Below are 54,247 nucleotides of genomic sequence, written 5' to 3'. Positions count from 1 at the left end.
AGAGAAGACATAGAGGGTTATCGCAACAATTGGGATGTTTTCAGACTCTGCTAATAATCTGGTTTAACCAGAGAACTTGCAAGCCAAACTTTCAGGCCTCTGCGCGCTGCACACCCCGGTGTGCCAACCTAACTTTCCACCGTGTAGACCTCTTTAGGTATGAGTTGGCCGGATAGTGCTCGCGGTTGAACGTCCGCACTCAGCCTACTGCGGGTATTCGTTTTACGCGTGATGCCGAATCACTGAAATCCTGGCTCTCGCTGGCCAGCCCGACCCAGCAGTGGTGTGAAGTCGTGCAGCCACCGTGTGATGGGGTGACGGACTTCGCCCTCACCTGGCGCACGCCGTAGACGGCCAGCAGCCGGGAGTGCATCAGCTCCCGGCTCCGCTGCTCGCGCAGAAACCGCCACACGATGACCGTCACCGAGCCGATCTCGCCTTCCAGGCTCAAAAGGCCGCAGCGTTGGCGGAGCTGGTCGCGCGCCCGTGCCATGAACCCGGCATCTGTCCGAATCGACCTCCCTACGGCTATCTCGTACAGCGCCAAGCTGGTTGTCATCTGTAATACTGTATGGATATACAGTTACAGAACAGAGGAGGACCCATGGACGCCGAAGCGCTGGAAACCGTGCACGAGGACCGGCTGTGGATCGACAACGGCTGGACGTCCAAGGTCATCAAGAACCCGGACGACGACGGTTGGGCGGTGGCGATGACGCACCATGGCGAGTCGGAGCCGGTGCTGGTGGGCCCGTGGACCATGGGCCGCGACAAGAAGAACCCCAAGCCGCTGGACGTGAACGCCTTCAACACGCTGGTGAAGACCGCCAGCGAGGTGCGGCGCCGCGCCGAGCAGCACCAGCACGCGATGCTGCACAAGAGCGTCACGGTGAACGCCGGCGGCGAGACCATCACGGTCGAACTCGACATCGTGCTAGACGAGTACGAGCCCTACGCCGTGCTGTCGGCCAAGGACGTGTTCGGTGAGCAGCTGGCCAGCGTGAAGGTGCGCCCCGACTTCAGGCTCAACGCCGCCAGCGCCGGCGCATGGATCGAGGGCGGCTACCGGTCGCCGCGGTGAGCCGCCAAGTTGACACGCCAGCCGCCGCCGATGCTGTTTGAGGTCCGCCGCCAGCGAATCCGAGGCGTCCCCGTGCCCAAGGAGGAGCGCAGCCGCATCGTGCCGGTGCGCGGTGACTTGCGGGTCCAGGAAGCGGCCGCTGAAGCGATGGGCCGCCGGTTGTGCCGCGTGGCCACGCTGCACGCACTGGACCGAGCCATCGAGGACCAGCTGCTGCCTCCGCTCCACGACGTGGCGCTCCTGTGGATCGCGCCGCTGGGCATGGTGCTGGGCGGTATCGAGTTCGACGGCCAGGGAGCCTTCTGGCAGACCTGGCACGTGACGCCCTGGGACCGATCCGCCCCAGTCGTTGGCCGGTCGCGCCACCTTGCCTCGCACGAGGTCGCCGGCTATTGCCGAGACGCGGGAGGCCCGCCAGCGCTGAGCAGCAGCGCGCTGGAGGTGGCGCCGTTGGCTGAGCCGATCTGCCGGCAGGAAGACAGTACCGCCCACCTTGCCTTGGCGAGCAATACCGTCGTAGGCGATAGCAACTCGACCTGAGGTGCTTGTCCCCAGCATCTGTGCACAAGGCTGTTCGCAAGGCACGGCGGGCAAGCTCAAGTCGTTGACACATAACGAATTTCGCTGGCTGCTTAAAATTTAGGCAAATGCGCGGGCGCGGTGGTGACGTGCAGCGAGGACAGGCCATCCGTCCCTACAGGCACAGCAGGCTTCACGCCGGCAGAACATGCGCAGGCCAACGCCTGCTTCTGGACGCTGGCCTAACCCGTCTGGAGTTCATCATGTCCCGTACCCCGAACGACGACCGCAATGACAGCATGAATCCGAACAATCCGGCTTACCAAGACGGCCAGGACAATCGTGTCAATCTGGAAAAACGGACTCTCCCCTTGATTGACGTGCGGTAGCTTGATGGCCCAGTTCGGCGGCGCACATGGGCTTGCCCATGCCGTGGGGACAGCCGTTTAGGCCCGGGTATTCGGCACCGGATGGCGCTACAGCAGCCTCAGTACGGTGCCGTAGGTGCACAGTGATCCAGCCAGGCAGATCGTGACGCCGCGCCACCCGGCCGAGGCGTTGGCACCGGCCACAGCCAGGAGCCCGGCCGCCACGGCGGCCGTTCCCTCGGCAATGACCACGCCGGGATGGCCATGGGTGATGAACAGCAGGCCCAGGCCGATGATGACGCCGATGGCTGCGTACAGCGGCAAATTCCTCAGATCCAAGAGATCAGGTACACGAAGCTCGACACCAAGAAACTTCACAGTCCACCTCGCGGCCGGTCATCGGCAAAGCGTGATTCCAACTTCAGGCCACGGAATGTGCATTGGCGCTGCGTGTACCGACACAGGAATGGGCGCTCGATCGCTGCAGCCGCTGTGGCTTGGCAACAGCGGTGTGGACTGCAGGCATCGCACCGGCCCCAAGCACGAGTCCTGCTCGCTTTGCAGCTTGCGGCGACCAATGCCTTGCGGGCTCGGTGCGCAAAGCGCGCACCGCGTGCGTGGAATCCGTACATGGCCCTCAGCAGTGGCCGTAGCAAATAAAGTCCCATTTCCAGTGGTGAGTGTTGTTCACAAAAGCGTCACGATGTAGCTTTGGCCAAGGCAAGAATCGCAGTCGTGTTGTTCTTGTTCGACCGTCATATGGTCGCCTGTAGCATGACTTCTACCTCGACTTGCACCAGATCGCGCCTTCCCCGCTGGCTCAAGGGGCCGGCATGCGCCGTGGCGCTGGCAGCGGCGGGCGTGCTGGCGGTGCCGGCCTCGGCACAGGCGGCGGCGGTGAACCTGGGCGTGGCCGGCAACTTCAACGTCTTTGCGCTGGGCAACTTCACCAGCATGTACAGCGACACCGAAGGCGCCGTGGCCGTGCAGGGCAACGCGACGCTGACGGGCTACAGCGTGAACCTGCACAACCAGGCCGGCTACGCGGGCCAGTCGCTGGTGGTGGGCGGCAACCTGAGCTTCAGCAGCGGCTCCATCGACCACGGCAACGCCTACGTGGGCGGTTCGGCCAGCATGTCGAACCTGGGCTTCGGCGGCACGCTGCAGCGTGGCGGCACGGCGCCGTTTTCCTTTGCCGACGCGGCGCAGCAGCTCAACACGCTGTCGATGGACCTGGCCAGCGTGACGGCTTCCGGCACGGTGAACATGAACCCCTGGGGCGGCGTGAGCTTCGTCGGCGACGGCGGCGCGGGCACGCAGGTTTTCGAGATCGATGGCGCGGACCTGCTGTCGCGCAACAGCATCTCGCTGCTCAACCTGAGCCAGGGCCAGACGCTGATCTTCAACATCTACGGCGAGCAGGCCGGTTTCCGCAACGTGGGCCTGGACGGCTTCCGCGGCTACAACGTGCTGTTCAACTTCGTCGATGCCACCGATCTGGTGCTCAAGGGCGTGGGCGTGTTCGGCAGCATCCTGGCCCCCAATGCCAGCATCAGCGGCGGCTGGGACGGCCAGATCAACGGCAACGTGGTGGTGAAGAACTGGAACTCGAACATTCAGATCAACAACAACCACCTGTTCGCCACGGCCGAGGTGGCGCTGCCGCAGTCGGACCCCACGCCGGAGCCCACGACCGGCCCCGACACCGGCTCCACGTACGAACCGATCGGCACGCCCTCGCATGACGTTCCGGAGCCGGGCACCCTGGCGCTGCTGCTGCCGGCCCTGGGGCTGCTGGGCTTCCATGCTCGGCGCCGTGATGCCGTCAGGAAGGCGCGCTGTGCCGAGGGGCAATAATGCGTCCGCCAGGGTCAACGGATTTCTCGTAGGTTGATGCATTGCCCGTCAAATTTCTATTGACTGGCAAGTGCTTGCGAAGATTTTTATGGCGACTGATGGACGGCGGCGCAAGTCCTTAAGCCGCTTGATCCATGGGATGTTGAAACGCACCCAACGACGCAAGGCACGACGGCCCCTGGGTGGAAATCCGGCGGAGGTAGGAAGAGCGTCAGAACGCAGGAGGTGGTGCCTCCACCTCGGACGCGAGGGGGCGTTTCACGCCAAGGTTTTCCCTCGTGTTTGAGGTGTCCCTGCGCGCACCCTACCTACCACAGGCGGCGCGCGTAATTTCTGTTGGTAGGCCCGCCGCCGTAGTGCTGGCACTACCAGCAAGGCGGGCACGTCTCACGGCTCATGATGGTGCTGGTACTCAGGCCTTTGAAATTGGACCGACGCCATCAGCCCAGTGCAGTGTGACGACTTATTACCTCTGGCCCAGGTCAACAAATCCATTTTCTAACCGATGAATGCGCCGTGACCACAACGGACGGGACGGCTGCCGCCGTCATTGCCGTTCATTTCCATGCTTCGACGCATCGCACGCGTATTGCGCCTCACCCAGTTTCTCGCCTTGCTGCTCGTAATCGGCATGGGCGCAATGCTCTACACGGCCATGGTCCAGTTCGAAGCGGCGAGCCGTTGGGTCGAGCACACGCACGATGCCATTGACCAGATCGAGCAAGTACGCCTGGAATCGATGCGCAGTGGGATCTGGCTGCGAAACTTTGCGGTGGATGCAAACAAGGATTCGCTGCAGAGAGTGCGCGTGTCCGCGGCTGTAGCAACGCAGGCGGCCGAACGCTTGGTCAATCTCACGGTTGACAACCCGGCGCAAAGCCGCCGGATTCAACGGCTGCAATCCGAGCTGACCGAGGTGATGGGCCAGTACCTGAGCTTGGCCACCATCGCCGAGCGTGACGGCGCGGCAGCGCTGGGGCCGCTTGTCAATGCCCGGGTGGCCAGGGATTCGACCCAGGAGTTGCGCCGACTGCTCGATGAGGCCGAGCAAGTCGAGCGCGACTTGTTGCAGTCCCGCTCGCACACCCAGCACCAGCGATTCGCGTTTTTCAAGAAGCTGCTGACCGGCTGTGGCCTCGCCTTCGCGGCGATCATGCTCTGGGCCATTCGATACTCCAGTCGCCTGCTGCGGCTGGGCCAGGAACAGGTGCATGCGCTGCAAAGCAAGGCGCTGCGGGACCCGCTCACCGGGTTGCTCAACCGCCGCGGCCTGCGGCAGCAGCTGGCCGTGGTGGCGCAACAGCCCCGTGTCCCGGACCAGCACGTCGCCGTTTTGGCGTTCGACCTCGACGATTTCAAGCCCGTCAACGACCGCCACGGGCACGCCGCGGGTGACCAGGTGCTGCAGGAAGTGGCCCGCCGGCTGCTGCACGCATGCCGCGACAGCGACACGGTGGCGCGGGTGGGCGGTGACGAGTTCATCGTGGTGCTGCCCGTGGTCCGCTCGCGTGAGGAAGCCGAGACCATCGCCTGGCGCACGCGCCAGCAGCTGATGCGGCCCATCAGCCTGGATACCGGAGTCGTGCGTGTCGGCGCATCCATCGGACTTGCGCTGCTGCACGAGGACGGCAACGACATGGACACGCTGCTGCAGGCCGCGGATGCGCAGATGTACGAGGCAAAGAAGGACAGCAAGCCAGACGGCGCCGGTAGCTGCCGCTTTCGGATGGCAGCACCAATACCGGCTTGATCCGCTGGCGAATGCTGCGTCAGACCGCACTGCGTGGCTGAGCAAGCTCGCCGGGCGCAGGTCGCGAGCCAGCTTGGCGGGCGGGGGCGACAGACACGCCGCGCCTGACCACCGCCGCTGGAAGGAGCGGCCCGACCAACCACGAGAACCGGTCGCAGCAGGATCAAGGCGCGGTGGTCCCGGATTTGCTGAAGTGCTGCATGGGCGGGTGGGGCAACCACAGAGGTTTCACGCCATGAAGGGCACGCGCGAGGACGAACGAGAGATCTGGAGCAAGGGCTTCGCTCATGGGCAGTCGCTGTCTGAAGTTGCCGGGGTCTGCCCATACCCGCATGGCTCGGTCGAGGCCGACGCTTGGCTGGATGGCTGGTACCAAGGCGCTCTCAAGACCGACGGCCTCAGCTACCGGGATGGTCCGGTCACAGAGCCTGACACCAACCTGGTCTGGCGCAACGAGTCCTGGCACTAGGGCACCTTGCCTGAGCTGGCAGGCGTTATGACGCTGTGCATGTCCATTCGAGGCCACTGCGCCTACTGCTCCATGACTTCAGGGCATGCCGGTCGTTGGCACGCTCCTTGAGGACAGGCCCTGCGACGCCGGTAGCCATCAGCGCCCTCACCAAGGCCGGGAACCCAGCAAGTTTGTGCTCGCTAAACTCGTGGCCGACCTTTGAGGAAGCTGGTTCCGTAGGTCTTCGATTGTTGTCGCTACGGAGCAAGTGGATGCCACGCAGGTTCAGTGTGCGTTCCTGGCTGGTTCTCCTGGCGCTGTCGGTGCTGCTGCCTACGCTGCTGGCAGCGGTGGCGAGCATCGCGTACTTCTATCGCCAGGAGAGGCAGTCGTTCGAAGAACGGGTGTTGGAAACAGCCCGGGCCATGTCCATGGTGGTGGACCGCGAGCTCGCACGGCGCGAGGCGATGGTCAAGACGCTGGCCAAGTCGCCCACGCTGGCGCAGGACGATCTCGAGGCCTTCCACCTCTACGCGCGGGAGATCGCCCCGCAGCCCGACATGGTGGTGGTGCTCAGCGACCTCTCGGGCCAGCAACTGCTCAATACCCGGCGGACCTTCGGCGAGGCACGCTTGCCGCGCACGGTCTTCTCCGAGTTGCGCCGGCAAGCAGACCCGCTGGCCACGCTGGTGTCGGACCTGTACTTCGCGCCTTTTGGCGGGCAGTACAGCTTCGCGGTGGAGGTGCCCGTCGTCATCAAGGGGCAGCTGCGCTACTACTTGTCCGTGGGTGGCTATGCCAGCTACCTGCAGGAGTTGCTCAAGGAGCAGCGGTTGCCGGCCAGCTGGATCGGCTCCGTCTTTGACCGCCATGGCTTCATCGTGGCGCGGACCATCAACCCGGAGCAGCTGGTGGGCAAGCAGGCGACGGCCGACATGCTCCGGCAGCTCGCGGCCCGACAGGAAGGCAGCTTCGAGACGGTGACCGTCGATGGGCGAGCCGTCACGACGGCCTTCAGCAAGGACAGCAACCATGGCTGGGGCTTCGCAATCGGTGTTCCCCGTGACGAAGTCGCGTCATGGTCAGCGCAGGCACTGGCATGGTTTGCCTCGGTGGCCGCGTTGCTGGCGGTGGGTGCCGTGATCAGTGCCCTGTGGGTGGGGCGGGCGCTTATGCGGCCTGTCGTGGCACTCAAGCAGGCCGCTCAGGCACTGGGACAAGGCAGTGCCGTGGCCTTCAGTCCCACGGGCGTGATCGAGATCGACGAGACCGGTGCGGCCATGTCCGACGCCGCGGCGTCCATCCGCAACGCCCATGCCTTGACACAGAGCCGCATCAGCGAGGCGCTGGAGCAGGCGCAGCAGGCGCACAAGGCCATGGTCCAGGGCCAGCGCCTGGAGGCCGTCGCGCACCTCACCGGTGGCGTGGCCCACGACTTCAACAACCTGCTGATGGTCATCGGCACCAACGCGCACATCCTGCGCCACAAGGGACTGCCGCCTGCGCTGGAGCCCTGCCTGTCGAGGATCGAGCGCTCGGTGTCGGCCGGCACCAAACTCACCCGCCAGTTGCTGACCTTCTCGCGCCGTCAGCCGATGCGCCCGGAAATCATCGATCTGTGCGAGCAGCTCGGTCCGCTCTCGGAGCTGATGCGCTCGGCCCTGCACAGCAGGATCGAGCTCAAGAGCGAGATCGAGTTGGCACCACTGCACATCGAGGTTGATCCGAACGAATTGGAGCTCGCGCTGGTCAACCTGGCGGTCAACGCCCGGGATGCGATGCCCGATGGCGGCGAGCTGCACCTCACGGCGCGCCGCGCGAATGCCAACGAGGTGGGCGCCTCGGGTGCCGGCCACGCGGTCCTGGAGGTCCGTGATACTGGGGGCGGCATTGCGCCTGACGTGGTCGACAAGGTGTTCGAGCCGTTCTTCACCACCAAGCCGGTGGGCCATGGCACGGGCCTGGGCCTGAGCCAGGTCTACGGCCTGTGTGCGCAGTCGGGAGGGACCGCCACGATCGAGAGCGAGCTGGGCCGCGGGACCACGGTCCGGTTGTACTTCCCCTTGTCCCGCAAGCCGCTATCGGCTGCCGGACCACCCAGCACCGCGACCGGCATCACGGCCATCGACGCTCGCGTGCTGCTCGTGGAGGACAACGAGGACCTGGCCCAGGCGGCGGCTGACGTCCTGGTAGCTGCAGGCTGCCAGGTGGAGCAGGCAAGAACGGCCGACGATGCCATGACGGCACTGGAGGGCAGGGGGCCTTTTGACGTCGTTCTCAGCGACATCCGCATGCCCGGGTCCATGGACGGCATCGCTCTGGCGCGCAGAATCGCCCAGCGCGGCAGCCCGACGGGCGTGATCCTGATGACCGGGTTCAGCGCGGAGCTGCAGAAGGCCAGGGACCTGGGTTTGCTGGTGCTGCCCAAGCCGTGCCCGGCTGAAGACCTCCTGGCGCGGGTCCATGCAGTGGCGGCCAAGGCGGCTGGCTCGCGTACCCATGACAACTGATTCCAGGCGCTCTCCATGACACCGCAGGAACTCTCGGCAGCCACGGGGCTGTCGCAGCAGCAGCTCGGCGAGCTTCAGGCGCTGGCAGCGGGCCGGGTGCTGCTGGTCGCGTTCGAGCGGCTGCATGCCGGCCAGGAGCGTCCGAGCGCGCCGCACAGCGAGGCCGAGGAGCGATTTCGCGCCATGGCCGACAACGCGCCGGTGCTCGTGTGGCAGGCGGACGCGCAGGGCGCCGTGTTCATGAACACCCAGTACACGTGCTTCCTGGGCCGGCCGCAGCAGCAGCTGCTGGGCATGGGCTGGACCGAGGCGCTGCACCCCGAGGATGCCGACGGCTACGTCAGCGCCTACTTGGACGCCTTCAAGCAGCGTCAGCGCTTCGAGGCACAGTTCCGCTTTCGCCGCTTCGATGGCGAGTACCGCTGGCTCAAGAGCATCGGCGAGCCGTACTACGAGGCCGACGGGCGGTTCGTGGGCTACATCGGCTCGTCCTTCGACATCGCCGACGTCAAGCAGGCGCAGGAGGTCCTGCGTCAGAGCCAGTTGTGGTTCGAGCGGCTGGCCGACACGGCGCCAACCATCGTGTGGGTGACCGATCCCGGCGGCCGCTGCACCTTCTTGTCGCGGCGCTGGCACGAGTTCACCGGCCAGTCGCCGCAGCATGCGCTGGGCTTTGGCTGGCTCGATGCCGTACACCCCCAGGACCGGCCGGCCGCGGATGCCCGGTTCCGCGACGCCTTGGCGCAGCGTGGGGCCTTCGAGCTGGACTACCGGCTGCGCCGTGCAGACGGCAGCTGGCGCTGGTGCATCGACATGGGCGTGCCGCGCATCGGCACGGACGGCGTCTTCCTGGGCCATGTCGGCAACGTCATCGACATCACCGAGCGCAAGCTCGCAGAGCTCACCAACGCGGACCTGAGCCGGGCGCTGCAGGGCGTGGACCAGCGCAAGAACCAGTTCCTCGCTACGCTGGCCCACGAGTTGCGCAACCCGCTGACGCCGCTGCGCACCGGGCTGCACATCGTGCGCACGGCGCCGGGTTCCGAGACCGCGGGAAAGGTGCTGCAGATCATGGAGCGCCAGGTCGAACATCTGGTGCGGCTCATCGACGACCTCATGGACGTCTCGCGCATCGCGCGCCAGCGGCTGGAGCTGCGCCGCAGGCGCCTGGATCTGCGCACCGTCGTCGACTCGGCCGCCGAGGCCAATGCCGGCGTCTTCGAGGCGCGCGGGCAGACGCTGAGCGTGAGCTGCGCGCCACAGCCCCTGTGGGTCGAAGCCGACGACGTGCGCGTTGCCCAGGTCGTGAGCAACCTGCTCGTCAACGCGTCAAAGTACTCGCCTACCGGGTCCGAGGTGGAACTGTCGCTGCAGTGCGCAGCCGGCAGCGCCCTCATCAAGGTCAAGGACAAGGGCATCGGCATTGCGCCGCAGCACCTGGAGGCCGTCTTTGACATGTTCGCCTCGCTCGACCAGCAAGGCGGCCGCATCCAGAGCGGGCTCGGCATCGGGCTGGCGCTCACGCGGCGCCTGGTGGAAATGCACGGTGGCCGCGTCTGGGCCGAGAGCGCGGGCCAGGACCAGGGTTCGAGTTTCTTTGTGGAGCTGCCGCTGGCGCAGCTGCAGTCGCCGGATGCCGGCCCCGACCCGGAAGCAAAAGACGGCAGAACGCCGTCGGCGCCGCCACGGCGTGTCCTGATCACCGACGACAACGTCGATGCAGCGCAGACGCTGGCCACCGCACTGGCCATGGCCGGGCACGAGGTGCGCACCGCCAGTGACGGCGAGGGTGCCCTGCAGGCGGCAGCCTCCTTTCTTCCGGAAGTCGTCGTGCTGGACATCGGCATGCCGGGCCTGAGCGGCTACGACGTCGCGCGCCGCCTGCGCCAGGAGCCGTCGCTGTCCAAGGCATACCTGGTGGCGCTCACCGGCTGGGGCAGCTGGGAGGACCAGCAGCGCGCCCTGGAGGCGGGCTTCGACGTCCACGTTACCAAGCCGGCCAGCGCCGAGCACATCGAGCATCTGATCACAGCGGCAGCGAACCGCGAGACTGCGTCCTGAGCAGATCAGACCGCCCGGGCGTTGCCAGACGCGGTGCATGGTGAAAGCGCCGCTGCCGGCCCGCAGTGGCTTGGTGGTTGCCCGGCTCCCGGCAAGTGCACCGGCCCATCGCATCTTTCCCCGGGGAACTGCCGGCTGGCCCCGGTACTGCGGCATTCAAGGGTCCGGCACATTGCGGTGTCATGGAGGCTTACCTATGGCTGCGCGCGGGGCAGGTGCTTCCTGGAAAGGGGCACTGCCCGCTGCAATTGCTGGGACGCCGTGTAACTGGCGGCAGTTGCGCTGTGCATCAGCGACACCGTGAGGGCCTCAGGCCCGAGGCCGGCGACCCTTGTCACTGGCGATCTTTGGAGTAGCAGCATGCCGAACACCCTGGGACCCTGCATCGGCAACCGCATCGCTGCCCGCCACGAGGTGGTGCCCAAGCCGCACCTGCGTGAGCGTCTGGCACTGGCGTCCTGCCGCAGCACGGCGCTGGGACACGTTGCCACCGGGCCGGCTGGGCGGCTGTCGTTCGTGCCGAACTACATCCTGGAGCCGCGTACCCACGGCGCCTCTCCCGCCGCACCGCCCCTCGCTTTCCTGCCCGGCACCTGCGTACGCGTGACCACCTCGGTGGCGCAGTTGCTGCAGCAGGACGTCTGCCGGCTCGATGCCGGTGAAGCCGAGGCCGTGGCCGGCCGCGAAGGCGTGGTGCAGGCGCACTCGGTGTGCAACGAGTTGGGCTTGGTGGCGGTGGAACTGGACGGCTTGCGCTGGGCGTTCATGCCCCAATACCTGACGCAGTGCGGGCCTGCTGAAGACGGTGCTGCCAGGCGCATTGATCCGCTGCAGGCTGGCTGCTAGGGCGGTGGGGCGCTCTATTGTCGCAGGCCACTTGCTGATGGGTCCCGGCTGCGAACCGGGCACGCGGCACAGGTGCCGTGTCCGCCACGCAGACCACACAAAGGCGCCGCGATGTCCGCTGCGCAATTCCGGTGCCGATCGCTGTCCGATGGGTGGTATGCCGATCTCAAGCAGTGACCTGGCTGCCGCCGGGAAACCGCACGAGGCAGGGGCCTAGAAACCAGAGGCCGCGGCGCCAGAGCTGGCCGGACACGGCCGCGAGCGGCTGATGTGGGCCGAGCCGGCCGCGTCTGCATTGGCCTGGCGCCTCGCGGCCATACCATCGATGCAATGACCAAGCCTAAAGAGACGATCTCGGTACATGGGTCCGGCGTGGCACAGCCCGCAATGCTGGCACCCACCATGCTCGCGCTGTTCAGCAACGGACATGACGAGCTGTTCCGGCGCTTCATGGACAGCGTCCACGACTACGCCATCTTCCTGCTGACGCCCGAAGGGCAGATCGCTTCCTGGAACGTGGGCGCCGAGCGCATCAAGGGCTACCGCGCCGACGAGATCATCGGCCAGCATTTTTCCGTCTTCTACCCGCAGGAGGCGCTTGAGCGCGACTTGCCCGCGCAGGCGCTTTGCACGGCCGCGCAGCAAGGCCAGTGGCGCGACGAGGGCTGGCGACTGCGCAAGGACGGCAGCCGTTTCTGGGCCAGCGTGCTGATCTCGCCGCTGCTGGGCGTCAACGGCGAGGTGCTGGGCTTCTCCAAGGTCACGCGCGACATGACGCAAAGGCGCGAGGGCGAGCAGCGCCTGGTGGAGAGCGAGCGCAACCTGCGGCTGCTGGTGGAGACGGTGCAGGACTACGCCATCTTCTCGCTGGACTGCCACGGCGTCATCACGAGCTGGAATCGCGGCGCGCAGCGCATCAAGGGGTACACGGCCCAGGAGGCCATCGGCAAGCATTTCTCGGTGTTCTATGAGCCGCCGGAGGTGGCGCGCGGCTGGCCGCAGGAAGAGCTGGCGCGCGCCACGGAAAGAGGCCGGTTCGAGGACGAAGGCTGGCGGGTACGCAAGGACGGCACTCGCTTCTGGGCCAACGTCGTTATCACCGCCATCAAGGACGAGCAGGGCCAGCTGCTGGGCTTCTCGAAGGTCACCCGGGACCTGACCGAGCGGCGCCGCCACGAGCAGCAGCTGCGCGAGCGCGAGGAGAGCCTGCGCCTGCTGGTCGAGGGGGTCCGGGATCACGCCATGTTCCTGCTCGATGCCCAGGGGCGGATCAAGGTGTGGAACGCGGGAGGTCAGCGTCTGCTGGGCTACGACAGCTCCGAGGTCCTGGAGCGCGACGCCTCGATGTTCTACCCGCAGGAGGACCGCCTGGCGGGCAAGCCCCAGGCCGAGCTGGCCTCCGCCCGGAGCGCCGGGCATCTGCTGGTCGAGGGCTGGCGCCAGCGCGCGGACGGCACCACGTTCTGGGCCGAGGTCACGACGACACGGCTGGACGGCGATGGCGACACGCCGCGCGGCTTCATCCGCATCGTCCGGGATCTGACCGAGCGCCGCCGCGCCGAGACGCTGGAGATGGAGGGACGGCGGCTGAGCGAGTTCATTGCCGTGCTCTCGCACGAGCTGCGCAACCCCCTGGCGCCGATCCGCAACGCGGTGGCGATCCTGGACCGGTTCACCAGCGAGCCGCAAGCCCGGTGGTGCCTGGACCTGCTGGGGCGGCAGATCGCTCACATGAGCCGCCTCGTGGATGACTTGCTCGACGTCAGCCGCATCACCAGCGGCAAGATCCGCCTGGAACCCGTCGCGCTGGAGCTCAACACGCTGGTGCGCATGGCCGTCGACACGGCCAGCGCGATGGTCAAGCAGCGTGGACACGCACTGACCGTACGGCTGGCGCCAGCGCCGATCCAGATCATGGGCGACACCACGCGGCTGACGCAGGTCGTGGCCAACCTGCTCACCAATGCCGCCAAGTACACGCCGCCGCCAGGGCGCATCGACGTCAGCGTCAGCAACGATGGAGATATCGTCACGCTGCAGGTGTGCGACAACGGCATCGGCATGAGCGAATCCCTGCTGCAGCGGGCCTTCAAGCCTTTCGTGCAGGGTGTGCGCGCGCTTGACCGGGCCGAAGGCGGCCTGGGTGTCGGCCTGGCTCTGGTCAAGAGCATCGTCGAGCTTCATGGAGGCAGCGTCAGCGCGGCGAGCCCCGGCATTGGCAAGGGGTCCACCATCACGATCACCTTGCCAGTTCAAAAGCAAACAGCCACACCGGCTTCAATCGCCACGCAAACCATCGTGCCAAGCCCGCAGCGCGTGCTGGTCGTTGACGACCATCACGATGCCGCCGAAAGCATGGCCATGCTGCTGCGCATGTCGGGCCACGACGTGCAAGTGGCACAAGACGGACCCATGGCGCTTGGCATGGCAGCGGCTTTGCGGCCCGATTTCGTCTTGCTCGACATCGGACTTCCTGGGATGGACGGCTACGAGCTGGCACGTCGCATCCGGGAGTTGCCTGAGCTTGGGCGTGTGCAACTCATTGCCGTCACCGGGCGTGGCCAGGAGGCGGATCGCCAGACGGCCGCGGCTGCAGGGTTCCACTCGTTCATCACCAAGCCAGTCGATCCGGAGGAACTGGCGCGCCTGCTGACTTCACGGCCCTGAGAACCGACTGGCGGCTGACGTAGGGCACCTGCGCCGCAAAGCCCATGACCGCAATGCGCGTTCCAGCAGACCAAGGTTGAGGCGCAGCCTTTTCACGGCACACCGCCGCCACCGAAATGAAGTCTTTCCAGTGACGGCGGTGAGCTGCCTCCAACGGCGTCTTGCGCGAGGGCATTCGCGCGGCGCTCTTCCCCTTGCCCCTCAGGCCCTGCTGATAGTGCGACGCACCACCAGTGATTGCAAGAGCACTGAGGGAAGTTCTCTACCGGATCGTTTACCGTTGCCGCTGCCATTGGACATCTGTCGGTAGCCCTTGTCCTTCGCGGGCGGCGCAGGCAGCACATCCCTCTTGCGGGACAGATGGACGCACCAAGTCACGGGCGTCGGTGTGCCCGCCACGCAAGCCCGCCTACCACGGCCAAGCCAGCGATCATCAGCGAGGGCGTCGCCGGCTCTGGAATCGGCGGGTACGACAGTTCCATGCGATCGATGTAGAGGTCGAAGATCGGGGTGCGGGGGAACAGGCTGATGGTCAGCGACGACCCGCCCGTGAATAGGCTCTGCGGGACGACGAGGCCGCGCACGCCGGAGTTGAACATCGTGACGTTGCGCCGGCCCTCGACATCGCCCACCGGTGGACCCCGCGTGGGATCGTAGAACAGGCCACCCGGGACGGTTTCAGGCAGGGGGCAGCCTGCCGGGCCTCGGACTGGTGCTGGCCGATGCCGTGGTGCGCACTCACGGCGGGACGCTGGAGTTGCTCAACGTACAAAGCGGCTTTGCCGTGGATCTGTATTTGACGGGCGCAAACAAATGACAGCACGGGTGCGTAGCTGATGAGCACCAGCTGTGCGGTAGCCCAGCTGGTCGGCGATGCCCTCAGTGGTGGTCAGCACCGCATCCGGAATGCCCTGCGCCGCTCGGAAGCCCGGCAGAATCACCGTAGGGGTTTCGTAGCAGAAATCGTCCAGCGCGCTGGACGCCCGCACAGGCGCTGGCGGTCTTCGAAGCGGTGGACCTGCTGCGCGACCACCTCTGGGCTGCCTATGGCCACGAGATCCAGCGTGCCCTGCGTGATGACTGCGTGACGCAGCAGCATTGCCTGCCTCTGGAGCCAGACGAGCCGTTCTGACGGCGCGTGCCCTGGGCCGCTCACCAAGCTCGCTTGGACTTATCGCCGCCTTGCTTGGCTAGCAGGGCTGGGCAGGTTCCAGCAGTCCAGCGTGGATCGCCCCGGTGTTGCGTTGCGGGTGTCCCCGGGCCACGGGTTCAACCCGTGCCGCCAAACTCCCATGCGTGGACACCGTTGACTACAGCCAACTACTGGCCGAGTGCACCCGGCTTGAAGGCGTGCTTCTGGCTAACGAGAAGGCGCTCAACGCCCTTGACGCAGTCCCTGATTGCCAGGACGAGCGCGCGCGGCTGACAGCCCAGGCAGCTGCCCATCTGGCCGAACTTCGCGTGGTCAATACGAAGCTGTCGGCGCTGCGCGAACCGGCCTGAGGCAACGTCTACTGCCGGCTTACTGCGGCAGTCGACCCACGGTCTTCAAACAGTCGGCCAAGTCCTGGCGCATGAAGCGCAGTGTGGTCTCGAACGTGGACAGGATGGCCTGTGCCTGCGACGTGTCGCGCTTCTCGCGTGCGAGTTCCGCGATGTGCTCCTTCTGCTTCTCAACCAGCGCTTGTGCATCACGCACGCGCCGTTGAGCCAGCTCCAGCGGTGTCTCCTGGCAAGGGACCATAGATGTTGTCTCTCGCGCTTTTCCACCGCGTCTTTCCCACGCAATTTCGTGAGGCAAGACGGGCGTCTACCCGCATTGGCCCACCAGGTGACGGAGTGTGGAACGGTGGCGTAATGCGGATGGCGAACGAAGACGGCCCGGGGGTGCCGGGCCGTGTCGCTTGGTGAAGGAGCCGAACCGGGTCAGAACGGCAGCCCGTCGTCCGGGGGCGGCGTGGGATCGAAGGGCAAGCCGGTGTCGCGCTGCCGGCGCTGCCAGCGCTCGATCTGCGGCGCGTAGTGATGGCGCACGCACTCCAGCAGTTGCTCCAGGATGTCGAGCAGTTGCACCGCGGCCTGGTCGGAGATCCTGGGCAGCAGCATGGGCATGAGAACGGTGCTGCGCTTCATTGCACTTCCTCGACGGCGCGGTGGACGTGCTCGGGGTCGATCTGCCGCGCCTTGACCAGCGCGGCAGCCGACAGCGCGTAGTGGGCGATGCGGTTGACCTTGCGCGGCAGGCCGTGGGTGGCCTGGTACAGCGCCTCGACGGCGCCGGGCTCGAACAGCGGCACGCTGATGCCCGCCAGCTTCAGCCGGTGATCGAGGTACGCGCCGAGCTCGTCGCGGGCGAGTCCGCCGAGGTGGTAGCGCACGACGATGCGCTGGGCCAGCGACTCGTGCACGGCCATGGCCAGGCGCCGGCGAAGCTCGGTCAGGCCCACCAGCAGCAGGCACAGCCGCGGCGCAGCATCCATCTCGTAGTTGGTCAGCAGCCGCAGGTCCTCAAGCACGTCGTTACGCAGATGCTGCGCCTCGTCGACGACGAGCACGGGATGGATGCGGCATTCGACGGCCAGGCGGCAGACCTCGGTGTGGATGGCGCGGTAGGCGGCGGCGCGGTTGCGCTCCACCGGCAGCCCGAGCTGCCAGGCGATGGCCTTGTACATGTCCATCACGTTGCCCGTGGACAGCGGCACGTAGAACAGCCGGTGCAGCCCCGGGTGCAGCGCGGCGGCGAGCCGGCGGCACGCCGTGGTCTTGCCTGAGCCGACCTCGCCGGTGATCAAGCCGATGCCGCGCAGCTCCACCAGGTGGGTCAGCCGCACCTGGGCCTCGCACACGGCGCTGGAGGCGAACAGCTCGTCGGGCTCGAGCGCGCGCTCGAACGGGTAATGCGTCAGGCCGAAGTGGTTCAGGTACATCACCGCTCCTTGTCGTTGGGGCCTCGCAGGTGGCGCAGGGCCAGCCCCGTGGGGCGAGGCGCCGCGGCCGGCTTGTCGGGCTCCAGGGCCTGGGTGGAACGGCGGCGGCGCACGAAGCAGTTGGCGTAGGCATCGAGCGCTCGCGCACGCTCAACGAAGCGCCCGTCGTGCCAGACGTCGATGCCGCGCGCTGCGGCGGTGGCGGGGTCGTAGCGCAGCGTCACGGCCTGCCCAACAAGCGCGGCATCGAGCTCGAAGAGCCGGCCGTCGAGGCTGACGGTGTGGTCGCGTTGCACACGGCGCTTGGCCTCGAAGAGGAACAGCTCGTCGAGGTCGAGCGCCGCATCGGGCAGGCGCGGCGGCTGCTCGCTCTGGGCCCAGCACTCCAGCGGTGTGAGGCCGTCCAGGCCCCGATGCGGACTGTGGTGGTACTCGGCCTCGACCCAGACCCGCAGGCGTCGGTTGAGGGCTTCCAGGCTGGCAGTGTCGGTCTCGGTCAAGGTGGGCAGCAGCTGGGCGCGTACGGTGCGGAACCAGCGCTCCTGCTTGCCCTTGCCCTGGGGCTGGTAGGGCCGGGCATGGATCAGCGCCACGCCCAGCCGAGCGCACACCAGGGCCAGCTGCTGCGAGCGGTAATTGGCGCCGTTGTCCACGTACAGGCGTTGCGGGACGCCTCGGCGCAGCAACGCCTGCTTGAACACCGGCATGAACGCCTGCGTGTTCTCGGACAGGGCGAAGGCGCAATACGGCACCACGCGCGTGGCGTCATCGAGGAAGGCGATGAGGTAAGTCTTGCGCCGCACGCGCGAGCCCTCCAGCGTTACGCTGGGGCCGTGCATGACGTCGCTCATCCACAGCTGGCCCGGGTGTGCGAAGGCGAAGCGCCGGCGGTCCTGGTCGCCACTGTCCTGGGCGGGGCGCTCCATCAGCCCAGCGCGCTGCAGAAGCCTGTGCACGGTCGAGGCCGCGGGGCTGGCCGACTCGGGTTGCGCCGGACCCAAGGCGGCGATCAGTTGCGCGATCGACAGGTGGGGCTGCTCTTCCTTGAGGCTCAGCAGTGCATCGGCGGTGGTCTGCGACAGGGCACGTGACCGGCCACGGTCGCAACGGTCCTTCGGGAACAGCGCGTCGAAGCCACCGCGCCGGTAGGCCTTGAGCCAGTGGCGCAGCGTCTCCACGGCAATGCGGGTGCGGGTGCTGCCGGGAATGGCGTAGTCGGCCGCGGCCTTCTCGCGCAATCGCGCATACAGGCCACGGGTGCCCACGGGCATGTGCAGCAGATCGGCGATGAGCCCGTAGCGTGTGAGTGGCGGTCTGGAAGCGCGCATTTCCGGCGGTGAGGACGCGCTTTTGGTGAGCAGCAGGCTTGCCGGGGTGCAGGCGTGAGGGAGCTCGCCAGCCTGGCCGCCCTGCAGGGCGGCCAGGCTGGCGAAGTCGCGTCAATCAACTGAGGGGTGGCAGCGCCTGGCCCGCCACACGAGGAGCCCAGGCACGGCACGGCGGCGCTACAACGGCAGCACCCGCCGGAGGCATCAGGCGGACACGGCAGCGAGTCAACTTCGTGGCAGAGGCGCCCGCGCCGTGTCCCACACCACGGTCATCACGACGGTGAGTGCAGCAGCAGTGTTGCACCGCCACGGTCGCGGCGTCCAGCACTTCGGCTCGTTGCCGAGGTGCTGCTCATGGAGCGATCCGCCCGCCTGTTCCTGTGCGGCCGCTGCCGCGTGCAGGTGCTGCTGTGCAGCCACTGCGACCGCGGTCAGCACTACTGCGGCCGCGAGTGTGCCGCGCAGGCACGGCGCGAGCGCCGCCGGGAGGCCGCGCAGCGCTACCAGCGCAGCTGGAGGGGTCGCCTGGCGCATGCCGCGCGTTCACGGCGCTGGCGTGCGCGCCAGTCCGAACACCGGGCACAGCATTGCGACATCGACATCGTGACGCACCAGGGTTGCCCCGTGCCGGTGGCTGCCGCTCCACTGGCCGCATGTGCCAGTACCGCCGTGATCTCCACTGTCGCCACCGCGTCCGGCGGCCTGGACGTGCCGCTGCCCTGGCGGTGCCGGCGCTGCCAGCAACCGCTGCTGCCGCGCGTGCGCCAGCGCTTCCTGCACAGGAGGCACGGCCGTGACCATCTGCCCTGAACTGCGCGCGCACATCGTGCGGCTGCACCACGCCGAGCACTGGCCGGTGGGCACCATCGCACGCCAGCTCGGCGTGCACCACACCACGGTGCGCCGCGCACTGGCCGCCGAGGGCATCACGCTGCAGGCGCTGTCGCCGCGCCCGAGCCGCATCGATCCCTACCGTCCATTCATCGCCGAGACGCTGCAGCGCTACCCCAAGCTTACCGCCGCCCGGCTATACGCCATGGTGTGCGAGCGCGGCTACGCCGGCTGCCCGCACCACTTCCGCCACCAGGTGGCGGGGATGCGGCCGCGCCCCGTGGCGCAGGCGTACCTGAGGCTGCGCACGCTGCCGGGCGAACAGGCCCAGGTGGACTGGGCGCACATGGGCTACATGAACATCGGCCGCGCCCGGCGCCCGCTCATGGCCTTCGTGATGGTGCTGAGCTACTCGCGGCGCATCTTCCTGAGGTTCTTCATGGACGCTCGGATGGACAGCTTCTTGCGCGGCCATGTCGAGGCCTTCGAGTTCCACCAGGGAGCCGTGCGGATCGTCCTCTACGACAATCTCAAGAGTGCCGTGCTGGAGCGCGTGGGCGACGCCATCCGGCTCAACCCGACGCTGCTGCGCCTGGCATCGCACTACCGCTTCGAGCCACGCCCCGTGGCCGTGGCGCGCGGGAACGAGAAGGGTCGGGTCGAGAGGGCCATCAGTTACGTACGCACCAACTTCTTCGCGGCCCGCAGCTACACCGACCTGGCCGACCTCAACGCGCAGGCCCGTCGCTGGTGCGAGGGTGCCGCGTGCGCGCGACCGTGGCCCGAGGACCACCGCATGACGGTTGGTGCCGCGTTCGAGGCCGAGCGCGCTCATCTGCTGCCGCTACCCTCGTACGACTGGGTATTGGGCGAGCGCGTGGCCGTCGCGGTCGGCAAGAGCCCTTATGTGCGCTTCGACCTCAACGACTACTCGGTGCCGCACACCCACGTGCAGCGCACGCTGGCGGTGCTGGCCGACGAGCAGCGCGTGCGCATCTTCGACGGGCCCGCCGAGCTGGCCTGCCACGCGCGTTGCTGGGACCGCGGCCAGCAGATCGAGGACCCGACGCACGTGCAGGACTTGGTCGCGCACAAGCGCCAGGCGCGGCAGAACCGCGGCTACGACCAGCTGGCCCAGGCCGCGCCGGCCAGCGCCCAGCTGCTGCAGATGGCCGCCGCGCGCGGCCACAACCTTGGCGCCATCACCGCCGCGTTGCTGCGGCTGCTGCAGCGCTACGGCGCGCAGCCCCTGCAGGACGCCATCCTCGACGCCATTGGCCGCGGCGTGCCGCATCCCAACGCCGTGAGCCTGGCCCTAGAGCGCGCCCGGGAGGCCGCCGGGCTGCCGCCGCCCATCCCGCTGCTCCTGCCCGAACACGTCGCCCGCCGCGACGCGCCGGTGCGTCCCCACCCGCTGGAGATCTATGACCGCCATGGCCGCCGTCCCGAACACCCTGCCCAAGACCAAGCCGAGGATTGACGCCACCTTCACGCTGGCGGAGCTGCGCGAGCAGGCCAAGGCGTTGCGGCTGCACGGGCTGCTCGCGCACTGGGGCGAGATCACGGCGGACCCCGAGGCGCAGCGCCGCGTGCACCAGTGGCTGCAGTGGGAGCTGGCCGAGCGGGCTGACCGCAGCCTGGAGCGGCGGCTGCGCGATGCGCACCTGGGGCAGTTCAAGCCGCTGGCCGACTTCGACTGGAGCTGGCCCAAGGAGATCGACCGTGCCGCCATCGAGGAGCTCATGGGGCTGCAGTTCCTGGAGGACGCCACCAACGTCGTGCTGGTCGGCCCCAACGGCGTGGGCAAGTCCATGTGCGCGGCCAACCTGGGCTACCAGGCCGTGCTGGCCGGCCACACCGTGCTCTTCACCACCGCCGGCCAGATGCTCAGCGAGCTCGCTGCCCTGGACAGCGACTCGGCACTGCGCCGGCGGTTGCAGCGCTACGCCGCACCTGACGTGTTGCTCGTCGATGAGCTGGGGTACCTCTCCTACTCCGACCGCCACGCCGACCTGCTGTTCGAGCTCGTGAGCCGGCGCTACCTGAGCAAGAGCACGGTGGTCACCACGAACAAGAAGTTCGCCGAATGGAACCAGGTCTTCCCGAGCGCGGCTTGCGTCGTCTCGCTGGTGGACCGCCTGATGCACCGGGCAGAGGTGGTGCGCATCGACGGTGAGTCGTACCGGCAGAAGGAGGCCGAGGAGCGGGCCGCGCAGCGTGCGGCTGCCCGCACCGCCGCTACGCGCGCACGCTCGACCCCAAAGGCCCGTGCATGAGTCCCATTCCCAGACCCGAGAAGCAGCGGTGCATCGAGCTGCCCGCGCACTGGACGCCCGAGCAGGCGCTGGCGGTCTTCGAGGCCGTGGACTTGCTGCGCGACCAGCTCTTGGCCGCCTACGGGCCCGAGATCCAGCGCGCCCTGCGCGACGACCGCGTAACGCAGCAGCAATCCCTGCCCCTGGACCCGGACGAGCCGTTCTGAGGGCTGCTGCGCCTCCTCATGGCGTGAAGCCCCGGCCAGGTCCTGGGGCGCCCTGTACAGCGATCCTGGCCTTCGCAAAGAGCCTTGCCCGGTCCCCCTGGCGCCGCGCCTGCGGCCAGACTGCCGTGCATGGACACGGACGATCGCGCTCACTTGCAGGCCGACTGCACCCGGCTGGAGCAGGAACTGCTGGCCATCGAGCAGGCGCTTGAGAACCGCGTGTTCACCGATGGCGACACCGAGCGACTGCAGCTGACAGCGCGTCAGGAGCACCACCTCGCTGAACTCGGCGCAATCAACGCCCGGCTGGGCGCATTGCGCGACTCCGCCACTCCGACATAGCCCTGGCCCGCGTCAGTACGGCCGCCTCCGGGGCCGCACATCGTCCAAGGCCACGGACGCCTCCTACCGCCAACGAGCCCCCGCGCACAGCCGGGGCCAGATCCGCACGCGGCTGGCCGCCTCAAAAGCGCGTCGACACCGCCGAAAAGCGCGTCGTCACCGCCGGATAAACGCGCTTTTAGACCGCCGCCAACATAGCGGAACAGGGCAATCGCCTGCGCTTGTGCAGGGTCGGTCATGGATGCTCCTCCTGGTGGAAGAGTCCCGACCCTAGGCAGCCGTAGGCGGCGGGTCAGGCCCCATGTGTTGTTGGAGGCCACCGTGGACGTCACCGCCACCGCGGCGGCGGTGACGCAATCCGACCGGAGAGGCCAGCGCGTGCAGCTCGCGCGCCAGCAGCACGCGCAGTCGCTCCAGTGCCGTAGGCACCTGCAAGCGCGCGCGCACGGCGGCCACCGTCGCCGCGCAGCCCTGCAGCAGTGCCGGCAGCAGCGTCACGGCCAGCGGCAGCAGTGCGCGCACCACGGCAAGCCGCCGGCGCACCCAGCGCAGCGCGCCGGGCAGCCCGATCGGCTCGGGGCGCAACTCGTGGGCACAGGCCTCGAGGCTGGAGGCTGTCTCGGCAGCGGCAGCCACCTGCTCAATCTCGGCCAGCGTGCCGGGGAAGCGGGCCGCCAGGTGATCGGGCAGCAGGCTGAAGGTGCGGTGACCCTGCGGGCAGTACCAACGCGCAACGCGGGTGCCTGCCGGGCGCTTGCGCTCATAGCTGCCGTGCCGGGCCAGACCGCAGCCTCCGCGCGGGTGAAGCGGACAGCGTGGAAGGATTGCCCGACGCCAGAGCTCTCGGGTAACGTACTCGGCGCCGGCAAGCCCCGTATCGAACCGAAGCTGCACCGGCATCGGACCCGCGGGGCTGCAATCCCCGCGGGCCCTCCTCACGTCAATGACCAAGCGCCCAGGCTAAACGCCCGGCACGGCGTGCCGCAGCCTTGGCCGTCATCTTGGGGGAGCCTGAGCGTCAGCACAGCCCCGGCGCACGTTCCACAGCGTCATCCCTGGCGTGAACCTCATGCGCCGTCCCTCATTGCCTCACCGCAGTCACGCGCTGGCCGGTGAGGCACTGCGGGATAAACCGGCCGGTGAAATGCAAATCAAAGTGGGAGACAACAATAGATCTTCCAACTACAGCCAAGCCCGTAGTTATGCCCCAGGGAATTCCCTGGGACAAGAGGCCCAGTGCTGACCGGTTGCCGATTCGCGTTCCTGCCTTATCGAACCAGGATTGAGAAGATCAATGCGTACTACCGTCGATAAGTGCCGCATCACCGCCAGAAAGTGCAGCGGCAACGTCGAAAACACGCACTTCGTGACCGGCGCCAGCAGCAGATAGCAGAAAAAAAGGTGCCCGCACGTAGCGGGCACGGGAAAAGGGGCGGAAAGAGGGGTAGGGGAAAGGGAGCTGCCGCCCCGCGAGAGATAAGAACTACTCGCATCTCGATTCTGGCGGCCCGGGGCATGCCCTGATGTATCCGGTGGTGTGCGTTTGCTATCGCACCTGGGGTAAGGGCATGGCCATCCTGACAGGCGGGTTCGTCCAGGACAAGCTGCAGCACAGAGCGAGCGTCGACGATGCCGGGCGGCTCAGGGCTGTGGCAACTGCATCGTCAGCGTCACGCTGAACGTGCTGCCCTGGCCGGGCTGGCTTTGCAGCTCCAGCTGCCCGCCCATGAGCCCCACCAGCCGGCGCACGATAGACAGGCCCAGCCCCGTGCCGCCGAAGCGCCGCGTGGTGGAGTCGTCAGCCTGCGTGAAGGGCTCGAAGATCGCTGCCTGCTTCTCAAGCGGGATGCCGATGCCCGTGTCAATGACCTCGAAGCGGACCGTGACCAGGGGCCATGGCTGCTCGGCGGCACCTTCAAGCCGCGCCAGCTGGGCCACCCGCAGCGTCACGCGGCCTGCCTCGGTGAACTTCACGGCGTTGCCCAGCAGGTTCACCAGGATCTGCTTCAGGCGCGTCGGGTCGCCGACCAGGCGCCGCGGCATACCGGGGGCTGACTCCACGAGCAACGGCAGGTTCTTCTGCGCGGCCGCCACCTCCACCATGGAGCGTGACTGCTCCAGCAGATCTGGAAGGCCGAACGGCACGGCCTCCAGCCGCATTTCGCCGGCCTCGATCTTGGAGAGATCCAGCACGTCGTTGACCAGGCACAGCAGCTGTTCGCCCGCGGTGTTGATGTGGGTGGCGAACAGCTGCTGACGCTCGGTGAGCTGTGTCTGCCGCAGCAGGTAGCCCATCCCGATGATGGCGTTGAGCGGCGTGCGGATCTCGTGGCTCATGTGGGCAAGGAACGCGCTCTTGGCCGCGTTGGCGCTCTCGGCCTGGCGGGTGCGCTCGCGCAGCCGCTCTTCGAGCGCCTTGCGCTCGGTGAGGTCGGTGATGACGGCCAGGAACCCCGTGGGCCGGCCCTGCGCGCCGCGCAGCAGGCTGACGCTGGCCAAGCCCGGCACGCGCGAGCCGTCGGCGCGCACGTAGGTCCACTCGCTGCGCTGGCTGCCCATGGTGTCCCCGGGCATCGACGCCAGTGCTTGGTGCGCCGCCAGCGCCAGCCATTCGGGCAGCTCGCCAGCGTTCTCCAGCACCTCGCGCGGGTAAGCGTGAAGCCGCGCGCGCATCTCCTCGTGGTCCCGGAAATCCGTCTCCAGCCGGCCGATGGCCTCGCGGGCCGGGATGCGCAGCATGGCCTCGGCGGCCGGATTGAACACCGTGATGCGGCCCGAGAGGTCGGTGGCGATGATGGCGGTGGCTGCCCGCTCCAGCACCATGCTCAGCTCCAGCCTGCGCTCGAGCACCTGGCGCTCCAGCGTGGCGTTGAGCTCCAGGATGCGCGCCTGCCCCGCGCGTTGGGCCCGGATGTCGCGCAGCGTGGTGGCAGCTCCCGCGACGAGGCCGTTACCGGCGTGCAGGGGCGCCATCGACACGGCCACTTCCAGCCTTGCGCCCTGGCGGTCCAGGCATACCGTCTCCACCGGCGGCACGGCCTGGTTGCGCTGCACCTCCTCCAGCATCCGCTGCACCGTATGACGCTGCTCCAGCGGCACGGTGAGCTCGCTCAGGCGACGCCCCATCACCTCGCGCGCTGACCAGCCCAGCAGCCGCTCGGCGGCGGCGTTCCAGCCCGTGATCTCGCCGTGCAGCGTGTGGATGACGATGGCATCGTGGGCGCTGTCCACCACGGCGGCGCGACTGGCGCGCTCCTGCCGCACGACGCGCCGGCTGCGCGCGAGCTGCTGGCTGCCGTACAACAGCAATGCCAGCAGCAGCGACAGCGTGCCCACCGTCAGCGCCACCTCGCCGGGCTGGCGCAGGCGCAAGGACTCGGTAAAGGGCGGCAATGGCTGCATCTGCAGCAGCCAGGTGCGGCCGTACACCGGCAGCGTCACGCGCTGCGCCAGCGCGCCTGCCGCGGACTCCTGCCATTCGGTGGAGGCGTAGAAGCGCTCGGGCGTGCCGGACCCCGAGGCATCCGACAGCTTCATGGCGAAGGCCGTGTTCTCCTTGTCGAAGGCTTCGAGCATCTGCTGCATCACCAGCGGCACGGTTGCCCAGCCCACCGTCTGCGCATCGCGCTGCGCAGGCTCGGGCGTCTTGCCGGTGCGGTAGACCGCCAGCAGCAGCAGGAAGGAGCGATCATGCTCGGAGGGCAACTGCACCAGGGTCAGCGGCGCCGTGATCCGCGACTCGCCGCTGAGCATCGCCGCCAGCGCCGCCTCGCGCCGCCGCGGCTCGGACGCCAAGTCCACGCCCTGCGCGCTGGCGACGCCGTCCAGTGGGGGCTCGATGTACTGGACAACGAACCGGTCGCCGCCGTGTGCCGCAAATTGGCGGATCTGGAACTCAGGCGCACCGTCAAGCCGAACGGCTTGCAGGAACGCCGCTTCCTGCCGCGCCGGCACGCGGCGCACGAAGCCGAAGTTGCGCATGCCCGGGAATTCGCGCTGCATGTCGCGCGACTCCGCGTACTGGCGCAAGCCCTCGCGGGTGAGCGCATCGACGCCGGCGGCCATCACGGCCCCGCGCACGCCGCGCACGGCGTACTCGTATATCGAGATCCGCTTGAGCAGTTGCGCCGCCGTCTGCTGGGCCAACGCCTGGAAGCGCTCGTGCTGCAGTGCCTCGTTGCGCTGCGCCTGCCATCTGCCAGCCCAGGCAGCAGCCACCAGGCCAGTGAGCAGCAACCCCAGCGGCCACAGGAGTCCCGCTTTCGACAACCGCAGTCTTCTCATCGTGATGCACGCCTATGAAACCCCACCAAGCCGCAGACCGGTATGGCAGGCACAAGGTGCGCGCCAACAGGGCTTTCCCTTGTGGCCTCGGCAATTGCGCTGACCGCGAGCCGGCCACCGTCATGGACAGGCGGGCAACAATGGCGCCACGTTCCGGGCCGGAGCACAACGGCATGGGCAAGTCCTTGCGTGCCGTAAACCCGGGCACCAAGCGGCACTTGCCAGACACACCGCGCCGCTCAGCGCCGACAAAGCTGGCATCGAAAGGTGCGTTGTACGCCAATACTTCGCACCCGGCAAAGGAGGCGGCCAGGCGAGGGCACAGCTCACCGAAGGTTGGAGCGTTGGCCACACCCGCCGGCGTGATGCCGTGGATGGCCTGCGCCTCGGGCCAGTCCTCCGCCCGCACGGGCCGAACCAGCAAGTCAAGCAGCACCGTGCCAGCGAGATCCACCAGCGGCGATCTCAAGCAGCTCGCCGTGCGCCGGGTTCAGACCCGTGGTTTCGGTATCGAGGAAAGCGAAACCCGGCCATGGCTCGCCGGGGAGGGGCGTTCATCCATCCCCCCGAGTTGGAACATACCGCCGCTACAAGACGACAATGCTGCGATCAAGGAGCACGCCATGGATTCCCAGCCCACCTGTCCGCTCGAAATCAAGGTTGAACTGCTGCTGGAACTCATGGGCCTCGTGGCTGCTCGGCTGGGTCGGTTGGCGGATGCAGAGCCTTCCCCGGAGAACCGGGCCGAATGCCTCAAGGCACTCGACATCGTCCTGGACAAGCGTTTCCAGTTCGACCCAGATAATCGCGGGCAGGTCGAAGCGCTGACAGCGGAATTCGACAGCTACGCGGAAATACTCAAAAGGAAGCTGCAGCGCGTTGAGGAATCAGCCCGCGCCACCGGCTGATCCGGTTCGTGTCCATGCGGCTTGTAGATGACGCGACGCTGGAAGCGGTTTATGAGCGCTATGTCCGGCGCGCCTTGTTCAAAACCGCGCGCAGCAGCAGCCAGCCCCGCCTCGTGATCGTGGGCGGCCAGCCTGGAGCGGGAAAGACTCGCAACATTCTCCAGGCGCGCCGCGAGATCGCCGCCGTCGGCGAGGGCGTGGCCTTCATCAATGGCGACGAGCTGCGCAACTTTCACCCTCTGTACGACCAGCTCGTCGTGGCCGATGCCGCAACGGCCGCGGACAAGACCGGCGCCGATGTGGGCTGGTGGGTCGAGAAGGGCATCCGTGAGGCGGCCGAGAATAGCTTTCACACGGTCATCGAGACCACCATGCGCCAGCCGCCCGTCGTGGCGCAAACCGTAAATACCTTCGCCGCCCGCGGCTTCCAGATTGAAATGCGGGTGCTGGTGGTAGATCCCGAGCTCAGCAGGCAGGCGATCTACAACCGGTACGCAGACGCGTTGAACAACAAGAACTCGCTGCCCCGCTTTACGCTGCCCAGGTATCACGATGACGCGCTGGCGCAGATGCCGCACACCCTGGCGGCCATCACGCCGTTGGTGCACCTGGTGCGGCTGGTGGACCGGCAAGGGGCCGAGCTTTACGCATCGGACAAATCAAGCCAAGCGCCTGCGGCTGCGCTTCAGAGGTTGCGAGGGCAGCCATTGCCCGCGGCAGAGCTGGCCCGCATCGGTCAGGAGTGGGGAAGGCTGGCTTCGGTGCTGGACCAGGAAGGCGTTTCTGACATCGTGCGTGTGGGCGTGCGGCAGGAGCAGCAGCGTTTCGCGCAACGCTTGGCTTTGCAACAGATGCAGCCGAAACGAGGGAGCGAGGGTGTCGAGCGATGAGACGCGGGCTGTAGTGCGCGTCGAAGTCGAACGCCGGCGCCAGTGCATGCGTCCTGCCGGAAGTGAAGTCCTGCAGCAGCTACTCGAACTCAGCGCGCTACTCAGCGGGGATCTGCAGCGTCACCGTCACCGGAGGCTGCGGGATCGGAAATTCAGCGGACGCCATGGGAACACTACTTCACGCCGTGAAACCCACTGAGGGCGTTTGCGAAGACCTCAGCCCGCGATGTTCAGCTTGTGCGCCAACGGCCCAGGGCCTTCCGCCAAGTGCATCGTCGGGTGTTGACCGGTCTGGACCAGGAACCACTCCCACCGCCATACCGGGATGGTCTTGCCACTGTCCGGGTTCTCGTACTTGCTCCACGCCTGTGCGTCGCTCAGGCCCGCGATCTCGGCCGCTTTACGGTGCGTAAGCTCGGCATTGAGGCGTGCTTGCTGGATCTGTAGAGGGGTCGGCTGCGGCAAGCTCACAGCGAACTCCTGCCTGATGGGGTGCGCATGACGAGGGCTCGCCGGCTGTGGCTGGGCGTGACGATGACTGGGCCGCAATTCGACTTGTTCAAAAGCTGCCTGCCTGGTTGGTCGAACAATCTGGGGCCGCAATGCTAGAACAACAACGTGGGGACACTGCGGCACCTCAATTGAGCACGGCAGCGCTGGAGCGGCGCGAGAGCTGCACAGGTGCCGCTGCCGGCACGCTGTCCGCAGGTCGAAAATAAGACGAACTGGCTGAGAGGGCCAAACATGTCCAGTCACAGTTCAAACTTGTCTAAGCTTCAGTTGCGTCCCCTGCTGCTTCGCAGCAGGTTCGGCGCAGAGATTCATGGTCTTGACTGGACCTTGCCGCTGTCACTCTGCGATGCGCGCACGCTGCGCCAGGCCTGGGCGCGGCATGGAGTGCTCGTATTTCCTGGCGCCGACATTGACGACTGGAGCCAGGCCCGCTTTGCAAGGCGGTTTGGCCACCTGTGCGTTTTCCGTCCGGCTGGCGAAGATGGCGGACTGCCACCACAGGTGTATCGCTCGGTCAATGTCGATGATGCTGGCCGGTCCATCGTCCCGGACAGCTTGACTGCGCGACTGCTCATGCTCAATTGGCTGTGGCATGTCGACGCATGCTATCGCCGCCTTCCCACCCGTGGGGTCGTGCTGCGTGCTGTCGAGGCTGCAGGCGACGGCGGGGACACCATTTTCGTGGACATGGCTGCAGCCTATGCCGAGCTGCCTGCGGCTACCCGGAGCCAGGTAGATGCGCTGGTGGCCCGACATAGCTTTGCGTACATGGTTAGGCAGCGCGGCTTGCCGGCCTTGAGCGCAGACGAGGCAGCGGCTCTGCCCGCTGTGGATCACCCGCTGGTGCGCCGGCACGCCGATGGGCGACGCTCCCTCTTCCTGAGTCCGCCGTACATGGAATGCATCCTTGGCATGAGCCACGAAGCCAGCCAGGGATTAATCGCGGAGCTCACTGCCTGGTCCACGCAGGAACGCTTCTGCTATTGCCACCGCTGGCGACCCAATGACATGGTGATCTGGGACAACCGCTGGACCATGCATCGCGTGACGCCGTACGACATCAGCCGTGAGCGGCGGGTAATGCACGGCTGCGTGATCGTCGGTGGCGGCGTTCCTGCCTGATGCGCTGGTCCTTCGTTCCGCCGCTGCTGGTCTACTTTGCCGGGGGGTGCGCGGGCCTCACCGGCATCGCCGGCACGTTCTACCTCAAGAACCACCTGGGCATGACGGCCGAGGCGGTGGCGGCACTTGGCTTCTGGGCCACGCTGCCCTGGACCCTGAAGATGCCCCTGGGCCATCTGGTCGACCTTGGCTGGCGACACCGTGGCGCCTTGCTGGTGACCGGGGCGGTATTGATTGCCCTGGGACTGCTGGCGATGATCGGGCTGCTTCACAACCGGGCGTCCATGCAGGCGCGGTTGCCCGTGCAGGCCTGGTACGCGCTGTCGGTGTTGAGCCTGAGCCTGGGTTACGTGCTGCAGGACGTGGTCGCCGATGCGATGACGGTGGCGGCGGTGCCACGTGCGGACCGGCTTGGCCGCCCGCTGGACGAGCGTGAGCTGCGCTCGCTGCACACGACGATGCAGGCTCTGGGCCGTTCGGCATTGATCCTCGGCGCGTTGGTGGTCGGCGTGGTCAACGTGGCCTTCTTCTCGGATGCGGACCAACTTCCGCCACAACGCTGGCTCGACATTTACATGCAGCTACACCTGCTGGCGCTGCTCATCCCGGTCTTGTCGATAAGTGGGTTGGTACTGGAGGGGTTGCTACGGAACCGCACTCCGGCCACAGCGATGCCGCCGCCGGCGGATCGGGCCTTGCTGGGCGGCGGGCTGGCGTTCGCACTGCTGGCCGCGACGTTGGGCCTGACTCGCACACCTGCTGCTGAAGTGCTGGTGTTCGTGGCGTCACTGGTGGTCGTCGCGCTGCTGATGCGGCGGCTTGTCGTCGCGCTGGAGCCGCAGGTGCGCCGCACCCTGGTGGGCACGGCACTCGTCGTCTTCATGTTCCGCGCCGCGCCCGATCCGGGGCCGGGCCCGTCGTGGTGGATCATCGATCGCCTGGGTGTCGGCCCGGCTTTCCTGTCGCGGCTGGGCGTGCTCGGCAGCGTGATGGCGCTGGCGGGGCTGCTGCTGTTGCGGCGCTGGATGGCCCGCCATTCGCTCACGCATACCGTCGTTGCGCTGGCGCTGGTGTGGACGCTCGTCTCGCTGCCGACGATCGGCATGTACTACGGGCTGCACGACTGGCTCTCGGCGCACACGCGCGGTGTGGTCGACGGGCGCTGGATTGTCGTTGCCGACACAACCCTGCTGGGCCTGTTCACAGAAGTGGCCATGGTGCCGATGCTGGCGTGGATCGCACGCACTGCGCCCGAGCGCCTGAAGGCCACCTACTTTGCAGTGCTGGTGTCGTTCGCCAACCTGGGCTTGCTGCTGTCGCGGCTGCTCTCGCAGGGCCTCAACGAAATCTTCGTCGTCACGCGCGAGGTCCGTGACCCGGCCAGCGGCGCCGTCACGATCGCTGCCGACTACACGCAGCTCGGTGCGCTGCACATCACCGCCACGGCGCTGACCCTGGCGCTGCCGCTGGCGACCGTGGCCCTGCTGCGGCTCGCGCGCGCGCGAGCCGACTAGCATCGCACCGGCAGCGCCTGCAGCCCCCGCGTGATCAGTCCCGGCTTCCAGCGCAACGCGGCTGGCGCCTGCGCCAGCCGCAGGCCGGGGAGCTGGCGTGCCAGGGCGACGAAGACCACGAGGGCCTCGAGCCGCGCCAGACCCGCGCCGATGCAGCTGTGGATGCCGCGCCCGAACGCCAGGTGCGCCGAAGCCTGTGCACGGGTGCCGTCGAACTGGTCGGCGCGCTCGAACCGTGCCGGGTCGCGATTGGCTGCGGCCAGCCCGATGAACACCGTCTCGCCTGCACGGATGGTGACGCCGGCGATGTCGATCGCTTCGCCCGCATAGCGGGCGGTGGCCGTTTCGAGCGCGCCGTCCAGGCGCAACAGCTCCTCGATGGTGCGCGTGGCCGATGCTGGGTCAGCACAGGCGCGGGGCCAGGCGTCGTTGGCGAGCAGGGCGTGCATTCCGTTGCCGATGAGGTTCGCGGTGGTTTCGTGGCCCGCGGCAAGCAGCAGGAAGCCCAGTGCGGGCAGCGCATCCTCGGCACACTCGCCGCGTGCGCATGCGCGCACCAGGTCGGCATACAGGTCGTCGTCGTCGCCCGCACGCTTGCGCTGGGCGAGCGCGCAGAAGTAGTCGTCGAAGTCCTGTGCGATCGCCACGGTGCGCGCCGGCTCGTCGAAGTCGGCCATCGTCAGCGCCTCGAGCCAAGCCTGCAGTTGCGGGCGTTCGTGTGCGGGCACACCAAGCAGCGTACAGACCACCTGGTATGGCAGCGGCATCGCCAGATCGGCGATCAGGTCGCCTCCGCTACAGCTTGCAATGCGCTCGATCAGGCAGGCCGCGATCTCTTCGATGTGCGGGCCCAGCGCGGCGACGCGGCGAGGCGTGAAGCAGCGGGCGAGCACGGCGCGCAACTGCGTGTGCCGGGGCGCATCAAGCATCAGCAGATGCTCAAAGAGGCGATGCGCCGGAGCGTAGGCGGGCGGTGTTGCCTGGCCGCCCAGACGCGGCGGCTGCTTGCACAGCCTGGAATCGGCCAGCAGTGCGCGCGCCCAGTCATGCCCGACTACCAGCCAAGCTTCGACGCCGCTGGGCAGCCGTATCGGAACCACTGGCCCCCAGCTCCGACGCAGGGCGTCGTAGTACGGATAAGGATTCGCCTTGAAGGCCTCGTCGAGGATTGGCAATGTCACGCGCGCTGCGGCGGGCTCGGCCTGCGCCATGGCACTCCCCTCTGGTTGCGTGGCCGGGATTATCAATCGGCATCCTCTGTGGGCACGGCGCTTGTCACCGTGAAGGCGTGTGCGGTAAAACCCCGGGGCCAGCAATGCGGTGCGATGGACACCGCGCAACGCTTGCGACGACGCCACAGGAGCGGACCATGCACATGACGCTGAAGGATGCTGTTCGGGCACGGGTTGACGAGATGCGCTCGACCCACACAGCCCCCGCGCTGGATACGCAGCACGTGGTCACGGCACTGGTCGCAAGCCTGCCTGTCGATGCACCGCGCGCAGCGGACAAGAATCAAAGTAGCCACGGCGGCGCGGCGCACATGTGCCCTTGGCACACCTGCGCTGCCACCCGCCACGGCTGACAGGCGCACTTTCAGGGCAGCCGCTTTCTTGCCGCTTCGATGGATGCTGCGTCGGCCTACGACGCCGCCATCGAGGCGTTGCGCGACGGCGTGGCCAGTAACTGGACGGTCAGGGACTGGTCGGACGGACCGTTGTCCTGGCGCTCGTTCTTTCCTCAGACCCATGTCTTGCCGGCCCAGGGTTGGAAGATCCATGTCAGCGCTGCTGCGTTGGAGGCCCCCCGACTGCTGAGCGCGGTAGCCGGGCTGCTACAGGAGTTGCTGGTGGCCTTCAAGCTGCCACGGCGCCTGGCGGACGTCGTGTTCCTCAACTCGGGCGACGCGGGCACACAGCAGCTCGGCAAGGTACTGACCGTCTACCCGCGCAACGAGGCACAGGCGCGCGAGGCCGTTGAGCGCCTGGATCTCGCATGGCCGGCCAGCCGCGGACCACGGGTGCAGACGGACCTGCATCCGCGGCAGGGCTCGGCCGTGTCGTTTCGCTACGGCGTGTATGGCCAAGCACCGACGCTGGCCAGCAGCACGGGCATCTTGTCCTTTGCACTGACCCTGCCTGACGGAACCCTGGCACCGGATGAACGTTCCTGTGATGGCACTCAGCCGCTGCAGGCACCATCGCCTCCAGTGACGCCTTGCCCTGGCGTACACCCACCCATCCAGCTTGACGAATGCGTCGAGGTTGGCGGACGACGGTATGTCGCGCTGGCACAGCTAGCCGACACCCCGCGCGCCCGAACATTCCTGGGCGCCGACCTCGCCACGCTGCATACGGTCGTGCTCAAGCTGGGTCGGCCGGGCGTGGCCGGCGATGCCCGAGGCGTGGACATTGCCGCATTGCTCGCACGCGAGTTCAAGCTCCTGCGCCGCCTCGAATGCGAGCCCGGCCTGGCCCCCCGTGCGCTGCAGTACCACGGCGACGGATGGCCCGTGCTGGTCAGCGAGGACTTCCGGGGCGAGATCCTGAGCGAACTGCCTGCCAGCGCGTGCATCGCCTGCCTGCCGCTGCTGGCCCATGCGCTGTCGCGGCTGCACGCGCAAGGCATCGTCCATGGCGATATCAAGCTCGACAACGCGGTGTGCCGCTGTGACGGCGTCGGGCTCATCGATTTCGAGCTCGCCGCACCCGTGGGGGCAGCGTCGCGCCGCGGTGGCACGCCAGGCCACTTGGCACCCGAGGTACGTGAAGGCTGGCCGGCATCCACCACGCGTGACGTCTACGCGCTTGGCGGTTGTGTGGCGCAGGCCATTCTGGGCATCCCGCCCGCGCTGTTGCCAAGCGGCCGCGATTGCCTGGCCGCGCTGCTGCGCAACGAGGGCAACCACACCGCCGCTCGGATGGTGCGATGGTTGATGCATCCAGACCCCGGCCAGCGTCCGAGCGCAGCGCAGGCTGCGGTGGCACTTCAGCAGCATGCGCCCACCTGGACACAGACCGGCGTGGCGCCGGGCCGACCGAGCGATCCTTCCGCGCGGCGCTGGTGCTGGCGCACCGGTGCCGAGGCCGGCCGGTTCGTCGCCTCGTTCGCATCCACGACGGGGGCCAGCAGCGGCTGGCGCAACGAGCACTTCATGCGCGCCTTCGAGTGCGAGGCGGTCAACCTCGGCGCCGCCGGCATCATGCTGGGCCTGTCCACGCTCGACGAGGCCTTGAGTCGCAACGACTTCGAGGAGCCGGTGCGTGCAGGTGCAACTTGGCTCGCTGCTCGGCCTGCTGCTGCAGCGGCTGCAGGCCTGTTCACGGGCAATGCCGGCGTTGCCGTTGCGCTGGCGATGGCCGGCAGGCGGCTGGACCACGCCGCAGCCCGGGGCGCCGCGCGCACCCGTTTCGAGGCGGCCTGCGGCGACCGGCGCGAGATCGACCTGTTCTCGGGAGATGCCGGCGTGCTCTGGGCGGGCTGCCTGCTGCACGCCATCACCGGCCTGGACTGGCCGCTCGAACATGCCCGCGCGCTCGCGCGCGGACTGCTCGGCAGTGCACAGTGCGATGGCGGCATCCCGGTGTGGCGGCATGGCACGACGCGGGAGGTCTCGTACCTGGGTTGCGCGCACGGGTCGGCAGGCGTGGCCCTGGCGCTGGCGTGCTGGAGCCGGGCGAGCGGCGAGCCCGAAGGCCTGGAACTGGCACGCGAAACCTTCGCAGCCATCGCGCGTCACGGCCGGGTGACACGCGGCCGGGCGTTGCGTTCACGGCTCGATGACGAGCGCCATCACGCCCCGGGCACGTGGTGCCACGGCGTGGCCGGTTACCTGTGGGCGCTGCTGCAGGCACTGGGAGATGACGCGGCACTTCGTGCCGAGATCGACTGGGCCGTCGACTGCCTGGCCGGGACGCCTTCGGTGGGCACGGCGACCTACTGCCACGGACTTGCCGGGCAGCTCGAGCTCTGGTGCATGCTCGGCGGCCTGCCTCGCCTGTCAGACCTTTCTCAAGCCCGTGCCGGCAAGTGCACGACGGCACTGCGCCTGCTGCACCAGCGGCAGCGGCAGCAGCGGACCGAGCCTCACTGCTTCTGGGGCTCGGACGACCCGTCGATCGTTACGCCCGACCTGTGGATCGGCTTTCTCGGTCCGGCCTGCGCTCTGGCGATGCACGCGGCCGGCAGCAGTGATGCACTGTTGTCGCCCGCGTGGCTGTCCTGCTTGGCAGCTGCTGCGACACCCGCAGCCCTGGAGTGCGCGTCATGACACACCAGTCTGCTAAGGCGTTGGGTGCGCTGCGTACAGCGTTCCGCGACGACGGCGTGGTGTACGTGCCGCAGGCCCTGGACGCAGCCGCGATGGCACTGGCTGAAAAGGCGTTCGCCTGGTCGCTGCACCATCCCGGCCCCGGCGCGAGCAACGTGCTGGCCGGGCGCACCGGCGAGTTCTACCAGGACCACGCTAACCCGCTGGCGCTCAGCGCATACCGGCCGCTGCTGTTCGATACGCCGCTGAGCGCCCTGGTGGCCGAGCTGCTGGACAGCCGACACCTGTGGCTGCTGTACGAGCAGATCTGGCTCAAGGACGGCGGCGACACATTGCGCACCCCCTGGCACCAGGACCTGCCCTACGTGCCGCTGGCAGGTGACCACCTGGCCACCGCCTGGATCAACCTCGATCCGGTGGTGCGCGAACGGTCCCTCGAGTTCGTGCGTGGCTCGCACCGCGGTCCCCTGTACAACCCCACCGCGTTCGACCCCGACGACCCCAAGGCGGTGATGTACGGCGAGGGCACCTGGCCTGCCTTGCCCGATGTCGATGCCGAGCGCCTTGTCTGGCCGATAGAGAGCTGGCCGATCGTGCCGGGCGACGTCGTGATCTTTCATCCCGCTGTCCTGCACGGCGGTGCTCCCACCTGTGGTGGCGCACGGCGGCGCACCATTTCACTGCGCTTCTTCGGCGACCGTGCCTATTGCGCCGCACGGCCACAGGAAGGGCTGGCCCCCGAGGACCAGTTAGCCGTAGGCAGGCCCGGCTGGGATGACCCGATGATCGAGATGGCTCGCCGGCCTCCCGGGTCGCTGTTTCGCCATCCGGCCTTCATGCAGCTGTGCTGACACCGATGCACGATCGCAACCGGCGCGTGGAATTGGCTGCCCGCTGCTTCGCCGAGGCAGCGCGGCGGCTGCCACTCAATGCGGCACCCGTGCCCGCCATCCAGGAAATGCTGGACGTTCTGGCCGAGCAAGATGAATGGCGCTTCTTCGTAGATGCCACTCTCAACCTGGGCCATCAGGCGTCCACGGTGTTGCTGGCACGCAGATTGGTGGACCTGACTCGTTTCGAGGGGCGCATGGTGTTCGTGTACGCCGAACCGGCCGACAGCAGCTGGCAGCGCACCGCCACCAAGCTTGCGATGATGTTCGACCACCTCGATCCGTCGAGGATCGAGGAAACGGTGGGGCACTATGCCTCGTGCCACGACATCCGCTTCGTCGAGATCCGCAAGCGCGCCTTGCTGTGCCGGCCCGTGGCGTTTGGCTTTAGCGGTGGTGCTGATGACATGGCGGTCAACTTGGCGGTACAGCTCAACGTACGGTTCATGCTGCGGCTGCAACCGTACTTGTGGGATGACGACGCGTCGCGCAAGGCCGATCCGTACTATGAGAGCTCGCGCATCGAGCAACCCGATGGCTGTCACATGTACCTGACGGACGCCTGGCCGCAACTGCGCGAGCTGCTGACCGGCGCGCCACCTCGGCGTGCCCTGGGTGAGCCTCTGTGGCACTGGTATGCGCAGATCCAGACCTTCGACCCCGCGTTGCGCGAGCGCTCCAGTGCCCTGCACCGGATCATCAAGGCCGTGGACACGTCGAGCGCACAACCGTTGTTGTGGCCAATCTACGGACTCCAGCACTTTCGAGACACTGAAAGCCGAATTCTGGCGCTGTGCATGCTCCTGGCACAGCGGGTCCAGACCGCGCTGCACCGCCCCGTGGTCATCGTTTCCTTCAGTCCGGCCGAAGGGATTAGCGACGACGACGCAGCACTGCGAGCGCAGGTGCAAAGCGCAGCGGCTGCGCATCCTGGCGCGCGCATGGTGGTACATCGCTGCCACGACGCTGCAGCGGCCGGCCTAAATATGCCTTTAGCTGGCGCTCTGGACAATGTGCAAGCCGGCGATGTGCGTCTGTTTCTGCTGGGTCCCGTGCCGCTTGACCTCTTTCACGACGCGCTGTTGCGCGCCGGTTTACCTCCGGTGGTTGAGGGGCAAACAACTTTCGGACTGCTCAGCACTTTAGGCCGGCCCTGCCTGCAACTGCTGCGCAAGAACCACGTGATCAACAACAGCTACCTCTGCAGAGTTGCGGGCGTCGACACCTCTGAGCTCGCATCCGAGGCCGCTTGCCTCTCGGCTGGCCTGCGCGACTTGCCACAGGCCGCAAAGGAGACACCTGTCTTCGAAGACACCATGGAACGCTTGGCCGACTTCATCGTGCAGTGCGCCGACCCGACCAGCCATTGGTCGGCGTACTTCGCGTCCGTTGCAGATCATGCCGCTGTCCCGAGGAACGACAAGCTGCTGCTGGCCTTGCTGGCGCTGCATGAAGTGATCTTGTCGGAAAGCCGATAAATTATTTCACGACTTATTCAAAATTCAATCTTGATGAATCATGCGGTTGCGTATGATTCCCGAAAAAGTCAATAGTGCCAGTGACGTAAATATGCCGCCTACGATGGCATATACAGCCTTGAAAACGCGATAGGCCATTTCCTCAAAATCTAGAGCTTTATTAGATGCGCTTCGCCACCGATAATCGCCATCAACCTCTCCGATCTCGCACTTTTCTTCTTCATGCAAATCGATCAACGGTATGAAAACATCCAAAGCATACAGGGATGTGCGAATTTGTGCACCACAGTACACTGATTCTATAAATTGTCCATTAACGCCATCTTTCTTGAGTACACCCAGCTTCTTGCCGTCTATTGAAAGTTCCTGCGCCACCGCTTGCTGCGCGATCGCCAACATGCCTCTGTTTTCCATGAGCGCGAACATGCACCAACCGATGATCAGCGAAGAAAAAAGTGTGACAATGGCCCGTGACGGCAATAGCCCATATCCAAAGCAAAGCCCAAACACCTGCCGTCCACGATAACCAAGCTGTTCAAGAGGATAGTCGACAATCATGTGCTTGAAAAGCAACGAGGGTGTGGTGCGAACCTTTTTTGCGGTAGGCAGAAAAGTAGGGCGCAGACCCTTGCATTCCCGGTCAAGCATGCTCACGAATACCTTGCGCGCATGGCGTTCAAAACCATGCTGACTCAAAATTTTTGCCATATGCATGTATGGTTGTGGTCGAAATGGAACCTCTCGCTCCAGCAAAACCTCATGGTCTTTCCAGAAACTGTTGATGTCTCTTGGCTTGGAATCTGTGTAGCGTCCGTATAAACCCAAGTATTCCACGCGACCATACTTGAATCCGTCGAACCTGATTGGCCATGCGCCTTGATAACCACTCACGTCATCTTGCAGCGTCTCGCAAACTGCACCACGCAGATCAACCATGCCAATTAGAATGTTACAATACTAGGACTTACGCAACGCGCCTTCAGCTAGCGCTGAATTCCCGCTTCTCCACACTACTTCAGACGTGCGCCATCCGTACCGATGGGTTTTTCAGCTCTTGCTTCATGTAGCTCGATAGCATCTCCTTTTTGATACTGTAGATATTCTTCTTCAGCGCTCGAGCCAGCTCGGACAAGTACACCCAAACCAGCATTGCGCAGCCAATATGATTCCTCTGCGCACGTGCCGATCGGCACTGACATTTCTCAATACCCAGCGTTTGCTTGACTTCGCGGTGGTACTGCTCAATTTTCCAACGAACGGCGCACATCTCTCGGGTGCCATCCGTTGAATTCTGAGAGAAATCGTTCGTCACAATCCATTCCGTGCGGCTGTTTTCAACCGCAACCCGAAACAGCTTGAGCTTGAAGTCTCCCGGGAATCCATGCACCTTGACCAATTTTCCGTGCGCCGCTTGCTCTGACGTCCATTGCAATTCGCTCACCGCCTTGTAAGGTTCTTCGCCGCCGCTGTCATCGACCTTGCGGTTGCTCTTGAGCGGGCAGTAGAAGAGCTTGTCCGAGGCATGGATGTGCTTCATCAACTCCTTGGTCGCGTACCACGAGTCCATCAGTACGGTGCGAAAGCGCAGTTTCTTGCCGTGGATGGCGTTGTCGAACATTTCTTTGGCGTGCGCCAGTTTGGTCTTGTGATCTTCGTCGGGTGCGTAGATGCGCCAGTCGATGACCCAGTAGCGCCCCGTCCTCAAATTGACGTACAGGCAGTTGACTACGCCGATACCTTTGATCAGCCGATGGGCGTTGCCGCTGTATTGCAGACGCACCAAATCGATCTTGTGGGCGTGGTTCTTGTCCAAAACGCTGTCATCGAAAATCAGGCAAGCGTCATCGTCATATTCGATAATGTCTTTGACGCTATTCCACAACTCCTCAGGAGTCACATTGTCATCATGCAAGTAGCGGTTGATGGCGTCATGAGAGAAGTGCGGATGATGGTCCGCAAAATAGGTTTGCGTGTAATTGATCTGACTGGACAGGATGAACTGACAGTAATCACGACGAGTTGGCTTCACAGAGGTCCTCGCACATGAATGGGGCTTCGATTTTACCCAGTCAAGAAACAGGATCAAAATATATTATGAAGTTTCTTTTGCGTAAGTCCTAATTATGAAGTTTCTTTTGCGTAAGTCCTAATTAAGAGGGTCGCGGTACAAATGCTTCAGCGGTACGGTTATTTCCCGGCCCTGCACCCGCTTGACCGCTTCGGCAATCTGAGTTTGTTCAGAAAGGTCCATGTGCTGCTCCAAAAAAGACCGGGAAGCTGGCCCGGCAAAAAAGGATGCGGATTGAGCCGGGAAGGCGCCCGGCGCGTAGGCCGTTGCTTTGTCGCTGGCCGTGAATTAAATATAGCTCAGGCTGCTTGGTGAATAAATAGAACTTAATAGATTATTACGCTTCAGATGCTGACTGACAATTTAGGCTTCATAAAATGGTTCCTGGAACTATAATTAATGTCATGGAATCAACGAACAGGAACTGCGGTTGATTCCTCCCCCGGTTTTTCCTTCACCACTGGAGATAACCATGGCACACCTGATCGACACCACCACCGGCCAAGCCGCCATCGCCTATGTCGGTGAGGCTCCCTGGCACAAGCTCGGACAGCGCCTGACGGCCGGCGCCGACCTCGAAACCTGGCGCCATGAGGCCGGGCTGGCGTACACGGTCCAGCGCACGCCGGTGCTGTTCCAGCGTGCCCATGCCGGCGCCTCGGACCGCATCGAGGCGATGGCGGGCCGGGACGTGCTCTACCGCTCGGACACCGGGGCGCCGCTGTCCGTGGTCGCCAAGGACTATCGTGTGGTGCAGCCGGGCGAGGTCCTGGAGTTCTTCGGCAAGCTCGCCGACCTGGGCGGCTTCAGCCTGGAAACCGCAGGCGTCCTGGCCGAGGGCCGGCGCGTGTGGGGGCTCGCGAAGGTGAGCGACGGCGCCCCGGTGATCGGCCACGACGTGGTGCGGCCCTATGTGCTGCTGGCGACGAGCTACGACGGGACCATGGCCACGGTTGCCAAGTTCACGGCGGTGCGCGTGGTCTGCCACAACACGCTGACGATGGCCGCCGGCGCGGCCGGCCTGGGGCAGACCGAGGCCGACAAGACCGAAGGGGCCGTCGTGCAGTGCGTGCGAGTCCCGCACGTGCAGAAGTTCGACGGCGAGGCGGTGCGCCAGCAACTGGGCATCGTCGCTTCCGTGTGGGAGCGCTGGCTTGTGGAGGCGCGGCTGCTGGCCGAGGTTGCGGTGAGCGAGGCGCAGGCCGACAAGTTCATGGCCGATCTGCTGCTCTCCGTCCAGGCCACACCCAAGGGCAAGCCGGTGGCGGATGTGCGCGCCAGCCGGGGCTACAAGCGGCTGATGGGCCTGTTCGGCGGCGAGCAGATCGGCGCCGACCTGTGCGGCAACGCCAATGCGTGGGCACTGCTCAACGCGGTGACGGACTACGTGGACCACGAACGCGGGCGCAGCGACGACACGCGCATGACTTCGGCGTGGTTCGGTGCTGGTGAGGGTCTGAAGCTCAAGGCCTGGGACGCAGTGCGCGAGATCGCGGTCAAGGCTGGCGCGATAGAGCCTGCCTGCGTTGCCTGACCAACCGGCCCGGCCGCGCGCCGGGCCGCCGACCTCTCGCGCCGCGCTGGTGCTGCGCTACGAGACCTGCAGTGCATCGACGGCCTCACCCCGGAGCAACTGCTGCACGGCGCCCAGCGCGCCGCCTGAACAGGAGCCAAGCCATGCCCGCCATCTCACCCGCTGACATCAAGAAGGAGGCCGCGCGCATTGCGGCCCTGTGGGACAGCGATGGCCCAGACGCTGCCCGGCAGGCGTTCCGGCAGCAATGCCAAGCCTGGAACCTGCTCCGCTGGGAGGCGGTCGTTTTCTCTGACGCGGTACATGCGGAACGTTTCCGCGGTTCTGCCCAGCAGGGCAGCAAACCCGCCGGAGGCTGACATGGGAGCAGCCGCACAACACCGGGGTATGCATCACGGCGGCGTCACGCGCTTCCTGGCCCTGGAGCACCTGCGCGTGATTGCGGGGACCGCCGCCATGTTCGCCAGGAGCCCGGCGCTGCGGCGCGTGGGTTGGCTTCCGGCTGCCATCACCAGCAGCGCACCGCGCCGCAATGGCGGGGAGGTTGGTCGCTGGGAGGACAGCCGCGAGGCCCGCCGCTTGGGTGACGAAGCCCGCCGGCTCCTGGCAGCGGGCGACCGAAGCGCCGCTGCCGACGCCCTCAGCAAGCTGGCTGACCTCCAGTGCACCGCGGAACGCTGACCATGAACACCCTGACCGATCTTCACCAGCAGGCCGAGGCCGAGCGTGCGCTGCTGGCGCAGTTCAGCCAGAGGGAGCTTGGCCGCATCGCGCTGGGCTCTCCTTCCCTGGTCTCTATCACCCACCACCTGGAGCAGCCATGAATACCGATCCTGTACTTGCCGGCTTCGACAGGTTCATGACCGCCGTGCGCGGTATCGACGCCCGGCACATTGCCCAGGCGCTCAACGCGTTCACTCCCGGCACGGACTGGCGCGGCTGCTCGAAGTACCGCATGGCGGAGTGCTACGGGCTGGCAGTGGCGGACAGCAGCCCGGGTGTGTTCGACCTGGCCGCGGCGGGTTTGCGCCGGCTGGATCTCGCCGCGCTGTCGATGCGCGCGCAGGCCTGCGCCGAAGGGTGCGCGGGTTGGAGTGGGCTCGATGCCTGGAAAGCTGCGCCGCCGACGCCCACTACGACCGAGATCGCCGCCGAAGCCTTCAAGGCCCCGCTGCTGGCGGTCATGCGTCAAGAGCTGCACGAGGTGTCGCGTTCGCTGCTGCGCACCGAGGACAGGCTGCGCGCTGTACAGCAGCGGGTGAAAGACCTGCAGGAGCACAACGCCGCGCTGCTGGCACTGGTGGAGCAGGCGGCCGCTCCGGGCGGCATCGGCGAGCATGAATTCGCCCGTCCCGGTGGCTGGCGCGAGCGGGCGCTGCGCGCTATCCCGGCGCCTGGTGCCCTGGCCGGGAAGCACGAGGACCAGGCGCCAGCCTGACCTGACCTTCTTCACCGGGGAGCGCCATGTACTACATCGAGAAGTACCGGGGCACCGGCAACCCGGCGACGGACCACAACAGGTCCAGCTGGGAAGCGGCTTTCGGCCTGAAGTCCGGCCGCTCCTACTTTGATGCGCGCGACGACGACGAAGCGCGCGAGAAGTTCGACGCCGAGCTCAAGCGCATGCGCTGCGGCTTCTACCGCCTGTCGTGCCTTGCTGGCTTCGGCTACGGCACCCATAAGCGGCAGGTCATGGCCAAGGACTTCAGCAAGCCCGACGCCGCGCCTGGTGCTGCTGGAGCCAGGCACCCGACCGGGAGGAGCAAAGAAGCATGACCACCAGCCTCCCAGGTGCCACAGGCCAGTGCCGCCGTTGCCAGCACTGGCAGCGCCGCGGCGGCACGGTGGCGCTGGCGGCCATGGGCTGCAGGGCCTTCGAGCGCGAGCAACCCGAGCGAACCGCGGCCCTGCTCGCTGCCGTGGCCGTGGAGCGATCCAGCCGCGGGGTCTGCCCCGTGTGCGAGCCACTGCCCGACGAGCCCGATTCCTTCATCGCGCGGGATCTGCCGCTGGCGCCCGCGTCCGCCTCGCCTTCCACAGGTATCGAAAGGCTGAAATGACGTTGTCCACTTCAACCACTGCGCGCGGTGCTTCCCGGCCGCCGTGTGCGGCACCGCAGCCACTGCCTGCCCGGCTTGTGGTCCTGGCCGATCCTGCGTGAGCCATGGACACCCGCTCTGCGCAAGTCCGCCTGGTGTCCCACCAGGAGTTCCGGCAGGCACTGCGGCAGGCTGGCCACGGGCTCGCCGCAGCCGTTGCCTACCGCTACGACGCGCGGCGCGGCGAAACCGTCTGGACGGTCAACGGCCGGCCCTTTCAGGCAAGGATGGCAGGGAGCCTGCACCTGGTGCCGTGACTGCGGAGCTTGGCCGTCAGCAGGAAGCGGCGCAGCTTGATTTGTTCGCGACCAGGGCCTGCAATGGATGAAGGAGCAACGATGAAAGACAATGGCGACGGCAACCGGCTGCAGCGCCTTGAAGCACTGTACGAGGCCGTGTGCAACTGGGCCGGCGAGCGCGAGGTGCACCACCCCAGCGACGGCGCGCTGCTCAAGGCCTTGTGGGCCTTCGATGGCGACTACTACACAGGGCCATGTCCGGGCTGCGACGCCGAGTGCGACGAGCCTTGCGCGCAGGCGTGCACCGTGGCTGAAGCGCACGCGCGCATCGACGCGGAGATGCTTTCAAGGGAGCGGGCCATCCGCGACGAACAGCAGGCCCGGGAAGGACTGCACACGGCCGCACGCACGGCCTTGCTGGCGCTGCAGGATGATGAAGCCGGCGAAGGCATGCGCCGCCTGGCGGCGGTGCTGCTGCGCGGCGCATTGCCGTCCGCCACGCGCCAGCGGCGTCGCGCCGCTGATGCCGACCCGCAGCTGCAGCCGCTGCTCGCCGCGCGCGACGTGCTGGCCGAGCGCCTGCGGCAGTTCGATGTCGAGGGCTGGACACCGGAGCACGACGACCAGTACACCGAGGGAGAGCTCGCGGTGGCCGCCGCCTGCTACGCCGTCAGCAGCATCGACCCGGACGACGTGGCGAAGGAGCCGCCGCGGCTTTGGCCCCTGCCGGCGCAGTGGTGGAAGCCTTCGACCGCGGAGCGGATGTTGGAACAGGCGGGTGGGCTGCTGTTGGCGGAGATGGAGCGGCGCCGGCGCCGGCGCCGGCGCACGCGCCTCGCACCCATTGACAGCGATGAGGAGCGGCCGTGAACACAGGTGTCGGTCAGAACGCGAAGTTCACGAAGGGCGGCCTGCTGTGGTTCGTGCCTGCCAGATCGAAAGACGCGCCCCGGGACGTGTCCATCGATGCCGTCGGAACGAAATGGCTGACATGTGCCGGTATCGGCCGCGTGGACAAGGCCACCTTGCGCCCGGAGGAAGGTGGTGGCTGCTGCTATCCGAGTCGCCAAGCTTGGGAAGCCGAGAAGGCGCTGTTGAAGGCGTGGAAAGAGTTCTCTCTGGAGGTCAGCTGTTGCGTGATTCCGCCAGTGGCGACGGTGGAGCAGATCGAAGAGGCGCGCAAGGTCCTGGGCTTGAACTACCGGATTTGCTTGCCGGATGAATAGGACAGTACGGGTTCCCGGCCGGTCCAGCGCCGTGGCCAACACCATTGAAACCGTCCCTCCGTCGCCCAGGTACGCTTTCCGGCCAGCCTGAACAAAGGACATCGATGACGAAGGTTTCCATGAAGGCCGAGGAGTTCGACAGCCTCAGAGAACGGCTGGGGAAGATGACCCCGGAAAGCATTGCGATCGCGCGGGAGGTGCTGGTGGACGGGGTGCCCAAGTTCCTGGTCGCCGAACGGCACCGGCTCACGCAGCCGCGCGTGGGTGCCATCGTCGACCGGGTGCTGGCCGCTGCCCAGGACGTCCCGAGAAACTGGGAGCGCGTCGAGGTATGGCTGCCGCCCGAGCTGGCGCAGCAGGTGCGGGAGATGGAGGCGCAGGCGCGCGCACGGGCCAAGGCCCAGGGCGACTCGTGCTGACGCCATCTGCCAGGGCTGCCTGGGACCGGTCGCCATGGATCGGGGCCCGCAGGTGAAGGGCAGCGCCCTGACGCGCCGGCGCAACTTGTCATCCTTCCGTAATTGAAATCGGCGCCAATCTTTGGAGCGGCGAAGTAAGGGCGGGAGGACGACATGTCGCTGTTGAGAACCGTGTTCCGGCGCAGGCGGATCGTGAAAAGTTCGAAGTTCGAAAATCTGGGAGAGTCGTCGGTCGATGCGCTCAGGCGAGTGGAGGCCGAGTGTGACTGGAGCGACGCGGCACGGCTCTTCACCGAAGCTCCGCTGGAGCCGCGCCAGCCAACAGAGCCTGCCGCTCACGTCGGCTGAAGGCCTGGGCTTCCTTTCTCCAGGGTGGGCGGTAGCCTGCCAGACCGATTCACCGCAAGGCCGTTGTGCTGCTGGGCGCTGGACCGGTGGAGGTCAGCGCTGTGCTTCTGGTCCCGCCCCGGTGCCCGCTGCGGTCAGCGTGGCCGCGCCAGCAGGATGTGCAGGACGTGCACCCGAGAAGTTGCCATGCCGCGCGCCGGTGTGGCCCACCAGCCGCACCGTGGGCAGCACGCCGACCACGGAGCTGATCTGCCGCGTGGCTTGGATCACCGCGTCGTCCATTGCGCAGGTGCCGGCGGGCCGTGCTACCTGCGCCCGGGAGCAGGACTGCGGTGGCGGCCCGGGAGGTGGGCCACGACGGCGTCGGCGCTGGGGTCCGCGGCCAGCGCATCGAACCAGGCGTGCAGGGCGGCCACCGGCGCGGTGTCCCGGCTGTAGTAGGCGAGCTCGCCGCCGGCCGGGACGTCGCGGTAGCTCACGAGGAGGCTGCCCGGCGTGGCCCCACCCAGCCGCCCCAGCGCCAGCACGTCGCGGCCAGGAACGTGTCCCGGGCCTGCGAGCCCGCCAAGCAGGACGGCGTTGCGGATGTCGCGCAGGCGCCGGCGCACGAGACGCACCTGCAGCTCGTCGCCGGGGTCCCTGGCCACCACGCGCTGGACGCCGCCGCTGTCCAGCTCGGTGAACATCTGGATCGCGGCCTGGAAGGCCCGTGCAGCGCCGGCGTTCCCCTGCAAAGCCACCTCGGCGATGCGCTGGGCGGTCGCTTCCTGGCTCCATGCAGGCAGGCTGCACGTGGCAGCGAGCGCCAGGGCCGCGGCCAGGTGAGATCGAACCATCTGCTTTCCCCCTCGATGGTTTTGTTGTCGCACCGTGATGGCGGTGTCCACGCAAACATGCCATGGCCTGCGTTTTCCCTGCATCCGGGCCAACGCGGCCCCATGGCACAAGACGCCTTGCGCCTGGGCTTGCTCCCTCGGGGCACTTCCTGAAGTCGAGGCATCGGGTAAGCCCAGAGTCCGCGACGAGGACTGCGGCCGTAGGATGGCCTCGGGCGGCCAGGGCGGGCGTTTGCTCCCTTCCTGCGCGGTGTAGTACCCGTTTCCGGGCCGCCCAGCATCGATGCGGCGCCTGTCCGGCGGGCTCGCAACCGACTTCTGTTTCCGGCCTCGCGCCGTGCACGGCGGCCTCCATGGGTCGTTGCGATTGGGCCATCCTGAGCGCCAACGGCAGTCATGGGACACGAGGCTGCGCGCATCAGGAGGCGGTGGCCGCGTCCGACCTACGAGGCAACGCCAGCTCCGGTATCCGGCAGCCCGGTCACGGGTACGCGACAGCGCCTCGCTTTCCAACAACCTCAACTTCGCAGGGACACGATGGCGTACGCATGGCCTCCCGCAGGAGTTCGTCGTTCGCGGCGCCGCCCATCGGGGCATCGCGTACCCTTGGTGGGGAGGATCAGAGGGATGATGAAATGCCTGCTGCTGCTTGCCGCCGCGGGTCTCGTCGCCGTGTCGTCGCAAGCTGGCGCGCACGGCGGCGGCCTGAACGCCGAGGGCTGCCACCACAACCGCAAGACCGGCGACTACCACTGCCACCGCGCGCAGCTGGCGCCCTCGCCACCCCCGACCAGCCTGGCGTCCGGTGCCCAGACCACGCGGGACGCCGAGCGCATGCCTGCGTCGCCCGGATCACCGACTTGCCATGTCGGCCCCCGCGGCGGGACCTACACCATCACGAGCAGCGGCAGGAAGAACTACGCGGGCTGCTGACGCTCCTACTGGACTCCGGGACCGGCGTCGGCTCGGCCACTGCAGCCGGCCAAGGCGGCGGCTCGCGCGTTTCAGTCGTTGGGCGAGATGCCGGGCAGGAACTCGATGCCGGTGCGCCGCACGAGCTCGGCGTAGGTGATGGGCTTGCCCGCGCGAGCCTCGTTGCTGTTCTCGCTCCAATGCGCCCAGGCTCGGTTCGCCTGTTGGTCATAGACCAGCTTGAAAAGGTGTGAAGGCACCCATACTCGGCCGGCTCCGATGACCTGTGCGCCACTGGCGCCGTACACCGGCCCGGTGAAGACATAGACCGCGCCTTTCGCGCGGCGCACATAGCGCCGGGTGTCGTTCTCAAGTCCGGCCCAGAGCTTGCGGTTGTTCTCGGGGGCCTGCGGGACCATGTTGGCCAGCGAAAACGACTGCGCCATGGCGGTGGGGTTGGGCATGTCGGCCGCGGGCGCCATGTGGCCGCGGTCGAAGCCGCTGCCCTTGTAGTCGTCCAGCGTGGCGCGCTCGGCACTGGGCAGGCGCGTGTCGGCGAAGAAGCGGTTGGTCCGCTCCTCGTCGCTGGCGTCGGCCAGCTGCGCCGCGGTGAGCCTTTCCACGACGAAGACGGGTGTCTTGCTGCGGCCCGAGTGCAGGATGGCGAAGGCTTCGTAGCAGAGGTCGCGCGGCTGACGCTTTTGCAGCTCCGGAACCCGAGGCAGCACGCCCGGGAAGAACTGGCGGCAGTTGTTGAAACCCGAGACCAGGTCCGCCGCGGCTGCGGCCGGAACGTGCGTCGGCGTTGCGCCGGGCAGTGTGCCCATGTTGCAGCCGGTCAGCGCCAGCGCGCACACCGCGGTCAGCAAGAAGGTAACGGGCTTCATCCTCATCGCTTGGCAGGCGGCCGGCGGGAACAGCAAGGAGGTGCCTTGAAGGCTCTCATCGTTCAAGTCCCGGAGCACGCATCGGTAAAGTAAAGTTGATTGTATTCGCCAAATGCATTCAAATATCGTTTATGCCGCGCGCCCCGAAGATGACCAGTGACCTACCGGCACCGATTGCCCAGGCGCTGTCGGCGCTGGGCGCCAACCTGCGCCTGGCGCGCGAGCGCCGCGGCATGACGATCCGCGAGCTCGCGGCGCAGATCAATGCCTCGGCACCCACCGTCATCAAGCTCGAGCGCGGCGACCCGTCGGTGTCGATGGCGATCTACGCCGCGGCGCTGCACCTCTACGAGCGGCTGCAGTGGCTGCCGGACCTGGTGGATCCGCAATTCGACCGCGAGGCACTGCGCATCGAGCTTGCCGGCATTCGGCCGAGGTCGGCACGCCGGCGATGAACTGCCCGGCCGTCCCGCCACGGCCGGGCTGCCTGCGCCGCGGAGGAGCCTGGGACTGGGGCGGGGACGTCGCTGTCACGCTGGCCGCAGTGCGGCAGTTGGCTTGGCCAGCACCGGCGCAGGACCTCGGTCAGGGGTTCGACGCCGCGCGCTTCTGGTAGGTGCCCACGAGCTCGGCCTGCGCCAGCACATGGCCCTGCATGGCCTGCTCCAGCGCCGCCTTGGTCGGCCTGGGCAGCGCGGGCAGCACCGTGTCGAGAGCATAGAGCTTGAAAAAGTAGCGGTGCCGCCCGATGGGCGGGCACGGGCCGCCGTAGCCGCTGCGCTGCCAGTCGTTGAGCCCGTCACGTGCACCCCGGGGCGCTGCGCCGCCCTCTGGCAACCCACTCACGGCGGGCGGGATGTTGTAGAGCACCCAGTGCACCCATGTGCGCTGCGGGGCCGCGGGATCGGGCGCGTCCGGGTCGTCCACCACCAGTGCCAGGCTCCGGGTCCCGTCCGGCAGGCCGTGCCAGGCCAGCGCGGGCGCACGGTCCTGTCCTTCGCAGGTATGGATGGCAGGGATCTCGCCATGGGCGGGGAAAGCGGGGGAGCTCAGGTCCATGGGTCCTCCGTGGTGAAGGCCGCATGGAAGCGCCGATTGGCCGCCGCTGCAAGCTGCCTTGTGCAACACGCCCGCTGGATGGGGTTCGGGCCTTCAGGCGTGTCCTGGCGGATACGAGAAGCCGCTGCCGTGCTCCATCTCCAGCCGGGTTTCTTCCAGAAGGTCTTCCTGCACCGGGTCCGGCGCGCCACCTTCGCTGACGTGCGCCCGGTACCAGGCCGCGATCAGCAGCACCACAAGCGGCTGCGGACCTTCCACCATCTCGGCAAGGTCCAGGGCGCTGGCCTCGCAGATCGCCTCGATGGGCGCCATGCTGAAGCGCACCCGGCCATCAGTCACGTCGCGCGACAGGTGCAGGTCCTGGAACTCGACGCCATCGGGAATGGTCACGCGCAGCTGTCTCATGTGCTCCCTCGAAGCGTTGCCATGCCACGATATTCGCCCTTCATCGCGGGCCTGAGCAGGGCAGCCCTGGAAATCCCTGTCCCTGGAAACCAACGCCCGCAGGACCGCGGAGCAGAGCGATGTCAGGATGCCTGGGCTGTCAGGACATGGCGGACTTGGCGTCCGGAGTGTTGGTGGCAGGCGGCGCCTCGGGGGCCGTGGCAGAACCGCCGCCGGCTGCACGTGCAGGCTCGTTCAAGGTATTGGCACCCGCCTTGCGCGCAGCCTTCTTGCCTGGCGCACGCTTGGCTGCGGCGTTCTTGGCGGCGCGCTTCTTCGCAGCGGGCGTCGCGGCGTCGGCTGCCTTGGCCATCGGGGCCGCATCCGCGGGCGTGGCCTGAACGCGCGTCTTCTTGGCCGCGGCCTTTTTCGCAGCAGCCTTCTTCGTGGGTGCCGGCGTCTCAGAAGGCGTGAATGAATCTCCCCGCCGCCGGGACAATGGACGCATGAGTCAAGCGCCGTCCGCAACAGGGAGTGAACAGAGCCAGCCCAGCCTGTTCGGTGAAGGGGAACTGCCCGCGGGGCAGGTGGCGGCGCAGCCTCAAGGCCGCGCAGGCGAGCCGCGGCTGCTGCGCGCGCAGCGTGATCAGGTGGAGCTGCGCCCGTGCGAGCTGGACGCGCTGCTGGCGCCGAACCATCCCGTGCGCAGCGTCTGGGCTTTTGTGCAGGCGCTGGACTTGGCACCGCTGTACGCGGTCATCAAGTCGGTGCGCGGTGGCGCCGGCGCACCGGCCACGGACCCAGCGATCCTGGTGGCACTGTGGCTGTGGGCCACCATCGACGGCGTGGGCTCGGCGCGCGAGCTGGCGCGGCTGTGCGAGCGCGACGACGCGTACCGCTGGATCTGCGGCGGCGTGGGCGTGAACCACCACAGCCTGTCGGACGTGCGCACGCAGCACGCGGCGTGGCTCGATGCGCAGCTCACGCGCAGCATGGCCGCGCTCATGGAGCGCAAACTCGTGACGCTCAATGTCGTGGCGCAAGACGGTATGCGCGTGCGAGCTGCAGCCAAGGCGGCGAGTCTGCGCCGGCGCGAGCGGCTGCAGCGGCTGCACGAGCTGGCCCAGGCGCAGTTGCACGCGCTCAAGGCCGAGTTGCACGAAGACGCGGGCGCGAGCTCGCGGCGCAAGCAAGCGGCCCAGGAGCGTGCCGCGCGCGAGCGCGAACAGCGCCTGGCGCAGGCGCTGGCCACCCTGGACAAGATCGAGCGGCTGCCCCCGCCCAAGAAGAAGAACAAGAAGGCCAAGGGTCGCGACCACGACGGCCTGCCCCCGCCGGGTGCCGGCAGTGCGGCGCCCACGCCCAAGCCCGAACCCGAGCCGCGCGTGAGCACCACCGACCCCGAGGCGCGCGTAATGAAGATGGCTGACGGCGGGTTCCGTCCTGCATTCAACGCGCAGCTTGCCGTGGATGCGCCCACGCAGCTCATCGCCGCGGTGGCCGTGACCAACAGCGGCAGCGACATGGGCCAGATGGCGCCCATGCACCAACAGCTCGTGCAACGCTATGGCCGTGTACCCAAGCACTGGCTGGGCGATGGGGGATTTACCAAGCTGCAGGCCATCGAAGAGCTGCATACCCAAGGCACCCAGGCCGTGGTGCCGCCACCCAGCAGCCGCAACCCCGCCATCGATCCCTTCGCGCCCAAGGACAGCGACAGCGCCGCACTGGCTCAGTGGCGCGCGCTCATGGGCAGCGACGAAGGCAAGGCGCTGTACCGCCAGCGCGGCGCCACGGTGGAATGCGCCAACGCGCAACTGCGCCGCCGAGGGTTGCAGCAGTTCAACGTGCGCGGGTTGCTCAAGGCGCACGCCGTGCTGCTGTGGCACGCGCTGGCGCACAACCTCATGCGCATGCGCTCGCTGGGCGTCACCTTGGCCGCGAGCTGAAGCCGCGGCCGGGCCCCGTCGCGCAGCCCGCAACGGCTGCGACAGCCCTGGCTGCCCGCAGCGCCGGGCATGGCGACCCCGACAAGCGCCTTGCAGCCATCCACGGCCTGTGCGCGTACCGTCGCCGCTGGCTGCCTCAGTACCGCTCAACAGGCTCGGTGCAGGCAAATCGTTCACAGCTTCTCAGCCGGCTTCGCTCCAGCGGTCTTCTTCGCTGCCGGCGCGGTGGTCTTGGCACCGCGCGGGGCACGGCCTTCTTCCATGCCGAAGCGCTTGGCGGCCTTGGCATCGGATGTCGCCAGGTGCGCGCCCCTGACCGTCACGGGCTGCTCCAGCTGCACGGCGCCACTCTCGTCCATCTTGGCCAGGGTCTGCGCCAGCTTGGCGACTGCGCGGGCGAACTGCTTGACCGTCTTGGCGCCGACTGCGAGGTTGGCCAGGTCGATCTTCGTGCGGAACGTGGCTGCAGCCACTGGCTGCGGTACCTTCTTCGCTGCCGCCTTCTTGGCGACGGGAGCGGACTTCTTCGCAGCGGCTTTTTTGGCAGGCGCCTTGTTGGTGGCAGCGGTCTTCCTGGTCGGCATGGTGGTGTTGCTCCCTCAACGGGTGCGGTGTGTTGTGACAGTTGGGGATTATTGCCCCGGTGTCTTGCGCGCCGCTGGCGGCTTGCCCGAGTGAACAAGCGGGCAGGGAACCGGGGCCGGCATGGTTCGAACCGATGAGCACCAGCGTCGAGCACCATGACAACTTCGAGAACCTGCCGGGCCAGTCGTTGCGGCATGCGCGGTACATTGACCGTGTCCAACCCGTTCAGAGGAGGGCGCCCATGAACCGGTCAAGCCCTGTGGGGATGATGTTGCAGTTCGCGTTCGGCCCGGGGTCCCCAGGCGCCAGGCCGGCCAGCGGTCCGTCCGTCCATGCCGGCGATGCCTGCGCCCTTGAGGCGTCGCCGCAGATGCTGGCGCTGGCCGCCGCTGCGAGAGCGTGGTGGGAGGCCGGGCGGCCCGAAGGCTGGTCGCTGGAGCAGCACTTGGCCGCCCCGGCCGCTGGCTGCAACGCTTCGGTGCAGGAGCGGGCGCTGGCTGTGACCGTCGCGCAGTGGGTGATGAAGCAGGGCAGTTGAACAGCGCTGCGTGCCGTGGGCCAAGGCCACTCCCGGGCGAGCCTGGCTCAGAACAAGCTGGGGTTCGGGTCGATCAGCTTCTTGAAGTCGTCGTGCACGAACGGCAGGATGGCGTCGGCCACGGGCTGCAGCTGGCGCTCGATGTAGTGGTGGTAGTCGATCGGCGCATGGCTCATCTCCAGCGGCTGCGGGCCTGAAGTTGTCATCACGTAGCTGATGCGGGTGCGGCTGCTGCCCTGGTACTGCAGCGCGCGCCCCAGCCGCTTGTCGTTCTCGTCGGCCATGCGCGCCGCGCGCACGTGCGGCGGCACGTTGCGCTGGTAGTCCTCAAGGTCCCGGCGAAGCCGCTTGCGGTAGACCAGCAGCTCGTCCATGTCGCCGGCCAAGGTGCGGCGCACGAAGTCGCGCACGTACTCCTGATACGGCTGCCGCTGGAACACCCGCAGGTAGAGCGCCTGCTGGAACTGCTGGGCCAGAGGTGTCCAGTCTGAGCGCACCGTTTCCAGCCCCTTGAAGACCAGGTGCTCGCTGCCGTCGTCGCGCCTCACCAGCCCGGCGTAGCGCTTCTTGCTGCCCTCCTGGGAACCGCGGATGGTGGGCATCAGGAAGCGCCGGTAGTGCGTCTCGAACTGCAGTTCCAGCGCGCTCTCCAGGCCGAACTCGCGCTGCAGGTGCTCGCGCCACCACTGGTTGACGTGCTGCACCAGGTGGCGGCCGATGCGTGCCGCGTCGGCTGGTGTGTGCTCGTGCCCCAGCCACACGAAGGTCGAGTCGGTGTCGCCGTAGATGACGCGCCAGCCCTCGGCCTCGATGAGCCCACGCGTCCTGCGCATGATCTCGTGGCCCCGTCGCGTGATGGAGGACGTCAGGCGCGGGTCGGAGAACCGGCAGCCCCGAGTCCCGAGCACGCCGTAGAACGAGTTCATGATGATCTTGAGCGCCTGGGCCAGCGGCTGGTTGCCCTCGCGCTTGGCCGCCTCGCGGCCTTGCCAGACCCGCTCCACCATGGCCGGCAGGCAGTGGCGCGTGCGCGAGAAGCGCGCGCCGTCGAAGCCCGACACCGATTCGGTTTCGTCTGCGCCGTGCAGGCCCTCGATCAGACCGACCGGGTCGATCAGGAAGGTGCGGATGATGGAGGGGTACAGCGACTTGTAGTCCAGCACCAGCACCGAGTCGTACAGCCCGGGCTGCGAGTCCATGACGAAGCCGCCGGGACTGCTGCCGGGCCGCTCCTCGCCCAGGCTGGGTGCGACGAAGCCCAGGCGGTGCATGCGC

The 54,247-nt window shown here is 67.1% G+C and carries 61 protein-coding genes (1 of these 61 only partly in view); 40 read left to right on the top strand and 21 right to left on the bottom strand.

Features of this window, described 5'->3' with window-relative positions:
• Window positions 1-199 precede the first annotated feature (199 nt).
• Window positions 200-547, bottom strand: a complete 348-nt coding sequence (locus H537_RS0105475) for a hypothetical protein (RefSeq protein WP_156901435.1) — start codon at window positions 545-547, stop codon at window positions 200-202.
• Window positions 548-604: 57 nt separating this feature from the next.
• Here H537_RS0105475 and H537_RS0105470 point away from each other — a divergent pair, with 57 nt between their 5' ends.
• The 3 genes from H537_RS0105470 to H537_RS56235 all read left to right on the top strand — a co-directional run bounded on the left by H537_RS0105470 (window position 605) and on the right by H537_RS56235 (window position 1,989).
• Window positions 605-1,081 carry a hypothetical protein gene (locus H537_RS0105470; RefSeq protein WP_028997085.1) on the top strand — a complete coding sequence of 159 codons (477 nt, stop codon included), beginning with the start codon at window positions 605-607 and terminating at the stop codon, window positions 1,079-1,081.
• Between the two features lie 30 nt (window positions 1,082-1,111).
• Window positions 1,112-1,621, top strand: a complete 510-nt coding sequence (locus H537_RS0105465; protein ID WP_028997084.1) for a hypothetical protein — start codon at window positions 1,112-1,114, stop codon at window positions 1,619-1,621.
• 242 nt (window positions 1,622-1,863) lie between these two features.
• Window positions 1,864-1,989, top strand: coding sequence for a hypothetical protein (locus H537_RS56235; RefSeq protein WP_259375218.1), 126 nt, complete (start codon window positions 1,864-1,866; stop codon window positions 1,987-1,989).
• Between the two features lie 87 nt (window positions 1,990-2,076).
• Here H537_RS56235 and H537_RS0105460 read toward each other — a convergent pair whose 3' ends face one another.
• Window positions 2,077-2,292: a hypothetical protein gene (locus H537_RS0105460; protein WP_028997083.1), complete on the bottom strand. Its 216-nt coding sequence runs from the start codon at window positions 2,290-2,292 to the stop codon at window positions 2,077-2,079.
• A gap of 516 nt (window positions 2,293-2,808) precedes the next feature.
• On the opposite strand from H537_RS0105460, the gene H537_RS41395 reads away from it, so the two are divergent.
• The 7 genes from H537_RS41395 to H537_RS41375 all read left to right on the top strand — a co-directional run bounded on the left by H537_RS41395 (window position 2,809) and on the right by H537_RS41375 (window position 14,110).
• A complete protein-coding gene (locus H537_RS41395; protein WP_051241973.1) occupies window positions 2,809-3,825 on the top strand; it encodes a choice-of-anchor A family protein in 1,017 nt (338 codons plus the stop codon).
• Window positions 3,826-4,390: 565 nt separating this feature from the next.
• On the top strand, window positions 4,391-5,575 hold the full coding sequence (locus H537_RS48895; RefSeq protein ID WP_084150455.1) for a diguanylate cyclase domain-containing protein: 1,185 nt from the start codon (window positions 4,391-4,393) through the stop codon (window positions 5,573-5,575).
• Between the two features lie 235 nt (window positions 5,576-5,810).
• A complete protein-coding gene (locus tag H537_RS0105445) occupies window positions 5,811-6,044 on the top strand; it encodes a hypothetical protein (protein WP_028997081.1) in 234 nt (77 codons plus the stop codon).
• Window positions 6,045-6,298: 254 nt separating this feature from the next.
• Window positions 6,299-8,536: an ATP-binding protein gene (locus H537_RS48890; protein ID WP_084150454.1), complete on the top strand. Its 2,238-nt coding sequence runs from the start codon at window positions 6,299-6,301 to the stop codon at window positions 8,534-8,536.
• A gap of 15 nt (window positions 8,537-8,551) precedes the next feature.
• A complete protein-coding gene (locus tag H537_RS41380) occupies window positions 8,552-10,597 on the top strand; it encodes a hybrid sensor histidine kinase/response regulator (RefSeq protein ID WP_051241969.1) in 2,046 nt (681 codons plus the stop codon).
• A 360-nt stretch (window positions 10,598-10,957) separates the two neighbouring features.
• On the top strand, window positions 10,958-11,443 hold the full coding sequence (locus H537_RS0105430) for a hypothetical protein (RefSeq protein WP_028997080.1): 486 nt from the start codon (window positions 10,958-10,960) through the stop codon (window positions 11,441-11,443).
• A 387-nt stretch (window positions 11,444-11,830) separates the two neighbouring features.
• Window positions 11,831-14,110 carry a PAS domain S-box protein gene (locus tag H537_RS41375; protein ID WP_441293972.1) on the top strand — a complete coding sequence of 760 codons (2,280 nt, stop codon included), beginning with the start codon at window positions 11,831-11,833 and terminating at the stop codon, window positions 14,108-14,110.
• 374 nt (window positions 14,111-14,484) lie between these two features.
• Here H537_RS41375 and H537_RS0105420 read toward each other — a convergent pair whose 3' ends face one another.
• Window positions 14,485-14,742 carry a PEP-CTERM sorting domain-containing protein gene (locus tag H537_RS0105420; protein ID WP_028997079.1) on the bottom strand — a complete coding sequence of 86 codons (258 nt, stop codon included), beginning with the start codon at window positions 14,740-14,742 and terminating at the stop codon, window positions 14,485-14,487.
• Between the two features lie 664 nt (window positions 14,743-15,406).
• Here H537_RS0105420 and H537_RS52385 point away from each other — a divergent pair.
• Window positions 15,407-15,613 carry a hypothetical protein gene (locus H537_RS52385; RefSeq protein ID WP_028997078.1) on the top strand — a complete coding sequence of 69 codons (207 nt, stop codon included), beginning with the start codon at window positions 15,407-15,409 and terminating at the stop codon, window positions 15,611-15,613.
• 19 nt (window positions 15,614-15,632) lie between these two features.
• Here the strand turns inward: H537_RS52385 and H537_RS0105405 are convergent, their stop codons facing one another.
• From H537_RS0105405 to H537_RS41370, 4 genes are all read right to left on the bottom strand, one after another.
• Complete coding sequence (locus tag H537_RS0105405) at window positions 15,633-15,809, bottom strand: hypothetical protein (protein WP_156901429.1); 177 nt, start codon at window positions 15,807-15,809, stop codon at window positions 15,633-15,635.
• Between the two features lie 227 nt (window positions 15,810-16,036).
• Window positions 16,037-16,243, bottom strand: a complete 207-nt coding sequence (locus H537_RS0105400; RefSeq protein WP_028997076.1) for a hypothetical protein — start codon at window positions 16,241-16,243, stop codon at window positions 16,037-16,039.
• Window positions 16,240-17,037 carry an ExeA family protein gene (locus H537_RS0105395; RefSeq protein WP_028997075.1) on the bottom strand — a complete coding sequence of 266 codons (798 nt, stop codon included), beginning with the start codon at window positions 17,035-17,037 and terminating at the stop codon, window positions 16,240-16,242. Before H537_RS0105395 ends, H537_RS0105400 begins: the two co-directional genes overlap by 4 nt.
• Window positions 17,037-18,365, bottom strand: a complete 1,329-nt coding sequence (locus tag H537_RS41370) for an IS481 family transposase (RefSeq protein ID WP_043458241.1) — start codon at window positions 18,363-18,365, stop codon at window positions 17,037-17,039. Before H537_RS41370 ends, H537_RS0105395 begins: the two co-directional genes overlap by 1 nt.
• A 354-nt stretch (window positions 18,366-18,719) precedes the next feature.
• Here H537_RS41370 and H537_RS0105385 point away from each other — a divergent pair, with 354 nt between their 5' ends.
• The 5 genes from H537_RS0105385 to H537_RS0105365 all read left to right on the top strand — a co-directional run bounded on the left by H537_RS0105385 (window position 18,720) and on the right by H537_RS0105365 (window position 22,020).
• Window positions 18,720-19,175 carry a hypothetical protein gene (locus H537_RS0105385; protein WP_028997074.1) on the top strand — a complete coding sequence of 152 codons (456 nt, stop codon included), beginning with the start codon at window positions 18,720-18,722 and terminating at the stop codon, window positions 19,173-19,175.
• The gene (gene istA, locus H537_RS0105380) at window positions 19,159-20,676 is read left to right on the top strand and encodes an IS21 family transposase (protein ID WP_028997073.1); all 1,518 of its coding nucleotides are present in this window, start codon (window positions 19,159-19,161) and stop codon (window positions 20,674-20,676) included. The genes H537_RS0105385 and istA overlap by 17 nt, the downstream gene beginning before the upstream one ends.
• Entirely contained in the window at window positions 20,630-21,472 is an 843-nt protein-coding gene (istB, locus tag H537_RS0105375) for an IS21-like element helper ATPase IstB (protein ID WP_084150473.1), read from the top strand. The genes istA and istB overlap by 47 nt, the downstream gene beginning before the upstream one ends.
• A complete protein-coding gene (locus H537_RS0105370; protein ID WP_043458239.1) occupies window positions 21,469-21,678 on the top strand; it encodes a hypothetical protein in 210 nt (69 codons plus the stop codon). Before istB ends, H537_RS0105370 begins: the two co-directional genes overlap by 4 nt.
• Before the next feature lie 129 nt (window positions 21,679-21,807).
• A complete protein-coding gene (locus H537_RS0105365) occupies window positions 21,808-22,020 on the top strand; it encodes a hypothetical protein (protein WP_028997070.1) in 213 nt (70 codons plus the stop codon).
• Window positions 22,021-22,290: 270 nt separating this feature from the next.
• Here the strand turns inward: H537_RS0105365 and H537_RS41365 are convergent, their stop codons facing one another.
• Window positions 22,291-22,920: a hypothetical protein gene (locus H537_RS41365; protein ID WP_043458238.1), complete on the bottom strand. Its 630-nt coding sequence runs from the start codon at window positions 22,918-22,920 to the stop codon at window positions 22,291-22,293.
• Between the two features lie 741 nt (window positions 22,921-23,661).
• Window positions 23,662-26,289, bottom strand: coding sequence for a CHASE domain-containing hybrid sensor histidine kinase/response regulator (locus tag H537_RS41360; RefSeq protein ID WP_051241967.1), 2,628 nt, complete (start codon window positions 26,287-26,289; stop codon window positions 23,662-23,664).
• 188 nt (window positions 26,290-26,477) lie between these two features.
• Here H537_RS41360 and H537_RS52380 point away from each other — a divergent pair, with 188 nt between their 5' ends.
• Both H537_RS52380 and H537_RS48885 read left to right on the top strand, forming a co-directional pair.
• Complete coding sequence (locus tag H537_RS52380; protein ID WP_156901427.1) at window positions 26,478-27,212, top strand: hypothetical protein; 735 nt, start codon at window positions 26,478-26,480, stop codon at window positions 27,210-27,212.
• Between the two features lie 14 nt (window positions 27,213-27,226).
• On the top strand, window positions 27,227-28,102 hold the full coding sequence (locus H537_RS48885) for a zeta toxin family protein (protein ID WP_051241965.1): 876 nt from the start codon (window positions 27,227-27,229) through the stop codon (window positions 28,100-28,102).
• Window positions 28,103-28,318: 216 nt separating this feature from the next.
• On the opposite strand, the gene H537_RS41345 is transcribed toward H537_RS48885, so the two are convergent.
• On the bottom strand, window positions 28,319-28,573 hold the full coding sequence (locus H537_RS41345) for a helix-turn-helix domain-containing protein (RefSeq protein WP_051241962.1): 255 nt from the start codon (window positions 28,571-28,573) through the stop codon (window positions 28,319-28,321).
• Between the two features lie 273 nt (window positions 28,574-28,846).
• Between H537_RS41345 and H537_RS50675 the strand changes: the two genes are divergently transcribed.
• Window positions 28,847-29,737 carry a TauD/TfdA dioxygenase family protein gene (locus tag H537_RS50675; RefSeq protein ID WP_084150452.1) on the top strand — a complete coding sequence of 297 codons (891 nt, stop codon included), beginning with the start codon at window positions 28,847-28,849 and terminating at the stop codon, window positions 29,735-29,737.
• Window positions 29,737-31,251: an MFS transporter gene (locus H537_RS0105330; protein ID WP_051241957.1), complete on the top strand. Its 1,515-nt coding sequence runs from the start codon at window positions 29,737-29,739 to the stop codon at window positions 31,249-31,251. The genes H537_RS50675 and H537_RS0105330 overlap by 1 nt, the downstream gene beginning before the upstream one ends.
• On the opposite strand, the gene H537_RS0105325 is transcribed toward H537_RS0105330, so the two are convergent.
• Window positions 31,248-32,462, bottom strand: coding sequence for a cytochrome P450 family protein (locus H537_RS0105325; RefSeq protein WP_028997067.1), 1,215 nt, complete (start codon window positions 32,460-32,462; stop codon window positions 31,248-31,250). The genes H537_RS0105330 and H537_RS0105325 overlap by 4 nt on opposite strands.
• A 158-nt stretch (window positions 32,463-32,620) precedes the next feature.
• Between H537_RS0105325 and H537_RS52375 the strand changes: the two genes are divergently transcribed.
• The 4 genes from H537_RS52375 (at window position 32,621) to H537_RS0105310 (ending at window position 37,889) form a co-directional block, all read left to right on the top strand.
• Complete coding sequence (locus H537_RS52375; RefSeq protein ID WP_156901425.1) at window positions 32,621-32,836, top strand: hypothetical protein; 216 nt, start codon at window positions 32,621-32,623, stop codon at window positions 32,834-32,836.
• Between the two features lie 78 nt (window positions 32,837-32,914).
• A complete protein-coding gene (locus H537_RS0105320; protein ID WP_211234966.1) occupies window positions 32,915-35,521 on the top strand; it encodes a class III lanthionine synthetase LanKC N-terminal domain-containing protein in 2,607 nt (868 codons plus the stop codon).
• A complete protein-coding gene (locus H537_RS0105315) occupies window positions 35,518-36,372 on the top strand; it encodes a phytanoyl-CoA dioxygenase family protein (protein ID WP_043458235.1) in 855 nt (284 codons plus the stop codon). Before H537_RS0105320 ends, H537_RS0105315 begins: the two co-directional genes overlap by 4 nt.
• A 5-nt stretch (window positions 36,373-36,377) precedes the next feature.
• Complete coding sequence (locus H537_RS0105310) at window positions 36,378-37,889, top strand: hypothetical protein (RefSeq protein WP_156901423.1); 1,512 nt, start codon at window positions 36,378-36,380, stop codon at window positions 37,887-37,889.
• A 24-nt stretch (window positions 37,890-37,913) separates the two neighbouring features.
• Here the strand turns inward: H537_RS0105310 and H537_RS52370 are convergent, their stop codons facing one another.
• Window positions 37,914-38,825, bottom strand: coding sequence for a hypothetical protein (locus tag H537_RS52370; RefSeq protein WP_156901421.1), 912 nt, complete (start codon window positions 38,823-38,825; stop codon window positions 37,914-37,916).
• A 79-nt stretch (window positions 38,826-38,904) separates the two neighbouring features.
• Entirely contained in the window at window positions 38,905-39,918 is a 1,014-nt protein-coding gene (locus H537_RS0105305) for an IS701 family transposase (RefSeq protein ID WP_028997063.1), read from the bottom strand.
• A gap of 511 nt (window positions 39,919-40,429) precedes the next feature.
• On the opposite strand from H537_RS0105305, the gene H537_RS41335 reads away from it, so the two are divergent.
• The 12 genes from H537_RS41335 to H537_RS52360 all read left to right on the top strand — a co-directional run bounded on the left by H537_RS41335 (window position 40,430) and on the right by H537_RS52360 (window position 45,822).
• The gene (locus tag H537_RS41335) at window positions 40,430-41,491 is read left to right on the top strand and encodes a DUF932 domain-containing protein (RefSeq protein WP_051241955.1); all 1,062 of its coding nucleotides are present in this window, start codon (window positions 40,430-40,432) and stop codon (window positions 41,489-41,491) included.
• 143 nt (window positions 41,492-41,634) lie between these two features.
• A complete protein-coding gene (locus tag H537_RS0105295) occupies window positions 41,635-41,850 on the top strand; it encodes a hypothetical protein (RefSeq protein ID WP_028997062.1) in 216 nt (71 codons plus the stop codon).
• A 1-nt stretch (window position 41,851) separates the two neighbouring features.
• The gene (locus H537_RS0105290; protein WP_156901419.1) at window positions 41,852-42,172 is read left to right on the top strand and encodes a hypothetical protein; all 321 of its coding nucleotides are present in this window, start codon (window positions 41,852-41,854) and stop codon (window positions 42,170-42,172) included.
• Between the two features lie 2 nt (window positions 42,173-42,174).
• Window positions 42,175-42,315: a hypothetical protein gene (locus H537_RS52365; RefSeq protein ID WP_156901417.1), complete on the top strand. Its 141-nt coding sequence runs from the start codon at window positions 42,175-42,177 to the stop codon at window positions 42,313-42,315.
• Window positions 42,312-42,929: a hypothetical protein gene (locus H537_RS0105280; protein WP_156901415.1), complete on the top strand. Its 618-nt coding sequence runs from the start codon at window positions 42,312-42,314 to the stop codon at window positions 42,927-42,929. Before H537_RS52365 ends, H537_RS0105280 begins: the two co-directional genes overlap by 4 nt.
• Before the next feature lie 26 nt (window positions 42,930-42,955).
• Window positions 42,956-43,267 carry a hypothetical protein gene (locus tag H537_RS0105275; protein ID WP_028997059.1) on the top strand — a complete coding sequence of 104 codons (312 nt, stop codon included), beginning with the start codon at window positions 42,956-42,958 and terminating at the stop codon, window positions 43,265-43,267.
• Window positions 43,264-43,551 (top strand): hypothetical protein, encoded by a 288-nt coding sequence (locus H537_RS0105270; protein WP_028997058.1) that lies wholly within the window; start codon window positions 43,264-43,266, stop codon window positions 43,549-43,551. The genes H537_RS0105275 and H537_RS0105270 overlap by 4 nt, the downstream gene beginning before the upstream one ends.
• Window positions 43,552-43,655: 104 nt before the next feature.
• Window positions 43,656-43,847, top strand: a complete 192-nt coding sequence (locus tag H537_RS0105265) for a hypothetical protein (RefSeq protein ID WP_028997057.1) — start codon at window positions 43,656-43,658, stop codon at window positions 43,845-43,847.
• A gap of 81 nt (window positions 43,848-43,928) precedes the next feature.
• Window positions 43,929-44,699, top strand: coding sequence for a hypothetical protein (locus H537_RS50670; RefSeq protein ID WP_051241952.1), 771 nt, complete (start codon window positions 43,929-43,931; stop codon window positions 44,697-44,699).
• Window positions 44,696-45,055: a beta barrel domain-containing protein gene (locus tag H537_RS0105255; protein WP_028997056.1), complete on the top strand. Its 360-nt coding sequence runs from the start codon at window positions 44,696-44,698 to the stop codon at window positions 45,053-45,055. Before H537_RS50670 ends, H537_RS0105255 begins: the two co-directional genes overlap by 4 nt.
• A 104-nt stretch (window positions 45,056-45,159) precedes the next feature.
• The gene (locus H537_RS41325) at window positions 45,160-45,474 is read left to right on the top strand and encodes a TrfB-related DNA-binding protein (RefSeq protein ID WP_051241949.1); all 315 of its coding nucleotides are present in this window, start codon (window positions 45,160-45,162) and stop codon (window positions 45,472-45,474) included.
• Between the two features lie 153 nt (window positions 45,475-45,627).
• Window positions 45,628-45,822 carry a hypothetical protein gene (locus H537_RS52360; protein ID WP_156901414.1) on the top strand — a complete coding sequence of 65 codons (195 nt, stop codon included), beginning with the start codon at window positions 45,628-45,630 and terminating at the stop codon, window positions 45,820-45,822.
• A 93-nt stretch (window positions 45,823-45,915) separates the two neighbouring features.
• Here H537_RS52360 and H537_RS0105245 read toward each other — a convergent pair whose 3' ends face one another.
• Both H537_RS0105245 and H537_RS41320 read right to left on the bottom strand, forming a co-directional pair.
• Window positions 45,916-46,104, bottom strand: coding sequence for a hypothetical protein (locus H537_RS0105245; protein ID WP_028997055.1), 189 nt, complete (start codon window positions 46,102-46,104; stop codon window positions 45,916-45,918).
• Window positions 46,105-46,127: 23 nt separating this feature from the next.
• A complete protein-coding gene (locus tag H537_RS41320) occupies window positions 46,128-46,658 on the bottom strand; it encodes a hypothetical protein (RefSeq protein WP_051241943.1) in 531 nt (176 codons plus the stop codon).
• Window positions 46,659-47,285: 627 nt separating this feature from the next.
• Here H537_RS41320 and H537_RS50665 point away from each other — a divergent pair.
• Window positions 47,286-47,591, top strand: a complete 306-nt coding sequence (locus H537_RS50665) for a YHYH domain-containing protein (RefSeq protein WP_238446614.1) — start codon at window positions 47,286-47,288, stop codon at window positions 47,589-47,591.
• A gap of 71 nt (window positions 47,592-47,662) precedes the next feature.
• Here the strand turns inward: H537_RS50665 and H537_RS0105230 are convergent, their stop codons facing one another.
• Entirely contained in the window at window positions 47,663-48,457 is a 795-nt protein-coding gene (locus H537_RS0105230) for a DNA/RNA non-specific endonuclease (protein ID WP_238446613.1), read from the bottom strand.
• Window positions 48,458-48,606: 149 nt separating this feature from the next.
• Between H537_RS0105230 and H537_RS0105225 the strand changes: the two genes are divergently transcribed.
• Window positions 48,607-48,912: a helix-turn-helix domain-containing protein gene (locus tag H537_RS0105225; protein WP_169516949.1), complete on the top strand. Its 306-nt coding sequence runs from the start codon at window positions 48,607-48,609 to the stop codon at window positions 48,910-48,912.
• Between the two features lie 130 nt (window positions 48,913-49,042).
• On the opposite strand, the gene H537_RS0105220 is transcribed toward H537_RS0105225, so the two are convergent.
• The 3 genes from H537_RS0105220 to H537_RS54875 form a co-directional block, all read right to left on the bottom strand.
• A complete protein-coding gene (locus H537_RS0105220; protein ID WP_028997052.1) occupies window positions 49,043-49,516 on the bottom strand; it encodes a YbhB/YbcL family Raf kinase inhibitor-like protein in 474 nt (157 codons plus the stop codon).
• Between the two features lie 93 nt (window positions 49,517-49,609).
• Complete coding sequence (locus H537_RS0105215) at window positions 49,610-49,921, bottom strand: hypothetical protein (protein WP_051241939.1); 312 nt, start codon at window positions 49,919-49,921, stop codon at window positions 49,610-49,612.
• Window positions 49,922-50,060: 139 nt separating this feature from the next.
• Entirely contained in the window at window positions 50,061-50,273 is a 213-nt protein-coding gene (locus tag H537_RS54875; protein WP_051241937.1) for a hypothetical protein, read from the bottom strand.
• 253 nt (window positions 50,274-50,526) lie between these two features.
• Between H537_RS54875 and H537_RS41305 the strand changes: the two genes are divergently transcribed.
• A complete protein-coding gene (locus H537_RS41305; protein ID WP_043458257.1) occupies window positions 50,527-51,849 on the top strand; it encodes an IS1182 family transposase in 1,323 nt (440 codons plus the stop codon).
• A 173-nt stretch (window positions 51,850-52,022) separates the two neighbouring features.
• Here the strand turns inward: H537_RS41305 and H537_RS54870 are convergent, their stop codons facing one another.
• A complete protein-coding gene (locus H537_RS54870; protein ID WP_051241931.1) occupies window positions 52,023-52,433 on the bottom strand; it encodes a hypothetical protein in 411 nt (136 codons plus the stop codon).
• Between the two features lie 242 nt (window positions 52,434-52,675).
• On the opposite strand from H537_RS54870, the gene H537_RS0105195 reads away from it, so the two are divergent.
• Window positions 52,676-52,972 (top strand): hypothetical protein, encoded by a 297-nt coding sequence (locus tag H537_RS0105195; protein WP_156901412.1) that lies wholly within the window; start codon window positions 52,676-52,678, stop codon window positions 52,970-52,972.
• A 47-nt stretch (window positions 52,973-53,019) separates the two neighbouring features.
• Here H537_RS0105195 and H537_RS0105190 read toward each other — a convergent pair whose 3' ends face one another.
• A protein-coding gene (locus H537_RS0105190; RefSeq protein ID WP_028997049.1) for a DNA polymerase II crosses the window boundary here: on the bottom strand, window positions 53,020-54,247 show its 3' portion. The gene runs 1,142 nt beyond the window's last position; only the last 1,228 of its 2,370 coding nucleotides appear in the window; the start codon falls outside the window, past its right edge; its stop codon occupies window positions 53,020-53,022.

It is taken from the genome of Azohydromonas australica DSM 1124, from assembly GCF_000430725.1.
Classification (GTDB): Bacteria; Pseudomonadota; Gammaproteobacteria; order Burkholderiales; family Burkholderiaceae_C; genus Azohydromonas; species Azohydromonas australica.
The sequence above is the reverse complement of the archived record's forward strand: the minus strand, read 5'-3'. Positions and strand labels throughout refer to the sequence as shown.

What these genes read in the sequence shown, in the direction of transcription:
- H537_RS0105470 (WP_028997085.1), top strand. Translation starts at nt 605, where the DNA reads ATGGACGCCGAAGCGCTGGAAACCGTGCACGAGGACCGGCTGTGGATC.
- H537_RS0105465 (WP_028997084.1), top strand. Translation starts at nt 1,112, where the DNA reads ATGCTGTTTGAGGTCCGCCGCCAGCGAATCCGAGGCGTCCCCGTGCCC.
- H537_RS56235 (WP_259375218.1), top strand. Translation starts at nt 1,864, where the DNA reads ATGTCCCGTACCCCGAACGACGACCGCAATGACAGCATGAATCCGAAC.
- H537_RS48895 (WP_084150455.1), top strand. Translation starts at nt 4,391, where the DNA reads ATGCTTCGACGCATCGCACGCGTATTGCGCCTCACCCAGTTTCTCGCC.
- H537_RS0105445 (WP_028997081.1), top strand. Translation starts at nt 5,811, where the DNA reads ATGAAGGGCACGCGCGAGGACGAACGAGAGATCTGGAGCAAGGGCTTC.
- H537_RS48890 (WP_084150454.1), top strand. Translation starts at nt 6,299, where the DNA reads ATGCCACGCAGGTTCAGTGTGCGTTCCTGGCTGGTTCTCCTGGCGCTG.
- H537_RS41380 (WP_051241969.1), top strand. Translation starts at nt 8,552, where the DNA reads ATGACACCGCAGGAACTCTCGGCAGCCACGGGGCTGTCGCAGCAGCAG.
- H537_RS0105430 (WP_028997080.1), top strand. Translation starts at nt 10,958, where the DNA reads ATGCCGAACACCCTGGGACCCTGCATCGGCAACCGCATCGCTGCCCGC.
- H537_RS41375 (WP_441293972.1), top strand. Translation starts at nt 11,831, where the DNA reads ATGCTGGCACCCACCATGCTCGCGCTGTTCAGCAACGGACATGACGAG.
- H537_RS0105400 (WP_028997076.1), bottom strand. Translation starts at nt 16,243, where the DNA reads ATGAAGCGCAGCACCGTTCTCATGCCCATGCTGCTGCCCAGGATCTCC.
- H537_RS0105395 (WP_028997075.1), bottom strand. Translation starts at nt 17,037, where the DNA reads ATGTACCTGAACCACTTCGGCCTGACGCATTACCCGTTCGAGCGCGCG.
- H537_RS41370 (WP_043458241.1), bottom strand. Translation starts at nt 18,365, where the DNA reads ATGCGCGCTTCCAGACCGCCACTCACACGCTACGGGCTCATCGCCGAT.
- H537_RS0105385 (WP_028997074.1), top strand. Translation starts at nt 18,720, where the DNA reads ATGGAGCGATCCGCCCGCCTGTTCCTGTGCGGCCGCTGCCGCGTGCAG.
- istB (WP_084150473.1), top strand. Translation starts at nt 20,630, where the DNA reads ATGGCCGCCGTCCCGAACACCCTGCCCAAGACCAAGCCGAGGATTGAC.
- H537_RS0105370 (WP_043458239.1), top strand. Translation starts at nt 21,469, where the DNA reads ATGAGTCCCATTCCCAGACCCGAGAAGCAGCGGTGCATCGAGCTGCCC.
- H537_RS0105365 (WP_028997070.1), top strand. Translation starts at nt 21,808, where the DNA reads ATGGACACGGACGATCGCGCTCACTTGCAGGCCGACTGCACCCGGCTG.
- H537_RS41365 (WP_043458238.1), bottom strand. Translation starts at nt 22,920, where the DNA reads ATGCCGGTGCAGCTTCGGTTCGATACGGGGCTTGCCGGCGCCGAGTAC.
- H537_RS52380 (WP_156901427.1), top strand. Translation starts at nt 26,478, where the DNA reads ATGGGCAAGTCCTTGCGTGCCGTAAACCCGGGCACCAAGCGGCACTTG.
- H537_RS48885 (WP_051241965.1), top strand. Translation starts at nt 27,227, where the DNA reads ATGCGGCTTGTAGATGACGCGACGCTGGAAGCGGTTTATGAGCGCTAT.
- H537_RS50675 (WP_084150452.1), top strand. Translation starts at nt 28,847, where the DNA reads ATGTCCAGTCACAGTTCAAACTTGTCTAAGCTTCAGTTGCGTCCCCTG.
- H537_RS0105330 (WP_051241957.1), top strand. Translation starts at nt 29,737, where the DNA reads ATGCGCTGGTCCTTCGTTCCGCCGCTGCTGGTCTACTTTGCCGGGGGG.
- H537_RS0105325 (WP_028997067.1), bottom strand. Translation starts at nt 32,462, where the DNA reads ATGGCGCAGGCCGAGCCCGCCGCAGCGCGCGTGACATTGCCAATCCTC.
- H537_RS52375 (WP_156901425.1), top strand. Translation starts at nt 32,621, where the DNA reads ATGCACATGACGCTGAAGGATGCTGTTCGGGCACGGGTTGACGAGATG.
- H537_RS0105315 (WP_043458235.1), top strand. Translation starts at nt 35,518, where the DNA reads ATGACACACCAGTCTGCTAAGGCGTTGGGTGCGCTGCGTACAGCGTTC.
- H537_RS0105310 (WP_156901423.1), top strand. Translation starts at nt 36,378, where the DNA reads ATGCACGATCGCAACCGGCGCGTGGAATTGGCTGCCCGCTGCTTCGCC.
- H537_RS52370 (WP_156901421.1), bottom strand. Translation starts at nt 38,825, where the DNA reads ATGGTTGATCTGCGTGGTGCAGTTTGCGAGACGCTGCAAGATGACGTG.
- H537_RS41335 (WP_051241955.1), top strand. Translation starts at nt 40,430, where the DNA reads ATGGCACACCTGATCGACACCACCACCGGCCAAGCCGCCATCGCCTAT.
- H537_RS0105295 (WP_028997062.1), top strand. Translation starts at nt 41,635, where the DNA reads ATGCCCGCCATCTCACCCGCTGACATCAAGAAGGAGGCCGCGCGCATT.
- H537_RS0105290 (WP_156901419.1), top strand. Translation starts at nt 41,852, where the DNA reads ATGGGAGCAGCCGCACAACACCGGGGTATGCATCACGGCGGCGTCACG.
- H537_RS52365 (WP_156901417.1), top strand. Translation starts at nt 42,175, where the DNA reads ATGAACACCCTGACCGATCTTCACCAGCAGGCCGAGGCCGAGCGTGCG.
- H537_RS0105280 (WP_156901415.1), top strand. Translation starts at nt 42,312, where the DNA reads ATGAATACCGATCCTGTACTTGCCGGCTTCGACAGGTTCATGACCGCC.
- H537_RS0105275 (WP_028997059.1), top strand. Translation starts at nt 42,956, where the DNA reads ATGTACTACATCGAGAAGTACCGGGGCACCGGCAACCCGGCGACGGAC.
- H537_RS0105270 (WP_028997058.1), top strand. Translation starts at nt 43,264, where the DNA reads ATGACCACCAGCCTCCCAGGTGCCACAGGCCAGTGCCGCCGTTGCCAG.
- H537_RS0105265 (WP_028997057.1), top strand. Translation starts at nt 43,656, where the DNA reads ATGGACACCCGCTCTGCGCAAGTCCGCCTGGTGTCCCACCAGGAGTTC.
- H537_RS50670 (WP_051241952.1), top strand. Translation starts at nt 43,929, where the DNA reads ATGAAAGACAATGGCGACGGCAACCGGCTGCAGCGCCTTGAAGCACTG.
- H537_RS41325 (WP_051241949.1), top strand. Translation starts at nt 45,160, where the DNA reads ATGACGAAGGTTTCCATGAAGGCCGAGGAGTTCGACAGCCTCAGAGAA.
- H537_RS52360 (WP_156901414.1), top strand. Translation starts at nt 45,628, where the DNA reads ATGTCGCTGTTGAGAACCGTGTTCCGGCGCAGGCGGATCGTGAAAAGT.
- H537_RS0105245 (WP_028997055.1), bottom strand. Translation starts at nt 46,104, where the DNA reads ATGGACGACGCGGTGATCCAAGCCACGCGGCAGATCAGCTCCGTGGTC.
- H537_RS41320 (WP_051241943.1), bottom strand. Translation starts at nt 46,658, where the DNA reads ATGGTTCGATCTCACCTGGCCGCGGCCCTGGCGCTCGCTGCCACGTGC.
- H537_RS50665 (WP_238446614.1), top strand. Translation starts at nt 47,286, where the DNA reads ATGATGAAATGCCTGCTGCTGCTTGCCGCCGCGGGTCTCGTCGCCGTG.
- H537_RS0105230 (WP_238446613.1), bottom strand. Translation starts at nt 48,457, where the DNA reads ATGAAGCCCGTTACCTTCTTGCTGACCGCGGTGTGCGCGCTGGCGCTG.
- H537_RS0105225 (WP_169516949.1), top strand. Translation starts at nt 48,607, where the DNA reads ATGACCAGTGACCTACCGGCACCGATTGCCCAGGCGCTGTCGGCGCTG.
- H537_RS0105220 (WP_028997052.1), bottom strand. Translation starts at nt 49,516, where the DNA reads ATGGACCTGAGCTCCCCCGCTTTCCCCGCCCATGGCGAGATCCCTGCC.
- H537_RS0105215 (WP_051241939.1), bottom strand. Translation starts at nt 49,921, where the DNA reads ATGAGACAGCTGCGCGTGACCATTCCCGATGGCGTCGAGTTCCAGGAC.
- H537_RS54875 (WP_051241937.1), bottom strand. Translation starts at nt 50,273, where the DNA reads ATGGCCAAGGCAGCCGACGCCGCGACGCCCGCTGCGAAGAAGCGCGCC.
- H537_RS54870 (WP_051241931.1), bottom strand. Translation starts at nt 52,433, where the DNA reads ATGCCGACCAGGAAGACCGCTGCCACCAACAAGGCGCCTGCCAAAAAA.
- H537_RS0105195 (WP_156901412.1), top strand. Translation starts at nt 52,676, where the DNA reads ATGAACCGGTCAAGCCCTGTGGGGATGATGTTGCAGTTCGCGTTCGGC.